51 protein-coding genes (2 of these 51 running past the window's edge) are annotated in these 57,671 nt (G+C 33.8%); 25 read left to right on the top strand and 26 right to left on the bottom strand.

Features of this window, described 5'->3' with window-relative positions; genetic code table 11:
* From Q1A60_RS14505 to Q1A60_RS14495, 3 genes are all read right to left on the bottom strand, one after another.
* Window positions 1-930 carry the 5' portion of an efflux RND transporter permease subunit gene (locus tag Q1A60_RS14505; protein ID WP_299769670.1) on the bottom strand. The gene continues 2,379 nt to the left of window position 1, outside the view, so only the first 930 of its 3,309 coding nucleotides appear in the window; the start codon lies at window positions 928-930; its stop codon lies off the left edge, out of view.
* 2 nt (window positions 931-932) lie between these two features.
* Window positions 933-2,084, bottom strand: coding sequence for an HlyD family efflux transporter periplasmic adaptor subunit (locus Q1A60_RS14500; protein ID WP_299769668.1), 1,152 nt, complete (start codon window positions 2,082-2,084; stop codon window positions 933-935).
* Between the two features lie 113 nt (window positions 2,085-2,197).
* Window positions 2,198-4,114: an ABC-F family ATP-binding cassette domain-containing protein gene (locus Q1A60_RS14495; protein WP_299769665.1), complete on the bottom strand. Its 1,917-nt coding sequence runs from the start codon at window positions 4,112-4,114 to the stop codon at window positions 2,198-2,200.
* 81 nt (window positions 4,115-4,195) lie between these two features.
* Here Q1A60_RS14495 and Q1A60_RS14490 point away from each other — a divergent pair, with 81 nt between their 5' ends.
* On the top strand, window positions 4,196-4,591 hold the full coding sequence (locus Q1A60_RS14490) for a DUF983 domain-containing protein (RefSeq protein WP_299769662.1): 396 nt from the start codon (window positions 4,196-4,198) through the stop codon (window positions 4,589-4,591).
* On the opposite strand, the gene Q1A60_RS14485 is transcribed toward Q1A60_RS14490, so the two are convergent.
* From Q1A60_RS14485 to Q1A60_RS14435, 11 genes are all read right to left on the bottom strand, one after another.
* Window positions 4,581-5,648, bottom strand: a complete 1,068-nt coding sequence (locus Q1A60_RS14485) for an FAD-dependent oxidoreductase (protein WP_299769659.1) — start codon at window positions 5,646-5,648, stop codon at window positions 4,581-4,583. The two genes, Q1A60_RS14490 and Q1A60_RS14485, sit on opposite strands and share 11 nt — an antisense overlap.
* 122 nt (window positions 5,649-5,770) lie before the next feature.
* Window positions 5,771-6,670 (bottom strand): gliding motility protein GldN, encoded by a 900-nt coding sequence (gene gldN / locus Q1A60_RS14480; protein WP_299769656.1) that lies wholly within the window; start codon window positions 6,668-6,670, stop codon window positions 5,771-5,773.
* Window positions 6,671-6,682: 12 nt separating this feature from the next.
* A complete protein-coding gene (gene gldM / locus Q1A60_RS14475; protein ID WP_299769653.1) occupies window positions 6,683-8,257 on the bottom strand; it encodes a gliding motility protein GldM in 1,575 nt (524 codons plus the stop codon).
* A gap of 49 nt (window positions 8,258-8,306) precedes the next feature.
* A complete protein-coding gene (gene gldL / locus Q1A60_RS14470; RefSeq protein ID WP_299769650.1) occupies window positions 8,307-8,936 on the bottom strand; it encodes a gliding motility protein GldL in 630 nt (209 codons plus the stop codon).
* 67 nt (window positions 8,937-9,003) lie between these two features.
* Window positions 9,004-10,377, bottom strand: a complete 1,374-nt coding sequence (gldK, locus tag Q1A60_RS14465) for a gliding motility lipoprotein GldK (RefSeq protein ID WP_299769647.1) — start codon at window positions 10,375-10,377, stop codon at window positions 9,004-9,006.
* 109 nt (window positions 10,378-10,486) lie between these two features.
* On the bottom strand, window positions 10,487-11,653 hold the full coding sequence (locus Q1A60_RS14460) for a formimidoylglutamase (protein ID WP_299769643.1): 1,167 nt from the start codon (window positions 11,651-11,653) through the stop codon (window positions 10,487-10,489).
* Window positions 11,654-11,656: 3 nt separating this feature from the next.
* The gene (gene topA / locus Q1A60_RS14455) at window positions 11,657-14,146 is read right to left on the bottom strand and encodes a type I DNA topoisomerase (protein WP_299769640.1); all 2,490 of its coding nucleotides are present in this window, start codon (window positions 14,144-14,146) and stop codon (window positions 11,657-11,659) included.
* 154 nt (window positions 14,147-14,300) lie between these two features.
* Window positions 14,301-15,071 carry a hypothetical protein gene (locus tag Q1A60_RS14450; protein WP_299769637.1) on the bottom strand — a complete coding sequence of 257 codons (771 nt, stop codon included), beginning with the start codon at window positions 15,069-15,071 and terminating at the stop codon, window positions 14,301-14,303.
* 96 nt (window positions 15,072-15,167) lie between these two features.
* Window positions 15,168-16,409, bottom strand: a complete 1,242-nt coding sequence (locus Q1A60_RS14445; protein ID WP_299769634.1) for a hypothetical protein — start codon at window positions 16,407-16,409, stop codon at window positions 15,168-15,170.
* 95 nt (window positions 16,410-16,504) lie between these two features.
* Window positions 16,505-17,449 carry a lipid A deacylase LpxR family protein gene (locus Q1A60_RS14440; protein WP_299769631.1) on the bottom strand — a complete coding sequence of 315 codons (945 nt, stop codon included), beginning with the start codon at window positions 17,447-17,449 and terminating at the stop codon, window positions 16,505-16,507.
* A gap of 64 nt (window positions 17,450-17,513) precedes the next feature.
* The gene (locus Q1A60_RS14435; RefSeq protein ID WP_299769628.1) at window positions 17,514-18,314 is read right to left on the bottom strand and encodes a hypothetical protein; all 801 of its coding nucleotides are present in this window, start codon (window positions 18,312-18,314) and stop codon (window positions 17,514-17,516) included.
* A 209-nt stretch (window positions 18,315-18,523) separates the two neighbouring features.
* Here Q1A60_RS14435 and miaB point away from each other — a divergent pair, with 209 nt between their 5' ends.
* From miaB to Q1A60_RS14385, 10 genes are all read left to right on the top strand, one after another.
* Window positions 18,524-19,978: a tRNA (N6-isopentenyl adenosine(37)-C2)-methylthiotransferase MiaB gene (gene miaB, locus Q1A60_RS14430; RefSeq protein WP_299769625.1), complete on the top strand. Its 1,455-nt coding sequence runs from the start codon at window positions 18,524-18,526 to the stop codon at window positions 19,976-19,978.
* Window positions 19,979-20,051: 73 nt separating this feature from the next.
* Window positions 20,052-21,326 carry a sigma-54 dependent transcriptional regulator gene (locus tag Q1A60_RS14425; protein WP_299769679.1) on the top strand — a complete coding sequence of 425 codons (1,275 nt, stop codon included), beginning with the start codon at window positions 20,052-20,054 and terminating at the stop codon, window positions 21,324-21,326.
* 61 nt (window positions 21,327-21,387) lie between these two features.
* Complete coding sequence (locus Q1A60_RS14420; RefSeq protein WP_299769622.1) at window positions 21,388-21,903, top strand: LptE family protein; 516 nt, start codon at window positions 21,388-21,390, stop codon at window positions 21,901-21,903.
* Window positions 21,903-22,802, top strand: coding sequence for a hypothetical protein (locus tag Q1A60_RS14415; protein WP_299769619.1), 900 nt, complete (start codon window positions 21,903-21,905; stop codon window positions 22,800-22,802). Before Q1A60_RS14420 ends, Q1A60_RS14415 begins: the two co-directional genes overlap by 1 nt.
* 6 nt (window positions 22,803-22,808) lie before the next feature.
* The gene (secG, locus tag Q1A60_RS14410; RefSeq protein ID WP_299769616.1) at window positions 22,809-23,147 is read left to right on the top strand and encodes a preprotein translocase subunit SecG; all 339 of its coding nucleotides are present in this window, start codon (window positions 22,809-22,811) and stop codon (window positions 23,145-23,147) included.
* Between the two features lie 180 nt (window positions 23,148-23,327).
* On the top strand, window positions 23,328-23,603 hold the full coding sequence (locus tag Q1A60_RS14405; RefSeq protein WP_299769612.1) for a co-chaperone GroES: 276 nt from the start codon (window positions 23,328-23,330) through the stop codon (window positions 23,601-23,603).
* A 153-nt stretch (window positions 23,604-23,756) separates the two neighbouring features.
* Window positions 23,757-25,388, top strand: coding sequence for a chaperonin GroEL (gene groL / locus Q1A60_RS14400; RefSeq protein WP_299769609.1), 1,632 nt, complete (start codon window positions 23,757-23,759; stop codon window positions 25,386-25,388).
* 240 nt (window positions 25,389-25,628) lie between these two features.
* Window positions 25,629-27,116, top strand: coding sequence for a sodium/proline symporter (locus Q1A60_RS14395; protein ID WP_299769606.1), 1,488 nt, complete (start codon window positions 25,629-25,631; stop codon window positions 27,114-27,116).
* Between the two features lie 51 nt (window positions 27,117-27,167).
* Window positions 27,168-28,910: a redoxin domain-containing protein gene (locus Q1A60_RS14390; protein ID WP_299769603.1), complete on the top strand. Its 1,743-nt coding sequence runs from the start codon at window positions 27,168-27,170 to the stop codon at window positions 28,908-28,910.
* A gap of 82 nt (window positions 28,911-28,992) precedes the next feature.
* Window positions 28,993-30,138, top strand: a complete 1,146-nt coding sequence (locus Q1A60_RS14385) for a serine hydrolase (protein ID WP_299769600.1) — start codon at window positions 28,993-28,995, stop codon at window positions 30,136-30,138.
* Between the two features lie 260 nt (window positions 30,139-30,398).
* Here Q1A60_RS14385 and Q1A60_RS14380 read toward each other — a convergent pair whose 3' ends face one another.
* Genes Q1A60_RS14380 through xrtF form a run of 3 tightly spaced genes read right to left on the bottom strand, consistent with a single transcriptional unit; the run spans window position 30,399 to window position 31,960 of the window.
* The gene (locus Q1A60_RS14380; RefSeq protein WP_299769591.1) at window positions 30,399-30,950 is read right to left on the bottom strand and encodes a DUF3347 domain-containing protein; all 552 of its coding nucleotides are present in this window, start codon (window positions 30,948-30,950) and stop codon (window positions 30,399-30,401) included.
* Between the two features lie 33 nt (window positions 30,951-30,983).
* Window positions 30,984-31,418, bottom strand: coding sequence for an exosortase F system-associated protein (locus tag Q1A60_RS14375; RefSeq protein ID WP_299769588.1), 435 nt, complete (start codon window positions 31,416-31,418; stop codon window positions 30,984-30,986).
* Window positions 31,415-31,960, bottom strand: coding sequence for an exosortase family protein XrtF (xrtF, locus tag Q1A60_RS14370; protein ID WP_299769585.1), 546 nt, complete (start codon window positions 31,958-31,960; stop codon window positions 31,415-31,417). Before xrtF ends, Q1A60_RS14375 begins: the two co-directional genes overlap by 4 nt.
* Before the next feature lie 35 nt (window positions 31,961-31,995).
* Here xrtF and Q1A60_RS14365 point away from each other — a divergent pair, with 35 nt between their 5' ends.
* Window positions 31,996-32,451: a GAF domain-containing protein gene (locus tag Q1A60_RS14365; RefSeq protein WP_299769582.1), complete on the top strand. Its 456-nt coding sequence runs from the start codon at window positions 31,996-31,998 to the stop codon at window positions 32,449-32,451.
* Window positions 32,452-32,589: 138 nt separating this feature from the next.
* On the opposite strand, the gene Q1A60_RS14360 is transcribed toward Q1A60_RS14365, so the two are convergent.
* Complete coding sequence (locus Q1A60_RS14360) at window positions 32,590-33,849, bottom strand: ABC transporter permease (protein WP_299767110.1); 1,260 nt, start codon at window positions 33,847-33,849, stop codon at window positions 32,590-32,592.
* A gap of 145 nt (window positions 33,850-33,994) precedes the next feature.
* Between Q1A60_RS14360 and purH the strand changes: the two genes are divergently transcribed.
* The 7 genes from purH to rodA all read left to right on the top strand — a co-directional run bounded on the left by purH (window position 33,995) and on the right by rodA (window position 41,712).
* Window positions 33,995-35,527 (top strand): bifunctional phosphoribosylaminoimidazolecarboxamide formyltransferase/IMP cyclohydrolase, encoded by a 1,533-nt coding sequence (purH, locus tag Q1A60_RS14355; RefSeq protein ID WP_299767109.1) that lies wholly within the window; start codon window positions 33,995-33,997, stop codon window positions 35,525-35,527.
* 52 nt (window positions 35,528-35,579) lie between these two features.
* The gene (locus tag Q1A60_RS14350) at window positions 35,580-36,065 is read left to right on the top strand and encodes a hypothetical protein (RefSeq protein ID WP_299767108.1); all 486 of its coding nucleotides are present in this window, start codon (window positions 35,580-35,582) and stop codon (window positions 36,063-36,065) included.
* Between the two features lie 99 nt (window positions 36,066-36,164).
* Window positions 36,165-37,193 carry a rod shape-determining protein gene (locus Q1A60_RS14345; protein ID WP_299685030.1) on the top strand — a complete coding sequence of 343 codons (1,029 nt, stop codon included), beginning with the start codon at window positions 36,165-36,167 and terminating at the stop codon, window positions 37,191-37,193.
* Window positions 37,194-37,207: 14 nt separating this feature from the next.
* The gene (gene mreC, locus Q1A60_RS14340) at window positions 37,208-38,041 is read left to right on the top strand and encodes a rod shape-determining protein MreC (RefSeq protein WP_299767107.1); all 834 of its coding nucleotides are present in this window, start codon (window positions 37,208-37,210) and stop codon (window positions 38,039-38,041) included.
* Window positions 38,031-38,537: a rod shape-determining protein MreD gene (locus Q1A60_RS14335; RefSeq protein WP_299767106.1), complete on the top strand. Its 507-nt coding sequence runs from the start codon at window positions 38,031-38,033 to the stop codon at window positions 38,535-38,537. Before mreC ends, Q1A60_RS14335 begins: the two co-directional genes overlap by 11 nt.
* Window positions 38,534-40,456 (top strand): penicillin-binding protein 2, encoded by a 1,923-nt coding sequence (gene mrdA, locus Q1A60_RS14330; protein WP_299767105.1) that lies wholly within the window; start codon window positions 38,534-38,536, stop codon window positions 40,454-40,456. Before Q1A60_RS14335 ends, mrdA begins: the two co-directional genes overlap by 4 nt.
* Window positions 40,453-41,712: a rod shape-determining protein RodA gene (gene rodA / locus Q1A60_RS14325; protein WP_299767104.1), complete on the top strand. Its 1,260-nt coding sequence runs from the start codon at window positions 40,453-40,455 to the stop codon at window positions 41,710-41,712. Before mrdA ends, rodA begins: the two co-directional genes overlap by 4 nt.
* A 472-nt stretch (window positions 41,713-42,184) precedes the next feature.
* Here rodA and Q1A60_RS14320 read toward each other — a convergent pair whose 3' ends face one another.
* The 3 genes from Q1A60_RS14320 to Q1A60_RS14310 are packed head-to-tail and all read right to left on the bottom strand — an operon-like array spanning window position 42,185 to window position 44,410.
* Window positions 42,185-42,994, bottom strand: coding sequence for a DNA/RNA non-specific endonuclease (locus Q1A60_RS14320; protein ID WP_299767103.1), 810 nt, complete (start codon window positions 42,992-42,994; stop codon window positions 42,185-42,187).
* 49 nt (window positions 42,995-43,043) lie between these two features.
* On the bottom strand, window positions 43,044-43,844 hold the full coding sequence (locus tag Q1A60_RS14315; RefSeq protein WP_299767102.1) for a hypothetical protein: 801 nt from the start codon (window positions 43,842-43,844) through the stop codon (window positions 43,044-43,046).
* Window positions 43,844-44,410, bottom strand: a complete 567-nt coding sequence (locus Q1A60_RS14310; RefSeq protein ID WP_299767101.1) for a sigma-70 family RNA polymerase sigma factor — start codon at window positions 44,408-44,410, stop codon at window positions 43,844-43,846. The genes Q1A60_RS14315 and Q1A60_RS14310 overlap by 1 nt, the downstream gene beginning before the upstream one ends.
* A 665-nt stretch (window positions 44,411-45,075) precedes the next feature.
* Between Q1A60_RS14310 and Q1A60_RS14305 the strand changes: the two genes are divergently transcribed.
* Together Q1A60_RS14305 and Q1A60_RS14300 are read left to right on the top strand one after the other, a co-directional pair.
* On the top strand, window positions 45,076-45,591 hold the full coding sequence (locus Q1A60_RS14305; RefSeq protein WP_299767100.1) for a hypothetical protein: 516 nt from the start codon (window positions 45,076-45,078) through the stop codon (window positions 45,589-45,591).
* A gap of 21 nt (window positions 45,592-45,612) precedes the next feature.
* Window positions 45,613-48,324, top strand: coding sequence for a CHAT domain-containing tetratricopeptide repeat protein (locus Q1A60_RS14300; RefSeq protein ID WP_299767099.1), 2,712 nt, complete (start codon window positions 45,613-45,615; stop codon window positions 48,322-48,324).
* A 58-nt stretch (window positions 48,325-48,382) separates the two neighbouring features.
* Here the strand turns inward: Q1A60_RS14300 and Q1A60_RS14295 are convergent, their stop codons facing one another.
* The 5 genes from Q1A60_RS14295 to Q1A60_RS14275 all read right to left on the bottom strand — a co-directional run bounded on the left by Q1A60_RS14295 (window position 48,383) and on the right by Q1A60_RS14275 (window position 52,399).
* On the bottom strand, window positions 48,383-48,625 hold the full coding sequence (locus tag Q1A60_RS14295; RefSeq protein WP_299767098.1) for a hypothetical protein: 243 nt from the start codon (window positions 48,623-48,625) through the stop codon (window positions 48,383-48,385).
* Window positions 48,626-49,053: 428 nt separating this feature from the next.
* Window positions 49,054-49,215: a hypothetical protein gene (locus tag Q1A60_RS14290; protein ID WP_299767097.1), complete on the bottom strand. Its 162-nt coding sequence runs from the start codon at window positions 49,213-49,215 to the stop codon at window positions 49,054-49,056.
* A gap of 113 nt (window positions 49,216-49,328) precedes the next feature.
* Complete coding sequence (locus tag Q1A60_RS14285; RefSeq protein WP_299767096.1) at window positions 49,329-50,918, bottom strand: vitamin K epoxide reductase family protein; 1,590 nt, start codon at window positions 50,916-50,918, stop codon at window positions 49,329-49,331.
* A gap of 120 nt (window positions 50,919-51,038) precedes the next feature.
* Entirely contained in the window at window positions 51,039-51,839 is an 801-nt protein-coding gene (locus Q1A60_RS14280) for a hypothetical protein (RefSeq protein WP_299767095.1), read from the bottom strand.
* A complete protein-coding gene (locus tag Q1A60_RS14275; protein WP_299767094.1) occupies window positions 51,836-52,399 on the bottom strand; it encodes a sigma-70 family RNA polymerase sigma factor in 564 nt (187 codons plus the stop codon). Before Q1A60_RS14275 ends, Q1A60_RS14280 begins: the two co-directional genes overlap by 4 nt.
* A 115-nt stretch (window positions 52,400-52,514) precedes the next feature.
* On the opposite strand from Q1A60_RS14275, the gene Q1A60_RS14270 reads away from it, so the two are divergent.
* The 4 genes from Q1A60_RS14270 to Q1A60_RS14255 all read left to right on the top strand — a co-directional run.
* Window positions 52,515-52,928, top strand: a complete 414-nt coding sequence (locus tag Q1A60_RS14270) for a hypothetical protein (protein WP_299767093.1) — start codon at window positions 52,515-52,517, stop codon at window positions 52,926-52,928.
* A gap of 202 nt (window positions 52,929-53,130) precedes the next feature.
* Window positions 53,131-53,583, top strand: a complete 453-nt coding sequence (locus Q1A60_RS14265) for a hypothetical protein (RefSeq protein ID WP_299767092.1) — start codon at window positions 53,131-53,133, stop codon at window positions 53,581-53,583.
* Between the two features lie 40 nt (window positions 53,584-53,623).
* Window positions 53,624-56,311, top strand: a complete 2,688-nt coding sequence (locus Q1A60_RS14260; protein ID WP_299767091.1) for a CHAT domain-containing tetratricopeptide repeat protein — start codon at window positions 53,624-53,626, stop codon at window positions 56,309-56,311.
* Between the two features lie 48 nt (window positions 56,312-56,359).
* A protein-coding gene (locus Q1A60_RS14255) for a vitamin K epoxide reductase family protein (RefSeq protein WP_299767090.1) crosses the window boundary here: on the top strand, window positions 56,360-57,671 show its 5' portion. 308 nt of this gene lie beyond the right edge of the window; 1,312 of the gene's 1,620 nt are visible here — the first part of the coding sequence; its start codon is at window positions 56,360-56,362; its stop codon lies off the right edge, out of view.

Below are 57,671 nucleotides of genomic sequence, written 5' to 3'. Positions count from 1 at the left end.
ATTATATTTTTGATTAAAATCTGCTATATACTCTTTTGCTTTTTCTGCAGATGAGATAAGGTCTTCTGTATTGGTACTCGTGATCGTGACATTTACTGAAAGTTCTCCATCATAAAAATTTGCGTTAGGAGTTTCAGCAAAACGATCTCGTACTTGAGCAACATCTTTGAGTCGTATAGTTCTCCCAGTAGCATCTGCGCGGACTACAAGGTTTGATAATTCATCTCCATAATACGAACGATTATTTGCTCTGATTAAATATTCTTCCGTATCTGTTTTAATAGTTCCTCCAGTGGTAAGGATATTTGCTCTTGCCACCGCTTGTGACACTTCGTTGAATGATAAGTTATATGCTAGTAAACTATTTTCATTTACTGCAATTTCTATTTCTTCTGCTGGGTATCCCGTTACGTTAATTTGAGAAATTCCATCTATACCTCGCAAATCATTTTCTACTTGCCTTCCAATTTGTTTCAGCGTAGGCAGTGGTATATCGGTACCACTTATAGCAAATGATATTGTTTGTCGTATTGCTTCTTGTTTTGCTACTATAAGAGGCTCCATCCCTACCGGAAAAGAAGGAACACGGTCTACTGCGTTCTTTACTTCTAGCAGCATAAAATCAATGTCTTTTCCTTTTTCTATTTCGACATTTATATTACCACTATTTTCTCTTGAGGTAGATGTTACTCGCTCTACACCGTCTAATCCTTTTAAGTTGTCTTCTATCTTAAGCACAATTCCTTCTTCCACCTCTAAAGGCGAAGCTCCAGGATATGTAACATTAATATTTATGTTTTTTGATCCTACTAATGGGAAAAAAGAAGATTTTAATGATAAAGCTCCTGCGATACCAAATACAAAGAATGCGAGTACAACGACATTTACTGCGACGTGATACTTAATAAAGTACGTGATGAGTTTGCGCATAATTATTGAAGTGTTTTATCAGTCTTCTCGGATAGCGATTGATTTTTCTCTTGATACACCTTTACTAACATACCTGCGTAAGCCCCCGGTATAGGTTTATCTACAATAGACATCCCATCAGGAATTCCTTTAACAATCATAGATTTTTCTGAAAAATACACAGGCTTTACATCAATAAGATCTAGCACTGAATCTCTCACCACAAACAATTGATCGTTAGGCTGCAAAAGTGTCCTATCTAGGTTTACAGCATTTGTTTCTTCTTTTGCATCAAGGCTTGCTTCGAGATAGATCCCTTCTCTTAAATTTTTATCCTTTACCTCTATATAAGCATTGATTGTCTGTGAAGCTTGATCTATATTTCCATTAATTCTAGCTACCGTTCCTTTATACGTTCTCTCTCCGTCTATAGTAGTTAAATCTACTTTCTTCCCTACCTGTAAAAGATCTGCATATTTCTTACTTATAGCTACTTCAAGTTCATAAACTTCAGTATCTATAAATGCCCCTAATTTTTGACCTGGTCTTACTAACGTTCCTTCTGTCACTAATGCTTCGGTTAATATTCCTGTAAAAGGAGCTGTAATCCTATATTTACTTAAGCGTTGTTCTAAATTTTTTACATTATAGTAGCTTGTGTTGATATTACGTCCTGTGATAAAGTATTTTTCTTTATCTGAGGTTGCTTCAGGAAGTGATGGAACGGCTTTATCTATATCAAAATTATTGAGATATGTTTGCCATTTATCATAGGCTTCAGGATAATCCAGTTTCAAATCTGGCATAATCGCTGTTATTTGATTATACAGATTACTTTTTTGAGATTGCACCGTTGCATAATATTCAGCGCTATTTAATCGTAAAAGTGTTTGCCCTTTTGAATATACTTGACCTGGTTTAAATAGCTTTCCGCCTTTTTGAAGGATGCCTTGTACTTCTGAAAAAAGTTCTAAGCGTCTTTGGGCTACTAAATTTCCATTTGCTTCTATTTTTATAGGCACAACACCATTAATGATAGTATCTACAAAAACAGTTTTAATAATTTTTTTTGGCTTTGGACGTTCTCTCTGATTACTTTCTACAATTTTTCGAGAACCAAAATAAGCTCCAACAATTAGAAGCACTCCTAGCAAGGATAATATGAGTTTACGCATGAAATTTGAGTTGTATACAATTAGGAAAACTGATCGTTTAACTAATTGTGCAAAGCTATAAACAGCAATATGGAGAAACGTTAAAAAACTGCTAAATTTAAACAACTATCGAATCACGATGAAAGCAAGTCTATTTGCTCTGAAGTTGTCTCCCAATCTTCCATTAATTGGTCAAGTGTTTTCTTTTTATTTTGATAGTTATCAAAGAAATTAGGTTGCGCTACAGTTGCATCATAGTTTATCTCCATTTCGACATCTATTGCTTTAATCTCTTTTTCAAGCTTATTAATCTGAGACTCTATTTTACTCAATTTATTATTAAGTCCTTTGAGTTTTTTCTGATCTTCGTAGGATTGCTTGTTGTCTTTTTTAACTTCAGTTTTAACAGGCTGATCGTCTCTTTTTTCTATTTCGCGTAAGCTTTCAACTGCACGAGCATCTAGATAATAATCTATATCTCCTAGATATTCTTTAATACGATGATCTTTAAATTCATATACTCGATCCGTAAGGCCTTGTAAAAAATCTCTATCGTGAGATACTACAATAAGGGTACCTTCAAAGTTTTTTAGTGCTTCTTTCAGTACATTTTTAGATTTTATATCAAGATGATTGGTAGGCTCATCCATCACTAAAACATTAAAAGGCTGCAACATCATCTTTGCTAATGCTAGTCGATTACGCTCTCCTCCTGAAAGCACACGCACATACTTATCTACCTCTTCACCTCTAAAGAGAAAAGACCCTAAAATATCACGAACTCTAGGCCTCGTTTTTTCATCGGCAGCATCTATCATTGTATCTTCTACAGTCTTACTCCCATCTAAATACTCTGCCTGATTTTGAGCAAAATATCCTATTTGAACATTATGTCCTAGTTTAATATCTCCCTGATGTTCAAGTTCTCCTACAATCATTTTTGCCAATGTAGATTTCCCTTGACCATTTTGTCCCACAAAAGCAGTTTTTGTATCTCTTTCTACTAATAGATCTATATTCTGAAGTACTTTTTTATCTCCATAACTTTTTGCTACATTTTCTGCTTCTACAACTACTTTTCCTGGCGTTATAGATATTGGAAACTTGAGTGTCATAACACTATTATCATCTTCATCTACTTCAATACGATCAATCTTATCTAATTTTTTAATAAGTGATTGTGCCATGGTAGCTTTAGATGCCTTTGCTCTAAATTTTTCAATAAGCTTTTCCGTTTGCTCAATATGTTTTTGTTGATTTTTCTGAGCGGCTAATTGTTGTTCTCTTAATTCTTTACGTAACACTAAGTATTTTGAATAAGCTTTAGGATAATCATAAATGCGTCCTAATGATATCTCAATAGTACGATTAGTCACATTATCTAAAAACATCTTATCGTGAGATACAATAACTACTGCTCCCGTATAATTTTTCAAAAATCCTTCTAACCAGATAATAGACTCTATATCAAGATGGTTTGTTGGCTCATCTAGCAAGAGTATATCATTACTCTGTAATAATAGTTTTGCAAGTTCAATACGCATACGCCAACCTCCAGAAAATGTATCTGTAAGTTTATCAAAGTCTTCTCGCTTAAAGCCTAACCCTTGCAAAATGCGCTCTGTATCTCCCTGATAGTTATACCCACCATGTATTTCATATTGATGTTGAATCTCATTAAGATCAATCATTAATTGATTATAGCTATCACTTTCATAATCTGTACGCTCTGAAAGTTGTGTATTTACTTCTTCAAGCTGTTTTTCTAATTTTTTAATTTCTGAAAAAGCTTGATACGATTCTTCAAGTACGGTGCGTCCTTCTATAAAATCAATATCTTGTTTTAGGAATCCAATTTGTATTTCTTTTTCGATCGCAATAGAACCGGTATCATATTCTTGCTCCCCAGATATAATTCGCAGCATGGTAGATTTTCCTGCACCATTTTTCCCAACAAGTCCTACGCGGTCTCCTCCGTTAAGTCTAAAGGTTATTTCTTCAAAAAGATACTCTCCCTGAAAGGATACTGAAAGGTTATGAATGTTAAGCATATCTATATAGATAAAAATTATGATCTTCCGAAAAAGAAGAATGCAAAGATGCTTAAATTTGTACTGTAAATCAACTTCATTATGGCATTTTTAAAAGGAACAAAAATCAATAGTATTCTATTTGGCAAGTGTCCTGTTTGTCAGAACGAATCCATGTATAAAGAATCGAATCCATATATCTTATCACAAACATTAGATATGCAAGAGCGATGCTCTCATTGCGACACTAAATATAAGATTGAGCCTTCTTTTTTTTATGGAGCTATGTATGTGAGTTATCCTGTCGGGATTATTTTTGCAGGTATCGCGTTTGCGATTACTTACTTTTTTATTGGAGCCACATTACTCAATACTTTTTTTGCTATTGCAGGTACTATGATTGTATTCCTACCAATCATCATGAGGCTTTCGCGAAATATATGGATTAACTTCTTTATGAAGTACGACAAGACTAAGGATCAGTTTGCTAATGCATAGCGCCTTTTATTTTTTTTCCAAAACGAGTAATATTTACTTCTTTTAATAAATCTTCACCATTTTCTAAATGATTAAAAAGGTGTTTTGCTAACATAGCAGACATCATAATACCACGTGTACCCAAACCATTAAAAACAACCAATTGCGAATGCTCCCGGTGCACACCTAACAATGCTCTGCGATCACCCACTGTAGGACGAATTCCAACTTCTTGGTCTACAATTTCATATGCACAAAAAACTAAAGATGCTAATTTCTCTATCAATTCTTCCCTCGCTTCTTTTGAAGGTATTGTATTTTTATCTTCCCAATTAAATGTAGCGCCTACTTTATACAAATCATCTCCAAGAGGCACTATAAAGAAAGATGTTTTAATAGCAGCGGTTAGTTGTAGCTCTTTAGCTCTTATAATAATATACTCTCCTTTATTTCCAACCAGCGGCAAATGTTTAAAATACGGATTCTTCTTAAGACCATATCCTTCAGCAAAAACAATCCGTTTTGCCCGAATTCCCTTGTAAATTATTCCTTGATCTGTGTATTCAATTTCTGAATATTCAAAGTCCGCTTTCGCGAAAGCGTTTTTAGATTCAAGATATGCTTGATACTTAAGCTGAAGCATTTTTATATCAATCCTCCCTGTTTCCATAACTTCCCCATATGCATAAGGCGCATTAATGTATTGATTGTCATCTGGAACAAGTACTGGCGAAATAAAACGTTTAAGTTCTGGTTTATCTGAAGCAGCAAACCAATTATTTTGGTCTTCTATAGATGAGAATATTTTTTGAACAGGTAATTTCTGAATACAATGCGCTCCTATTTTCTCTTCTATTCGTTTAAAATAAGGAACGGCGATATCTAACTGCTCTGTTGCTTTCCAAGGTAAGGTATATCGTTTTAGAATTACGGGGTTATATAGTCCAGCCGCTACACGACTAGCACCATCTATACCATTATCAAAAACTAGAAATGACTTATTGGCACTTTCTAATTGTTCAGAAAAAGCAATTCCTGCCAACCCTAAACCTACAATAATATAATCTACTTCTTGCATATGAGACAAAGATACTATCTATTGAACGGAAACTAATAGTTACATTTTCATTCCTAAGATGAAAGCATAAAAAAGGCTATTTAGAATTTCTAAATAGCCTTTTATATTTTATGAAATCACCTTTAGTAATTCCAGAGATCTTGTTCTAAATTCCGTATGGATTCTTTGATACGGGTTGACTCTAACAATTGCATCATTGCATTGTTATTAATGTAGCCGCTCACCCTACGGTCTCCTTGCACATTATCCTCTTTATATATAGTACCATTAAAACGTCTACTATTCAATAAATGATCAAATGATATGGGCATCGAAGTATTTTTCCTATTAAAAGCTTTTGCTTTATGTAAAACTTCTCTAGCTCCTGGGAACCATACCCAAAACAATTCTAAAGGTTCTTGACCAAATTCATCTTCCGAACCAATAAAGTTAATATCAGTTGATACAGGTGCAATACCTAACAAACGATATTTCAACTCACCTTGGCGCTTATCAACATACCAATACCCTCTCATATGATATGCATTGATATCTTGAGCAGTGATTGTTTTTGTTTCGATATTATAATCAGAAATAGGAAGACCTTCGTTAAGTTCTCTAAATCCATCATCAGCTGTATCAGTTACTACTAATGCAGCAGAGATATCATCTAAGGTAATTTTATTAGTAAAATATGAATCATCATAGATTGCATCTATAGTTCCGTTCTTAATGTTTTTCATTAAGACTTGGTATAATGAACGTCTATCAGAACCTATATTGATAGTATCTATAGGGTAATACAATGGGAAATTTACACGTTCATCTAGATCTACTACTTCCCATGTATTTTTAGACCAAAGAACATCTCTTTTTTCTACATATCCATACGGAAGTGGTTCGTCATTATCGTTTGCTTTCTGCTCTTCTGTTATTTCAAACATTTCGTCTGGAGTCTTTGCATTCAGGATATTTCCCTGTGCAAATACAGAAGATGTCATTATAAACGCAAACGCTATAAGAATTAGGTTCTTAAGATTCATAATTATTAATTATTAATTTGTTAACTCAATAATCACAGGAGAAACTTTTCTCAGATTATATGATGAGTTTCCTTGTATTTTAGCTTTTATATCAAATATTTGCACAGTCGAACCTCTTTTAGCTTTCTTAAGTGCATTTTTAGCAGCAGGGTTTAACTTATTACCTTGCACTAATACAGTAGCAGATCCAGGTGCTTTAAACTTAAAACTATTCACTTTAAGATTAAGGTCAAAATCAAAATCTACTAATTTTGCTCCAACAGGTGCTCCACCAACAGCTTCTCTAGTCATCTTTAATGCACCACCGTCGTCATTACGCATTGTTCCTGTAGGTCTCGGTATATCTTTAATACGGAAAGTCGCTTTATCACTTACAGTTCCTCCTCCGTCAGGTAATTTTGCATTAACATTGATAGTCACTTCTTTTCCAGTACCTGGAGACATTATGTATTTTGATCCGTTTGACTTTTTAAGACCATTACCAGATGCAGTTACATTATTATCAGAAACCCCAGCAAATGTAATTGTCATTGGATTTTGTACTCCACGATATACCACATTCATCTTATCTGCTGCAATGGTAGCAGAGTTAGGCTTGTTAATAGTTGTAAACTTTTGATCTACTTTTACTTCAATTTCTTTCCCGTCTTGTGGGTAGAATAATGATCCCGTAATACTATGATCTCCAACTCCTCCAGTATTTACACCAAGAACTAGTTTTCCTCCATCATAGCTAATTTTACTATCAGGAATTGCTCTACCATCTAGTTTAAGTTCTGTACGAGAAGGCTTTGTAGAAGCATCTACACGTCCTAAAGAAAGTACTCCATCAAATGTAGATCCTGTATAGTATGCTCCTTTTGAAGTCGTCATTACAGTTTCATAATTATCTATAGATGCTAATTCTTTAAGATTCCCTGAAAGTAATTTAGATAATAACTCATTCTCAACAACTTTAACATCATTTTGAATTTGAGTCATTTTAGTAAGTGCTGATACTGCTGGAAATCCAACGAAATGATAACTGATATAATCTTTTTTGACTTTACCAGTTCCTTTTCCAATTTCTACTGCATCGGTTTTAAAGTCTTCTTTAACTTGACTTTCTAAAGCATCATTTCCAGCTAACAAGGGCAACATACCATTACGATACTTGTCCATAGCATCTAGAAAAGCTTTACCTTCTTTAGAAACTTTTCCTCCTTTATAATATCTTTCATCAAGATACTGAGTCTTATCCATAGTCTCATAATCATCTCTAGCATCAGCTTCTATTTTGTTACCAACATAGATTGCTTCTTTTTCAGATGCTAAAAAATCATAAAACTCTTTAGAGATATTAGCAGCTTGTTGTGCTGTATTAGCAGCTTTTGCAAACTCTTCATTCTCACTTGACTTCTTTTTAAGATCAGCTAATGCAAGATTGTTTTTAGATTCAAAACTTGTATTTGCTCTTCCTAATTTTTCATTTATCGATCCAAATGCCGATAACACTTCTTTTGACATATTAAGTGCTAGCATAGCTATAAACACTAAATACATCAGATTAATCATTTTCTGCCTTGCAGATAATTTTCCTCCTGCCATGTCTTTAAAATTTTAAAGGTTAGTTATTAGTTATAGTAACTAACTTAAATTATTTAGACATTGCAGATAACATACCTCCGTATACTCCATTAAGAGAAGAAAGGTTTGTAGCTAGGCTTTCCATTTGTTCTTTAAGCTTCCCTGCATTAGCAGTTACTTGCTCATTGATCTCAGCTTGACGGCTAGAAGATTCTACTTGAACTTTGTAAAGGCTGTTTAATGATTCCATTTGAGCTGCAGCAAGAGCCATCTCTTCGCTATATTTCTTTGTAGAATTCATTGCTTCTACTGTAGGTGAAATTTCTTTAGCTGCTCCTTCAAAGTTGCGAATACTACTTCCTAAGCTTGCCATTAACTCTCCGTCAATTTTAGCTTCTTTAAGCATGTTGTCTAATTTTTGAGATAAAAGACCTTCAGCATCTTTTGGTGCCTCTTTCTTCCCTCCTTTTGATTGACCTCCAGCTAATTCAGGATATACTAATGACCAATCTAGGTCTTCATCTACTGATTCAAAAGCTGAAACAACAAATACAGCTGCTTCTGTAAGTAATCCTATAATAAGCATTTCGTTTCCAAAAGGCCAGTGCATAATTTTAAATAATGCTCCAACAATTACAACTGCTGCTCCAAGTCCGTAGACCATATTCATTAATTTCTTACCAGATTTCGATTTTGCCATGATAATTTAGTTTTTTTAGTTAAGGTTTAGATTTAGTTAAATATAATTTGGGGTAATTAAATACATTTTATTTAGGTGCCTTGCGTAAGTTCACCTTTTCATCAAGTCCTAAGAAGTCTTGTACTGTTCTGAATCCAATATAGCTACGCGCTGAATCTTGGTATTCATAATCACGAGAACTTACTTGAAGAAAATAAGCTACATCTTTCCATGAACCGCCACGTATCACTTTTCTTCTATTAGAAATGTCATTTACATTAGGATTCATTGTAGACATATATTCATATGAGTTAGGGTCGTAGGATGACGCTACCCATTCTGAAACGTTACCAGCCATGTTGTATAAGTTGTAATCGTTAGGCTCGTATGCATCTGCCTCTACGGTATATAATGCCTGATCTGCACCATAATCACCACGTAAAGGTTTAAAGTTTGCTAAGAAACAACCTCTATCATTTTTAGCATAAGGACCTCCCCAAGGAAAATCTCCTCCTTCTAATCCACCACGAGCAGCATATTCCCACTCAGCTTCTCCAGGAAGTCTAAAACGATTTACAAATTGTCTCTTCTTTGTTTTTTGATATTCATTTTTATGAAGTGTTCTCCACTCACAAAATGCTTTTGCTTGCATCCAATCTACACCTACTACAGGATAATCTCCATAAGCATCATGCCAGAAATAATCATTATGCATAGGCTCATTGTATGAATATGCAAAGTCTTTAATCCATACAGTAGTATCAGGATACACTTTTACTCTTTCTGTTTTGATATAATCTTTACGCTTACCATCTTTAACTCTTGCAGCAGCTTCTATATCTAAGTATGTATATCTAAATTCAAGTTTATCAACATCAATAGTACGTTGACCATTGTATGCCTCTTCAATAGGGATATACATAGTATCCATTACTTCTGAGTAATACTCATCTGGATATTCATTTGTATCCCATATGATATCTATTTCTTTATTAAGCTTACGACCTTCAAAACCAGTCTCGCCTAATCCGTAATAGTTATCATACATATACTGTTGATATGGATTTAAGTTTTCCGTATCACCATCAGCAAATGCAAAGTCACCGATACCTCCACTACCTGGGGTCTCTCCTAAGTCATCTGCCATAATAGCAAGCTTAGTTCGTACTGTTGAGTCTCTAACCCAATTTACAAACTGTCTATACTCTGAATTTGTAATTTCTGTTTCATCCATATAGAATGAACGAACTGTCACTGTTTTTGTAGGGGCGTCTTCTACAGCAGCGATGTCGTCATCACTTTTTCCCATTATGAACGCACCTCCTGATATGAGGGTCATTCCGTAAGGTTTCTCTGGATGCCAGCTCTTGCCTTTAACACCGACAAGTTCTCCTCGATCGTTTCCTTTGCCACAACTGTATAACAAAGTCATTATCGCAATAAATGCAACACACTTTTTCATAGGATATAGGTTAAGTATTCTAGATTTTAGGGCGTAAACCTATTTATTTATTTTGAAATAAACAATTTATTTCCCGAAAACCTTTCATTCTATTTTTAGTTAGTACTGGTTATACCTCATTCTTTTTGCGCGCCTTAAACCATCTTTCTGGGATATTCTGGTTACAGCCATCTAAATAGTCTTGATGCGTGCAAGGTAATAACGTATGCCTTTTCAATTTATTATTCAAACCTGAAATAAATGGTATTTCTATCCACCATCTTTCTGTTTTTTTACTCTTATAAAACGTAAGTACCTCATCGTCAACAGGCACTTGATATGTAATAAAACTTCCTTTTTCTACATCTAAATCTTCATTTGTTCTATAATTAACTCCTTCTACAAAATACCAGAGCATTTGGGCGACAAGCATTGCTGCCGTTTCTTCATGCGCATCATTTTTATATTCAAAGATTCCAAAAGAACTTACTTTGTCACTAATTCCTGCATATCTACATATTGCACAAATTTCTTTTCCTTCGAAACCATTTGGTATTTTATTATGTCTATAGCTTAATTCACTACTTTTTATAGATCCCATATCTACAGCAACAATATCTGCATCCCTCATAACAGGCTCTACACTTTTTATATGAGCAGTGACATTTCCAAGACGATATGCATCAAAATATAATCGATCCATAAGGTCAATCTCTTCTTGAGGATTAAAATATGTCTGAAAGCCTATATTGCTATAATTAAACAAGTTATAGGGTTTATCTACAATAATCCTACCTACATACGAATGATTTTCTAATGGCTTACTTGTATCGCCTAAATCAAACCGACTATCTACATTTACAAGATTTACCATTTGATCTAAATTATCATAAGATCTATATATGGGATATACTAAATCTTGACTTCCTCCCAAAAAGACAGGAATAATACTTTTTTTAACAAGTGTCTCTGTAATCGTTCTGACTGCAAAGTACGTATCTTCAACACTATCTCCTTTGTCTATATCTCCAAGATCTGCTATCTGTGTATGCCAATTACCCGGAAACAACTCATAAAAAGCTCTTCTAATCTCTGTAAATGATATTTTTTCACCTAAATGATTCTGATCTCTTCTGTTTTCACGTATGCCAACAAAAGCTATTTTAACACCATTTAAATCAGGAAAACCTTCATGCTCACTATGGACTCTAATTGTATTGCCTATACACTGATGATGCAATAACTGAATATGCGCTATGGCTACATCTGTTACTGGCAACAAAAAATCAAATGTCATAGTTTATTTCTTTTTTGTAGTTGCTTTTTTACGTGTTGTTTTCTTTTTAGGTGCTTGCTTCTCTATAATATCCTGCACCTCTTCTAGTGTTAATTTTGAAGCATCAACTGTTTTAGGCAACTCAATCTTAATTTTACCTTTTATAATATTAGAGCGTCCCCAACGCGCTTTTTCTACGCGTATTCCTTCAGCTTCAAAATTATGAATCACCTTATCGATCTCTTTTTGCTTCTTATCTTCAATCAACTGAACGATATCTGCATCTGAGAGATTATCAAAGTCATATTTTTTATTAACATTAATAAACATCCCATTCCACTTTATAAAAGGACCAAATCGCCCTGTTCCTTTCTGAACAGGCAAGTCTTCGTAGGTGTATATAGGGGCATCTGCCGCTTGTTTTTCTTTTATATAAACAATAGCCTCATCAAGGTCTACATCCATAGGGTCTCTTCCCTTAGGAAGCGAAACAAATATTTTTCCGAAACGTACATACGGACCAAAACGACCATTATTAACCTGTATCTCCTCTCCTTCATAAACCCCTAAATCTTTAGGTAATTTAAAAAGATCCATTGCTTCCTCAAATGTAATACTACTTAATTGTTGATCTGGACCTAAACTAGCAAATTGTGGTTTTTCTTCATCTTCTACCGTCCCTATCTGAACCATAGGACCAAACTTACCTAAACGTACACTTACAGGCTTTCCAGTTTTTGGATCTGTTCCTAATATACGTTCTCCTACTTCTCTTTCAGCATTTTTTTCGACATCTTTCACATGCGGGTGGAACTTTTGATAAAATTCTTTCATCATTGTTGTCCATTCCTGCTTTCCTTCTGCGATATCATCAAAATCTTGCTCAACTTTTGCTGTAAAATTGTAATCAAGAATATTTTCAAAATGGTTTACTAAAAAGTCATTTACCACCATCCCTACATCTGTAGGTACTAGTTTTCCTTTATCAGAACCAACGGTTTCTGTTAACTTTTTCTCAGCAACTTGTCCATTTGAAAGCGTAAGCACATCATAGGATCGTTCTTTTCCGTCTATAGTTCCTTTTTCAACATACTTACGATTTTGGATGGTCGTAATTGTAGGAGCATATGTAGATGGTCTTCCAATACCAAGCTCTTCCAGTTTCTTCACCAGCGATGCTTCTGTATATCTATAGGGGGGTCTTGTAAATCTTTCTGTTGCTGTAATACTATTATTAGAAAGTGTTTCTCCTTCTTTTAATGCTGGAAGCAATCCTGTTTCTTCAGTATCTTCATCATCATGTCCTTCTAAATATACTTTTAAGAAACCTTCAAACTTCAACACCTCTCCGTTTGCTGTAAAATTATCTGTTCCTGCAGAAGAAGCAATTTGAACATTGGTACGTTCTAATTTTGCTTCACTCATTTGAGAAGCAATCGCTCGCTTCCAAATAAGCTCATATAATCTAGCTTGATCTCTATCTATATTGACCGTATGTTTAGAGAAATCTGTAGGTCTAATGGCTTCGTGAGCTTCTTGCGCTCCTTTTGATTTACCTTTATAGTTACGCTCTTTACTGAAGGCATCTCCATATGCAGATATAATTTCTTCTTTTGCTGCATTTTTAGCATCTACAGATAAGTTAACGCTATCTGTACGCATGTATGTGATAAGCCCCGCTTCATACAAACGTTGTGCAAGTGTCATTGTCTTACTTACTGAGAAGTATAATTTACGACTTGCCTCCTGTTGCAAGGTTGATGTTGTAAATGGAGGTGCCGGCGATTTTGATGCTGGTTTTGTAGTAAGGGATGCTACTTTAAATTGAGCAGTCGCATTTTTTGCAAGGAATTCTTGTGCTAGATTCTTGCTAACTATATTTTTAGGAAGCTTTGCTTTAAAAGCTTTTCCACTTTGATTCACAAATGAAGCATCCACTCTATAAGAGGCTTCAGCAGAAAACTTCTGAATTTCTCTTTCTCGTTCTACAATAAGTCGCACAGAAACAGACTGTACTCTTCCTGCAGACAATCCTCCTTTTACTTTACGCCATAATACTGGAGAAAGTTCATATCCTACCAAACGATCCAACACTCTACGTGCTTGTTGTGCATTTACAAGATGGTAATCTATTTTTCTAGGATTTTCTATAGCCCTTTTGATGGCTGTTTTTGTGATTTCATGAAAAACAATACGTTTGGTACGTTCAGGAACTAATCCTAACTCTTGTTCTAAATGCCAAGCGATTGCTTCTCCTTCCCGATCTTCATCACTAGCTAGCCAAACCATTTCAGCCTTCTTTGCAAGATCCTTCAGTTTCTTTACCACTTTTTTCTTATCGTCTGAGACAATATAATTTGCCTTAAAATCACCTTCTACATTTACACCTAATTCCTTAGATGGTAAATCTGCTATGTGACCGAAACTACTTTCAACTTTATAGTCTTCTCCTAAAAATTTCTCAATAGTTTTTGCCTTTGCAGGTGACTCTACAATGACGAGATTCTTTGCCATACTTTCCTTTTTTGGGAATACAAAAGTAGATTAAATATTTAATTTAAAAATCTTAGTTGCATAATTCTCTTTAAAAAGACCAAAAAAAATCTAACAAAAATAATTGTTTTACAACTGGTTACGCTTTCGCGAAAGCGTATAAAAAAGAAATTACCTAAGCTCCTATTTGAGCAATTGTCTCGTCATCTTCATAAAATCCAATGACTTCCTTATAGATAAAATAGACTGGTAAGTACACAAAAGAAGCTGTAAATAACACACCAATCCCGCACATCATGAAGCCTACCATTTGAGCCAAAAAAGAGCATACAATTGTCAATCCAAAAGCAATCCCCCATTTTTTTGTTCCTATAGTAAAGGATGCTGTAATCAACTCTTTTACTGACAACTCAGGATTAAAAGCGAAAATTACACTTATAAATTGCAAGGGTACAATTGCATATAATATGGGAAAAAAACACAACAAGTAGGAAGCAACAACAATTCCTAAAGTAGCTAATGAATGTAACAACAACTTTGTAAAATACTTTTTCTTAAAAAACATCCCCCAAGAAACACCACGTTCATTTTCCATGCCTCGATCCTTCATACGAATTTGACGATAAAATGCCGCTTGAAGTCCTGTAGAAAAAAAGATCATAGCCATGATAAAAAAAAGATAAAAGAAAAACATACCAATTAGAAATATAATTCCCGGCAACTCACTACTTGTTTCAAAAGTAGTAGTATCTACAATGAGAACTCCTGCCAACATAGGTATATATAGCACAAACATCACCCCCACTAAAACTCCAAATACGATGAGCTGCATAACAAACCCCTCTACCCATATTTTTTGAAATAAATTAAATGCTTTTGAAAATACATCTCCAAAATCTACAGGTGCATTTTGATTAATCCTTTTTTGAAGTTCTGTAAAAGTCATTGATTTCTTGGTTTTTGGTAAAAATAAGAGAATTTATGACATAAAAAAGAGTGCTATTTAGAATAACACTCTTTGTATTATACTATATTTTAAACTTTAATTAATCACAAACTCACTAATCAGCGTCAGTCCATCTGTTTCATATGAATATTGATAAAGTATATTATTTGCAATGGCGAGTAATTTATTTTCAAGGGGAATAACATCAAATACATTGATATCTTCAATCACTTGCACAAGCTCTAAATCTTCAGGGTTTGTTTTGTCATAAATCTGAAATCCATTAGGCCCGTCACTTACAAATAATAAGTCTTCTTTAATACCTAAACCATAAGGTTCTTGCATTGTATACTCACGCACAGAGTATGGATTGCTTTTATCTGCGATATTAATTACTTCCAGTATGCTAGACTGTTGCCCACATAGATTTCCTCCTCTTAGCGTAAGGTATGCATAATCCCCATCTACAACTACTGGATCACACCCTTCCCAATGACTAATTTCTGAGGCATACTCCGGTTGTGTTCTGTTTTCAATATTGTATATAAGCATTCCGTTCTGGCTTCCTATATAAAGGTAATCGTCTTTATTAAAGATCGTTTCTATTTGCCATCCAATCCCTTGCTGACCTAGAGCACTTGCAACCCCAGGAGTACCAATATCAAAAACATAGAGGTCTGAAAAATCTACTGCATATAGATACGAGTCTACAATCTTAAATCTCGCAAAAGACCCGCCCTGTCCAGTTACATCACCAGCAGTAACCGCCGCATCTTCCAGAGCAAAATCACCTTCAAAATCTTGAACCTCTACTTGTATTTCTGTATACGTCCAGTCTACTATAAAAGATTCTGAAGGGTCATAATCACCGTAATTTACTTGATCAAAAGGCTCTGTCAATGATGCTTGTGAAAAACCAAAATCATTAAACACGTCTTCATATCGTTCAATCAATGTGATATTATCTATATCTGAAATATCAAACAACACTAAATCAGAATAACTATCTGCATATAGTATATCATTACGAACTTCAATATCAAAATTACCCGGGATTTTTAAAAATGATATTTTCTGTGGGTTTTCAGGAATACGATTATCAATAACATGGATTCCTAGGTTACGATCATTTACAAAAACATAGTTTGTATATGTATATATTTTTCCAGATTCATTAATAGGTTGTTCTGATTCTACAGCAACAGAGGTTCGTATACTGTCTTTATTTTCAAGTACTGCATTGGCTACAATGATAGTTTCAAATCTGGTGTCATCATTGTTACAAGAAAAAAACAATGTAAAAGTGCTCAGAAATAATAAAAAGATATTTTTTTTCATGATTGATATTCTAAAATAGATTAATAGTATACCAATAAGATACCTGAATAGTATAATGGTTGCGTTTGTATATATAGAGATAACAATTACATAACCTAGAAAGTCCTCGCAATTGTCATGGCTGCATACTGTAAACGCCCTTCTCTTGCTGTTTCTTTTGTATTATAGTGATACACTATACTGTATGTAGTTCGTCCTTCTCGATAGACAATCCCAGATTCAAATCTTCCTATAGAAGCTATTGCATCTAATGTAAATGGAGAATTATCTCCAAACGGATGCCCTTCTATAAGTGCATTATTTATAACATATCTATATGCAAGTCCTGCATAGCCATAAAATTCTTTAACACTCCCTATACGATTAAAAGCAGAACTCGTAGCTATAGAGGATCGTTTTCCTATGTACGTTTTCACTCCTTGTTCTAGATACGATAGTCTAGTACCAAGAGACACTGACGACTGTAGCGAAATGTTTTTAAACAAATAAGATTCATTTAGATCAATATTTGAAATATAGTGCCCTTGAAAATTCACATGAGTACTATTTGCTATTTGTCCTTCCCATACCGGGATAAATGTATTTATGAGTTCGTGATATGCTACCTGAATATCTCCTGCCAACGATTGAGGACCTGCTAATCCAAACTCTGCTTGAAGCAACCAAATTTGTGATTTTTTCACTTTAGACAATTGTCCTGACACAAATAAATATCCAGCATACGGACGTTCAAAAAGATCAAAATCTCTTTCAAAAAGTTCTCTAGGGGTATATGTTTCTTGCCCTAAACGCACATCTAATTGTATAGGTGCGTCTTGTTCTCTTTTAAATATAAAATCTCCTTCTAGTAAACGACTGTATCCTAAAAAAGTACCTGCTGTATAATAACGATCTATTGCAAAAACAAAATCATTATCATGTTGTAATGAAACTTGTTGGGTATAGGGTTCTTGTGAAAAACCAACCACACTAAAAAAAAAGAAAACAAATTGCAAAACTATATTTTTAGAAATAAGCGTATTGTTTAAAAATATATTCATACAATAAGTAATGTGTTTCATAGAATTATACAGTCAATAATTCGTTAGTCGAAAAAAATAGAAATTATTTAGACGGAGCTATTTTTAATGCTTTTGTTTGATCTTGAAGAAGCGTATCTACAGGAACAAAAGTATAGGTTAATGTTTTATCTTTAGTTTTTGAAAAAAGTAATACTTTATTCCGTTCTTTCTTATACCAGAACCCATTCCCCAGAAACACAATCCCTTGATCGTCTATATATTCAAACTCAGAAGTCTTATATCCAAGGTCACCCCCTACCCACAAAACGTGTATTCCTCTCTTTTTTACCTCCAAAAGCTTAGGATAAATATCTTGATAAAAATTATTAGTATTATGACAATGAAAGCAGTTTCCCTTCCCTGCATTACAAACCGTACTAATTTTCTCATCCAATACCGGATGGTCATTCATAAAAATCAATTTATGAGTCATTAATAAAACAGATGTTGTTTGTATCGTATCTAATACAGAAAACAAAAATGTTTTCTGATTTCCTATGATAGAACTTAGACTATCTTGAGAGTTTAAAGTAATAAATGTCACATCATCTTTCTGATAGGCATGGTATTTATTTTTTAAGGTTGTTTCATAAAATCTTTTATTTGGCACATTATCATGATTTCCAACACTCCAAAGTGTATTAGGACTCTTGAAATTAAAAATACTATCTAAGTGAGGTAATATCACTTCCTTTCTAGAGAATGAACTCATACTTAAATCACCTCCTAACAATGTCATATCATAATTAGAAAAATCAATATCATATACCTTATCATACAAACCATCGTTAGTATCAAGTCTTGTATGTGCTAAATAGATATAAGAACTTGAAGAATCTAACATTGATTCCTTACAGGAAAGAAAAAATACAACAAAAGCAATTAAAAAAAGCTTTTTGCATATAGTGAGGATGATATTTACGATAGTATTCTTCAATACCGCTCTAAAGTAGTAAAACTAGACTCAAAAATAAAACTGACACTTTGTCACAATGCGTTGTAAACTGTATCTTTGCACGATCATTGACAATTAATATAGAGTCAATCAAAAGAATGGAGAAAATAATAGACGAAAATAAACAAGGAGAAGCATTAGTTGTAGAAGGAAATGCAAACAATAGCAAAAAGCTTTTTATAGAAAGCTATGGTTGCCAAATGAATTTTTCTGACAGTGAAGTTGTTGCCTCTATACTTGCTAAAGAAGGATATAACACAACACAAGACCTTGAGGAAGCAGATCTCGTTCTTGTAAACACGTGTTCTATTCGTGAAAAAGCAGAAATTACTGTTCGTAAAAGACTTGAAAAGTACCAAGCAGTTAAAAGAAAGAAAAATTCTAAAATGAAAGTAGGCGTTTTAGGCTGTATGGCTGAACGCTTAAAAAGTAAGTTTTTAGAAGAAGAAAAAATCGTAGATCTTGTTGTAGGTCCAGATGCTTATAAGGATATCCCAAATCTCTTAAGTGAGGTAGAAGAAGGACGCGATGCTATTAATGTGATTCTTTCTAAAGAAGAAACGTATGGAGATATATCACCTGTAAGACTTCAAACCAATGGAGTCACTGCATTTGTATCTATTACCAGAGGATGTGATAATATGTGTACATTTTGCGTAGTTCCATTCACAAGAGGTCGTGAGCGTAGTCGTGATCCGCAGTCTATTTTGGAAGAAGTACAAGATTTGGTTTCTAAAGGATATAAAGAAGTTACGTTATTAGGTCAAAATGTAGATTCCTATTTATGGTATGGCGGCGGACTCAAAAAAGATTTTGAAAAAGCAAGCGAGATGGCTAAAGCTACTGCGGTAGATTTTGCTCAACTTATGGATATGGTGGCAACAGCACATCCAAAACTTCGTATTCGTTTCTCTACAAGCAATCCTCAGGATATGACACTAGATGTTATTGAGGTAATGGCAAAGCATAAAAACATTTGTAATTATATACACTTACCTGTACAAAGTGGTAGCGATCGTATCTTAAAGCTTATGAATCGTCAGCATACAGCTGCTGAATACAGAACACTTATTGATAATATCAAGCAATTAATTCCAGATATTGGAATTAGTCAGGACATGATTACTGGATTCCCAACAGAAACCGAAGAAGATCATCAAGATACGCTAGCTCTTATGGACTATGTAAAGTATGATTATGGGTTTATGTTCTATTATTCAGAACGTCCGGGAACATTGGCTGAACGTAAGATGGAAGATGACATTCCGTTAGAAATTAAAAAACGTCGTCTTCAAGAAGTGATTGACTTACAAAGAGACATGTCCCGTGATAATTTAAAGAAGTATTTACACCAAACCGTAGAAGTTCTTATTGAAAAACAATCTAAAAAGAATGAAAACGAATGGAGTGGTCGTAATGATCAAAACATTGTCGTGGTCTTTCCAAAAGACACCTATAAAATAGGAGACTATGTAGATGTGAAAATTACAGAATGCACTACTGGAACACTCATAGGTGAACCAGTAGGATATGCCGCTTACTGGCAAGAATAATAGCATAGATAATTACGCTTTCGCGAAAGCGTATAAAAAATTAAAAAAGATACCCGCCTTCGCGGGCATACATATGGAAGGAATACAAACTACAAAACAACGATTTGGAATTATAGGAGATGATCCTAAACTAAATCGTGCTATTGAAAAAGCAATTCAAGTAGCACCCACAGATATTTCGGTATTGGTTACTGGGGAATCTGGTGTGGGAAAAGAAAGTATTCCAAAAATTATCCATTCGTTATCACATAGAAAACATAATAAATACATTGCTGTAAACTGTGGAGCGATTCCAGAAGGAACGATAGACAGTGAACTTTTTGGTCACGAAAAAGGAGCCTTTACAGGAGCTACTCAAACTAGAAATGGATACTTTGAAGTGGCAGATGGCGGTACTATTTTCCTAGATGAAGTAGGTGAACTCCCATTACCCACACAAGTACGTTTACTTCGTGTCTTAGAAAATGGTGAGTTTCTAAAAGTAGGATCTTCTAAAACCCAAAAAACAGATGTACGTATTGTAGCAGCTACCAATGTGCATATGTTTGAAGCCATCAAAGAAGGGAAATTTAGAGAAGATCTTTACTACAGATTAAGTACCGTAGAAATTAATCTTCCTCCATTAAGAGAGCGCAAAAACGACATTCATCTCTTATTTAGAAAATTTGCATCAGATTTTGCGATGAAATATAAGATGCCTACCATTCGTCTTGATGAGTTAGCTACACAATTACTTATTCAATATAGATGGTCGGGTAATATTAGACAGTTACGTAATGTAGCAGAACAGGTATCCGTTTTAGAACAAAATCGTTCTATTACAGCAGATACGATACGTAATTATCTGCCAGATACGGGAAGTAAACTCCCCGCAGTTATAGAGAAAAAAGAATCTTCAGATTTTTCCAATGAACGTGAGATTTTATACAAAGTATTATTTGACATGAAAGCCGATCTAAATGATCTCAAAAAGCTAACATTGGAACTCATGAAAAATGGAAATACGGCAGATGTAAGAGAAGAAAATGAGACTCTTATAAACAAAATATATAATAAGGAAGAAAGCTATGATACTGCAGAGGAAGTGATGGAAGTTTTACATATTCCAGAGAAGGCAACACCAGTCACTCCTATTGCGACGCCACCTCCTATTCAAGAATCTAAAGAAGATCCATATCACTTTGCTGAAGAGATAGAAGAAGAAGAAACCCTTTCGCTACACGATAAGGAATTAGAGCTTATTAAAAAATCATTAGAGCGCCATAACGGTAAGCGTAAAGCTGCAGCAGACGAGTTAGGAATAAGCGAACGTACATTATACAGAAAGATTAAACAATTTGACTTATAATTTTATAAGATCATTGTATATTGCTTAAGGAATTTTAACAGACACTAGCCGTTATATCGGTATGAAAAAAACAACTACTTTATTTTGTGCTATTTTATGTTTCCTAACCTTTCAAGGATGCGGGATTTATTCATTTAATGGCATCTCTATTGACGAAAACATAAAAACCTTTCAAGTCAATTTTTTCCAAAATCAAGCGCCTATTGTAGAGCCAGGTATTGACCGTACATTTACTTTTGCCTTGCAAGATTTAATTCAAGATCAAACAAATCTGAGCTTAGTTTCTAATAATGGAGAACTCCTCTTTGAAGGTGAAATTGTTGAGTATTACATTGCTCCACAAGCCTCCACTTCTGAAAATACGGCAGCTCAAAACAGACTTACCATTACTGTGAACGTACGTTATTATAACAATACGAAAACAGATGGCGAAGATGATTTTGAAAGACGTTTTTCTTTCTTCTCAGATGTATCTGCAACCACTCAATTAATAGGAAGCGATCTAGATACAGCACTAGAAGAAATTTTTGATCGTATTACACAAGATATTGTTAATGAATCACTCGCTAAGTGGTAATGAATACACAAGCATTTACATATCTCTTAGAACACCCTGAAAATATTTCAAGTGCTCATACAACAGACATTAGGGGGTTGATTGATGAATTCCCTTATTTCCAGAGTGCACATGCTTTATATATAAAAGGACTTAAAAACCAAGAGAGCTTTGCGTATAACAAGGCACTCAAAATAACAGCAGCACATACAACCGATAGAGCTGTTTTATTTGAATACATTACTTCAGATGTATTTACACAAAACGAAATAAGTACTCAGATAAAAGAGCAAGAAATACACTTAAGAGCCTTACAGATTGAAGGGCTTCATGACGTGTCACTGCAAGTGCAAGAAGAAGAGCAAGAAAAAGCTTCAAAAATTTTAGATCCAAATCTATTTGTAGAAAAAGAAAATTCAGAGATCACAAAACGTTCTCCAAATGAAATCCTATCTATTGGGAAACCCTTAAATTTTGATCAGAATGAGGTACACTCTTTTCAAGAATGGTTACAACTCTCTAAATTTTCACCTATAACAAGAGAGAGACCATCAAAAAAAGAAGCTACAACACTATCAAAAGACAATACTGAAAAAACAGCATCTACAGAAACGTCAAAAACAAACGTTACAGATACCCAAACAAAGAAGCGTAAACAAGCTATTGTAGACTCTTTTATAGAATCCAATCCTAAAATTGAGTTTTCACCAGCCACGCCAGCACCCAAAAAAAATCTTGCAAAAGAATCCATCACGCCTTCTGAAGCCTTAATGACAGAGACTTTAGCGCGTGTATATGTAGAGCAAAAAAACTTTAAAAAAGCAAAGCAAGCTTATCGAATTTTAAGTTTGAAATATCCAGAAAAAAGTGGTTTCTTTGCAGACCAAATTCGGGCCGTAGAGCAATTAGAAGAAAAATAAAGAATTATGAGTACATTTTATATATTTTTAGTATTAATCGTTATCGTAGCTTTTTTACTAGTCGTAGTAATTATGGTACAAAACCCTAAAGGTGGAGGATTATCTTCTTCTTTTGGAGGAGGAGGAACACAACAATTAGGAGGTGTTCAAAAAACTACAGACTTTCTTGACAAGGCAACTTGGGGATTAGCAACATTATTATTAGTACTTATATTATTAAGTAATATCACCATTTTTGGAGGAGACGGAAACGAATCTCAAGTATTTGATGAGAATGCAACACAAACAACGGCTCCAGTTACTGTACCACCAACAAATAACACAACAACAAACGATACTCTTTAAAATAACACATTGCATATATTTGCTATCAAAATGCCAGCTTTTTAAGTTGGCATTTTTGTTTTAATACTACTATGTCATTTGCGCTGTAAATTTGTCAGCATACAATGACTGGCATAATTTCTGACTACTAAACTAGTATAAATTTCAACTTATTTAACCTTAATAAATACGAATCAAAAAATGGCTTTAAACATTAAACCACTTGCTGATCGTGTAGTGATAGAACCACTACCAGCAGAGACGCAAACCGCATCTGGACTTTACATTCCTGATTCGGCACAAGAAAAACAACAAAAAGGAAAGGTTGTTGCCGTAGGCTCTGGTAAAAAAGATTACGATATGACTGTAAAAACAGGAGACACTGTGATTTATGGGAAATATGCAGGCGCTGAGCTTAAACTAGACGGTAAAGATTATATGATTATGAAAGAAGAAGATATTCTTGCAATCATATAATAGTAGCATATCTGAATCCTAACACTGTAACTAGTTTACGTTTACATTTTCAGATATACGCTTTCGCGAAAGCGTATAAATCGCAACTCAAAACATTAATTTATAAACCAAAAGGTCTCCGCCTTTGCGGAGATGACAATCTAAAAGATTATCATGGCAAAAGATATAAAATTTGACATCGAAGCACGTGACGGTATTAAGCGTGGTGTAGATGCTCTTGCTAATGCAGTAAAAGTAACATTAGGACCAAAAGGACGTAATGTAATTATAAGCAAATCATTTGGTGCTCCACACGTAACAAAAGATGGGGTGACTGTTGCAAAAGAAATAGAATTAGAAGATGCTCTTGAAAACATGGGCGCTCAAATGGTAAAGGAAGTTGCTTCAAAAACAAATGATCTTGCAGGTGACGGTACAACAACCGCTACAGTACTTGCACAATCTATCGTAAAAGAAGGACTTAAAAACGTTGCTGCTGGCGCAAATCCAATGGATTTAAAACGCGGTATTGATAAAGCTGTACACGCAATCGTTGAGAATTTAGAAAAGCAAACTACCAAAGTAGGGAACTCTTCAAAAAAGATCGAACAAGTAGCTTCTATCTCTGCAAATAACGATAGTGTTATTGGAGAGCTTATCGCAGAAGCATTTGGAAAAGTTGGAAAAGAAGGTGTAATCACTGTAGAAGAAGCTAAAGGAACAGAAACCTATGTTGATGTTGTAGAAGGAATGCAGTTTGACCGTGGATATTTATCTCCATACTTTGTTACAAACAGCGAGAAAATGCAAGCTGAATTAGACAGCCCATACATCTTACTTTTTGATAAGAAAATCTCTTCTATGAAAGATTTACTTCCTGTATTGGAGCCCGTGGCACAAACAGGAAAACCACTTCTTATTATTGCAGAAGATGTAGATGGAGAAGCACTTGCAACACTGGTTGTAAATAAATTACGTGGAGCGCTCAAAATTGCTGCTGTAAAAGCACCAGGATTTGGAGATCGTCGTAAAGCAATGCTAGAAGATATTGCTATCTTAACAGGAGGGACTGTTGTTTCTGAAGAACGTGGATTTACACTAGAAAACACAACAATCGATATGTTAGGTACTGCAGAAACAGTAACTATAGATAAAGATAACACGACTGTTGTAAATGGCGCTGGAGACAAAAAAATGATCAAAGCACGTGTAGGAGAAATTAAATCTCAAATAGAAACCACTACAAGTGATTACGATAAAGAAAAATTACAAGAGCGTCTTGCTAAATTAGCTGGAGGGGTTGCTGTACTCTATGTAGGTGCTGCTTCAGAAATTGAAATGAAGGAGAAAAAAGACCGTGTAGATGATGCACTTCATGCTACGCGCGCTGCTGTAGAAGAAGGTATTGTTGCTGGAGGGGGTGTTGCTCTTGTACGCGCTAAAACAGCTCTTGCAAAAGTAAAAACTGAAAATGCAGATGAGGCTACAGGTGTACAAATCGTAAATCGTGCTGTAGAAGAACCTTTACGTACTATTGTATCAAATGCAGGAGGTGAAGGTTCTGTTGTTATTGCAAAAGTAATTGAAGGAAAGAAAGACTTCGGATACAATGCAAAAAATGGAGAGTATACAGATATGATCAAAGCCGGGATTATCGATCCTAAAAAAGTAACACGTGTTGCTTTAGAGAATGCAGCTTCTGTATCAGGTATGATTCTTACTACAGAGTGTGCACTTACAGATATTAAAGAAGATGCAGCACCAGCAATGCCACCGATGGGCGGTGGAATGCCAGGTATGATGTAGCCACAGCGTGGCAGGCAATTATTTAGCTATTCCTGAATAGACAACTAATTGTTTTCAGTTATATATAGAATACAAAAAGGTCTTTGTTATGATACAAAGACCTTTTCTTTTTCCAACAACCTTCATCTTGTCAAGATTATTTTTTAATTCGGATTTTATACGCTTTCGCGAAAGCATATACAGTAACATCTCCCTACTTATTCAGAAAGCCGTACATTAATGATCTAAAAAACAAATCACATGCTCACCAAACTTATCGTTCTTGGATTATATTTTGCCATTCTTGTTATCATAGGTGTTGTAGCCTCCAGAAGAGTAAAAGGGGTTAGTGATTTTTATGTAGGCGGTAAAAAACTAGGCTATTGGGCAGTAGCCTTTTCGGCGAGAGCTACTGGGGAGTCCGGATGGTTACTTCTAGGACTTACCGGAATGGGTGCCATTGCTGGTTTTTCTGCCTATTGGGTAGTTTTAGGAGAAGTATTAGGCGTAGGTGTTTCTTGGTTTTTTATGGCCAAACGTTTTAAACGTGCTACAGATAAGTATGATTCCATTACAGTACCTGATTACTTAGAAAGTCATTTTGACACTGGAAGAAAAACCATACGTAAAGTAGCGGCTACAGCGCTTTCCTTGTTTGTTGTGATCTATGTAAGTTCGCAAATAGACGCTACAGGAAAAGCCTTTGAATCGCTATTAGGCATCAACTATTTCACAGGAGCTATTTTAGGATTTATTATTGTCATGGCCTATGTGTATATAGGTGGATTCCTAGCAGCGGTTTGGTCAGATTTTTTCCAAGGCGTACTTATGTTTTTCGGACTCGTTTGTCTCCCATTTATAGCTTGGTTATCTATTGATGACGGAGGAAGTATTGTGGAAGGCCTTACCCAAATAGATCCAAACCTTACGAGTATTTGGGGAGATACTTCAGACTTAACACTTACTGTATTTACCATACTAGGATTTGCAATGATTGGACTTGGATTTTTAGGATCTCCGCAAATCTACGTTCGGTTTATGTCAGTAAAAAATGAAGCTGAAATAGATAAAGGAAAATGGGTAGCTATCTTATTTACACTACTCACAGATTTTGCTGCAGTTACTATAGGATTATTAGGGCGTTATTTATACACCTCTATTGGTCAAGATCCAGAAGCAGTTTTGGGTACCGCAGGAGAAGGTGTTTTAATTATGATGATAGAAAATCTACTACCGCTAACTATCGTTGCTATTTATATTGCTATTGTATTATCAGCAATTATGTCTACAATAGATTCTCTAATTGTAGTGGCTTCAAGTTCCTTGTCTAGAGATTTTTATCAAAAAATTATCAATCCTGAAGTAGCACAAAAAAAACTGACTCGAATTTCAAGATTAATCACATTAGCACTTGCTGTGGTTGCTTTAATTATAGCCATGTCTGTTGCCATATTATCTCCAGATCGGACTATTTTTTGGTTTGTCATTTTTGGATGGTCTGGTATCGCCGCTACATTTTGCCCCGTTATTATTTTGTCATTATTCTGGAAAAAGTATTCAGAAAAAGGAGCGCTTGCTTCTATGATTACAGGTTTTTTATGTGTTCCTATATTTAAGTTTGTGGTTCAAGAAATAGATGGGATTGGGATTTATTTTGAAAAACTAGATGTATTAGCCCCTTCCTTTTTATTATCTATAATCGCAGGTGTTATATTCACAAAACTATACCCTAGAACAAGCAGAGCATAACATCCATTTTAACAGAGATAATACGTACGATTTATTTATTTTTGTCACCTAATGAAAAAGACATTTACATACCTGTTTTTATGCTTATTATGCCTTTCTGCATGCAAAGAAATTCCAGTAGCAATTCCTGATGCTAGAATAAACGATTATGCATTGTATGATGCATCAGGTGGTTTTCATAGATTATCTACGTATAATGATAGCAAAGCTATCGTATTATTTGTTCAAGGAAATGGATGTCCTATTGTACGAAATGCATTATCTGATTTTCATGAAATAGTAGATAACTATCAATCTGAAGGTTTTACATTTTTCATGATTAATAGTAATATGCAAGATGACAGGAATACGATTGCTAAAGAAAGTTCTGATTTTAAATTTGAAGTCCCTGTTCTTAGTGATGATGTACAACTCGTAGCGGACGCTTTAGATATTACTATTACTGCCGAAGCTATTATCCTTGACCCAACATCTAGAGAAATTATATTCAGAGGTCCTTTAAATAATAGGTTAGATTACGAAACACAGAAATCAACACCTACAGAAACGTATTTAAGAGATGCACTAGATGCTATTTTAGCAAATCAGAAGCCTATTGATAAGCAAGAGATGACTAGGGGATGTAGAGTGACAAGGCAGCATACCTTAGAAAAAGATACCCTTACATTTACAAAAGACATTGCCCCTATTTTAACCAATCATTGTGTACGCTGTCATGTAGATGGTGGTGTTGCTCCTTGGTCTATGACAGATTATGATAAGATTGTGGGTTGGTCTGCGATGATAGAACAAGTAATGCTAAGTAAACGTATGCCGCCTTGGAAAGCAGATCCTACTATTGGTTCTTTTAATAATACATTTGGAATTGCCGAAAAAGATCGCAGGAAACTAGTTCGATGGATTAAAGAGGGTATGGCCTACGGAGATGGGAATGATCCTTTAAAAGCATTGACTCCTAAAGATGCCTTAGTTCCAGAAACAACACGTACACCTGACACCACTATTGTTCTTAAAAAAGAAATCATTCCCGCAACAGGACTTATAGATTATCGTCATCAACGAATTAAATTAGACCTACCTGAAGGCAAATGGCTGGCAGGAGTTACCATAGTACCAGGCAACCCAAAAGTAGTGCACCACGCTACATTAGCAAGCTCATCAAAACCGCAACTTGTCGTTGATCGACCAGAAAGACAATGGATTGACAACCTTATCGCTGTCGTGGCAAGTGGAACTTCAAAATCTACTATATTTCCAAATGGATCTGGAATTTATATCGATAAGGATATCGAATTAATATTACAAACCCATTATACGACTACAGGAAAACAGGAAGAAGACATTACTAAAATTCATTTGTACTTTCATGATGAAAAACCTGAAAAACAATACTATTCATTAGGAGTGTTTTCCGATGAGTTTAAAATTCAACCGTACGAAAAAAGCACGCCAGCAATTGCTCAAGATAAAATAACAGAAGATGTATATGTACATAGTATTTTCCCGCATATGCATTTTCGCGGTAAGCAAATGAAAATTACTGCTACCAAACCAGATGGTTCTATTATAGAGTTGATTTCTGTACCTGATTTTGATTTTAACTGGCAACTTGTATATAACTATACAGAGCCTATCTTATTACCTAAAGGCACGATCATTACTGCCAAAGGTGTTTTTAATAATTCTTTTCAAAACCCTTTAAACCCAGATCCATCTAAGGAAGTAACTTTTGGATATCAAAGCAGTGATGAAATGTTTATGGGACTTGTAAATTATACGGTAGTTAAAGAATAACACCCAATATGTTTTAGCGTTTAATCAGTGTAAGTATTTTAAAAGCAGATACACTAATTGTTTTAATTCTAGTACTATATTTATGAAGTGGCAACGTTATTTGGCTCTATTAAGTTTCTTATTTCTTTTAAACTCATGCCATGTAGGCAGTTTTTTCTATTGGAATTTTGCTGACACTGGTGATCTAGATAAATTTGAAAGTATTCCTATCCAAAAAGGAGAAACTCCATTTTTATTTAAAGAAATAAATGATGATCAGAGTTTTATATTACCAGAAGGTACTGATTTTGAAAAGCTCTTAAAGAAAAGTCGAACTACTGCTTTTTTAGTCATTAAAGATGATCAAATTTTATATGAGAACTACTTTGATGAATATACCAAAGCTACAGATCACCCTTCATTTTCTGTATCAAAATCATTTGTTTCTGCATTGATTGGTATTGCCATTAAAGAAGGGCATATAACGTCTCTAGAAGATCCCATACGAAAATACCTCCCAGAACTTGATGCATCCTTTGATTCAGTTACATTAGCCGATGTCATCAATATGCAATCAGGTATTAAATTTAGTGAAGGGTATTTTAATCCTTTCGGGGAAGTAGCAAAATTCTATTACGGAACTAATTTAAAAAAGTATGTTACTAAATTAAAAGTAAATGAAACTCCTGGAGTACGTTGGAAATACAAAAGTGGTAACACACAACTATTGAGCCTTGCTTTAGAAAGTGCTACTCAAAAATCGTTACCTGAATATTTTCAAGAAAAAATATGGCAGCCACTGGGTATGGAGTATGATGCATCTTGGAGTATAGACAGTAAAAAACACCAAACAACCAAAGCCTTTTGTTGTCTCAATGCGAGGGCTAGAGATTATGCAAAATTTGCACGGTTATATCTTAAAGAAGGAAATTGGAATGGAACCCAAATTGTTCCAAAAGATTGGGTAGCAAAAACCACTTCTTTTACCGACAAAAGAAGTAATTATAGATATTCACACCACTGGTGGCGAAATATCACAAAAGATGATTACGTCACATCTCAAGAAGATACGACAAAACTACAATTACAAGAAGCAAAAGCTCCTTATGTAGATTATCAAGCCAGAGGGATTTTAGGTCAATTTATGTACATCCATCCAGAAAAGGATATTGTAATCATACGATTAGGAGACAAATTTGGAGGTGTACATTGGGCTTCCCTATTTAGAGAAATTGCGACTCTCAATTAGATTACTTATTTCTTTTCCATTGCCGAAAAGAAATAACAACAAGAACCAAGAGTATTGGTAAACTCACAAACAAATCCTTACGAGTTTGTAGCGTATTTTCTAAGTTATGCTCACTTAAATATAATTGAATATTACGCTCCCAAATTAAGAGAAGAACTACAAAAGCGATTGTGAGTATTTGGATTGTGCTTAGCTTTCTTTTTTTCATAAGTCAAATACAAAAGCCCACATTACATGAGGGTAAATACTTTTTAAAAAAGTTATTTAATTTCTTTTTCTACTACACCGCATTTGAGCATTTGGTCTCCAAAATAAGGATTACGTACTTCATTAGAGTTTGACAACCAATATGCGCCTTTCCCATTAAAAGCCATAGGGCAATATTGCTTATATACAGCTCCAGAAGTGATTTTTTCTTTTGCTATTTGAGTTTCCATTGCCATAGAGACTTTCTCAAAAATAACACGTCTCTCTTTCACTGTAGTTGCTTCTGTAAAAGGAACAGTAGCATTGTGTATAGCTGCATATACATCATTATCTTTTAGAAGCATCAAAAAAGCACGCGTTGCAGTTGCGCTGGTTTCATTGTCTGTATTTACAAGAGATGCTTTTACATCAAGGTAGGCATTATAAATTTCTGTAAACGCTGAGTTTTCAAAAGCGACATCCACTTTAGCACTTGTCTCATTCAAATCTTTAGCAGTAGTTGTTTCTGTATGAGCTTTTTGAGAAGGTGCCGTTTTTAGTTCTGGCTCATTCTTTTTACAAGAAAAAAAGGTAATTATTACGAGAAGGCAAATGTACTTTTTCATACGTTTCTATTTGCTTACAAAGATACAACCTGATCAAGAATTACCCACTTTTCGATAGTAATAAAATGCAGGCAATAACATAAATAATAAAATAGGTTGTATTAAAAAACGTCGCACATAAAAAATGGGTAAATACTCCCCTACACCCTGCGTATTAAGTAAGATACTTAGGATTATTAGCAACACTACAAAAACAATACTATAAAAAAGAGAAGCAAATGTAATAATGCCTCTTTCTTTAAAAGCCATCCATAATATTACAAGAGATAGTAATGTGTTTATAAAATACCTTAAAAATAAATGAAAGAACAGTCGCCAAGTTTCCATGTCTGGCAAGTCCATTTTCTGATAATTACTCTTAAAAAAAGGAATAAGTGGGTCGTAGAAGAGTTCGCTTTCGCGAAAGCGTATAAAAGCAAATCCTACTAGACATAAAAAAACAACAAATACACGTATCGCTACTTTCATGTTTTAGGTTGTTTTTTATACGATCGAATCCAACCTAGCCACAATAAAAATACTGTCCCATAAATTACAGCTGGAAAAATAGTTCCGTGAAGTAATTCTGTGTATTCCGGATATTCATAAATTCCTATGGTCAATAATGCAATTCGAGTAACATTCATAGCATAAATAAGCGCAACGCCTCCAAGAATAAATAATAATGTACGCTTCCATCCATCAAAAAAAGCGAGCATAAAAGAAGCGAAAAGCAGCATGACACTTACCGCATTACACCCTTCAACAACACGTGCTAGCACTTTATTATTTATAGTGAGATTCATCGCAGCCTCTACTTTACTGGGAACAACTTTCATGTTGTACCCCAACACATTAATGATAGATTCGCTTTGTTTTGCGACAGTATGCGTAATAATATCTGGGTAATATGTTGTGCTTGCTCCGTAAGTGAGATATAAATTATAAAGTAACGCAAGTACAAAATAACTTCCCACAAACGTAAGGATAAAACGAAGTACCGACTTATATTTGTCTATTAGTTTGAACAAATTATTGAGATTTATCCCTCAAAAATACATTAAAAATGGCTTTTGAAGATTTAAAAAAAGAAGTTAGTGCAATTATATCAAAACAAGCACTTCCAACAAAAGACAAGCTTACTGAAATTTGTGAAGCTTTACGTACTACTATCCCTTACTATAATTGGGTTGGGTTTTATTTTGCAAATTATGAAACGCAAACACTCCACCTAGAAACATATGTAGGAGAACCTACAGATCATACCGTTATTCCTTTTGGAAAAGGAATTTGTGGACAAGTAGCTGTATCTAATGAAAACTTTGTTGTCGCAGATGTGAATGCACAAGATAATTATATCGCATGTAGCATTACTGTAAAGAGTGAAATTGTAATTCCTCTTTTTAAAGATGGAAAGAACATAGGACAAATAGATATTGATTCTGATACTCCTAATGCTTTCAATGAAGAAGACGAACGTTTCCTAGAATGGGTAAATGAACAAGTAGAGACAATTTTATAAGTGTCTAGTGTCTAGTGTCTAGTGTCTAGTGTCTAGTGTCTAGTGTCTAGTGTCTAGTGTCTAGTGTCTAGTGTCTAGTGTAAATTAAAAAATATAGAATAACGCGAGTCTATTATTCTTTTCAAATGTAAATAGATACTACATTCCCGTTCGTATCGCTTCTACAGGATCTAATCGTGAAGCGCCTATTGCTGGGATAATACCCGCTATTATCCCTATAAAAAAGGTAACTGAAAAGCCTAAGAATATATTGAAAGAGGAGAGGACAAATGTAAAGTCTCCCGCAATTCCTGATGCATTCAATAGCATAGAGATTAGCCATACTAAAAACATTCCTATAAGTCCTCCAAAAATAGATAGCACAATAGACTCAAATAAAAACTGAAATAATATAAAACGGCGTTTTGCACCTAATGCTTTTTGTATCCCGATAAGATTGGTTCGTTCTTTTACACTTACAAACATAATATTTGCAATTCCAAAACCTCCAACAAGTAAGGCAAAACCACCTATTCCCCATCCTATAAGCTTTAAAACACTTATAATCCCATCTATAAAATCAGTAAGTCCTTTAAATTGATTTGCAAAAAAGTTACTTACTTCACTTGTCTTAATTCCTCTTTTAATACGCAATTTCTGGTCTAGTGTTGCTAGATACTCTGCATTATCTACATCTGGTTCTGGAAGCACAATTACTTGAGGAAACGTAGATCTATTATTATCTCCGTATATTTTTCTTGTTAAATTAACAGGAAGAACAACTGCTTCATCTTTTGAATCGCCTAGAGCACTTCCTTCTTTCTTAAGAACTCCTATCACCGTAAGCTTTCGGCTAAATATTTTTATTTTCTTTCCTATTGCATTGCCGTCTTCTCCAAAAAGTTGATTTTTGATCTCATCTCCAATAACGATAACATTAGATCCACTTATAGATTCTGCCTCATTAAAAAATCGTCCTTCTTGAAATTGTAGAGATTCTATATCATAATATTCATGCGTAGTCGCTCCTACTTGAACACTCTCTAATGTTTCATCTTCATATTTTATAGTTTGTGAAGGAACATTAAGTACATAAGATATTGCTTTTGTTTCTGGTAATGTACGTTTAAGATATTGGTAATCTTCATACGTAACTAATGGAAATTGCTCTCTTTTCCACCTAGGAACATCTGTAGGCCCGAAAGAGACATGACACAATATAATTGTACTTTGATCTAACGACGAAAGACTATCTTTAATTTGTCTCTCTAAGGAATCTACAGCAGCTAGCACTCCTATAATTGAAAAAATACCGACGGTAACTCCCATTAGTGAAAGAAATGTTCGGAGCTTATTATTACGCAATGCATCTATGGCAAAACGAAAGCTTTCTTTAAGTACACGTAAGTAAATAAACATCGATATATTTTGGAAAATTTAAAGATATGACGTCTATCTTTAAAATATGTTACAAAAGTGCCAAATTAATATATCCAAACGCCTTTCTATAAACTGTTAAATCGCTATTTTTGCCACGTATCCAAAATCACATAAAATTTCTACAATGAGCGACGTAAAAAAAGCAAGTTCCGCTTTAGTTTCTGTTTTTAGTAAAGAAGGTCTTGCACCCCTAGTTCAAAAGCTTCATGACTTAGGAGTAACTCTATATTCTACGGGAGGTACTCAAAAATTCATTAACGATCTTGGAATCCCTGTAGTTCCTGTTGAAGACATTACATCCTACCCATCTATTTTAGGAGGACGTGTAAAAACTTTACATCCAAAAGTATTTGGAGGTATTCTTAACAGACAAGATCATGAAGGAGACGTTGCAGAGATGAACGAATATGAAATTCCTCAACTAGATATTGTAATTGTAGATTTATATCCTTTTGAAAAAACAGTTGCTTCAGGCGCTTCAGAACAAGATATTATAGAAAAAATAGATATTGGAGGTATTTCTTTAATCCGTGCCGCTGCAAAAAACTTCAAAGACACGCTGTGTGTTTCTTCTGTAGATGATTATGCAGAAGTATTACAAATGGTTACTGATGGAGAAGGAACAACCACTTTAGCAGATCGTAAGCGTTTTGCTGCAAAGTCTTTTGGCGTATCTTCTCACTATGACACAGCCATCTTCAATTATTTCAATGCAGATCACGAGATTCCTGTATTAAAAGTAAGCGAACATAAAGGTCAAACACTTCGTTATGGAGAAAACCCTCACCAACGTGGGTTTTTCTTTGGAGATTTTGATGCTATTTTTGACAAACTTCATGGAAAAGCACTTTCATATAACAATTTACTAGATGTAGATGCTGCTGTTAACTTAATGAATGAATTTACTGGAGAAGCACCAACATTTGCGATCTTAAAGCATAATAACGCATGTGGTTTTGCACAGCGCGATACCATGCATACGGCTTATGTAGATGCATTAGCAGGAGATCCTACAAGTGCATTTGGAGGTGTTCTTATTGCAAATGGCACTATAGATAAAGCTACCGCAGAAGAAATACATAAATTATTTTGTGAAGTAGTTATTGCTCCTTCTTTTGATGATGATGCTCTTGAGATTTTAAAAGGAAAGAAAAACAGAATCATTCTTATTCAGAAAGAAGTAACACTTCCACAAACGATGGTACGTACCTGTCTTAACGGAACATTGGTTCAAGACAGAGATAACCAAACAGATACAGAAGAAAATTTAACACACGCAACACATACTAAACCAACAGATAGTGAGTTAGAAGATTTACTATTTGCTTCAAAAATATGCAAACACACAAAGTCAAATACGATTGTACTTTGTAAAAACAAACAACTTTGTGCAAGTGGAACAGGTCAAACATCAAGAGTAGATGCTTTACGTCAAGCTATTGAAAAAGCAACCTCTTTTAATTTTGACTTAAAAGGAGCGGTAATGGCAAGTGATGCATTTTTCCCATTTCCAGACTGTGTAGAGATTGCTGACAAGGCCGGTATTACTGCTGTGATTCAACCAGGAGGATCTATAAAAGATCAACTTACGATAGATTATTGCAATGATCATAATGTGTCTATGGTGATGACCGGAATACGTCATTTCAAACATTAATTGTTTAAGACGTTATACGCTTTCGCGAAAAGCAATTCAACTAACAAAAATTATGAAAAAAAATAACCTACTACTTATTGCGATTACAGCATTACTTACATTCTCATGCTCCTCAGATGATGACGGAGGAAATGAAAACTCTAATAGTGATCTTACAGGAACGTATACAATAGCATCTATAATTGCATCTGAACAGATAGATATAGATGGAGATGGCATTCTAGAACCTTTAGATGTTACAAATGTCTTTAATTGTAATGGACTCATTATTATTCAAGGAGATACTATGTCTTTCAGAGAATTGCAACCTTTTATTGGAGGAAATACAAGTACTTCACCATTCGAGTGTCTAGTAAGTCCTGATTCTCAAGGAACGTATACATCTAATACTACTGGTTTAATTTTTAACACTGAATCTTCTAATGGAGATCCAAGAACAATAACATTCCAAATCGACAATGAGAATCTAATTTCAGTTGTAGAAATTATTATTACTAATGATGAAAATATAAATGCAACAATAACATATTCAAAATAAATTTTATAGCTTTTTGCGAAAGCGTAAAAAACACAATATTATTTGTACATTTAGAGAATACGACAAACCGATTTAAAATTTAATACCCTATCTCGCCCTATGGGATTTTTTGATTTCCTTACAGAAGACATTGCCATTGACCTTGGTACTGCAAACACACTGATTATTCACAATGATAAAGTTGTCGTGGATAGTCCCTCTATTGTTGCTCGTGATCGTACAACAAAGAAAATTATTGCTGTAGGAAAAGAAGCAGCACAAATGCAAGGAAAAACGCACGAAAACATCAAAACAATTCGCCCGCTTAAAGACGGAGTGATCGCAGATTTTGATGCCAGTGAGCAGATGATCAGTATGTTTATCAAAGAAATTCCTGCACTTAAGAAAAAATTATTCCCACCAGCATTGCGTATGGTAATTTGTATTCCTTCTGGAATTACCGAAGTAGAGATGCGTGCGGTAAAAGAAAGTGCTGAACGTGTAAATGGGAAAGAAGTACATCTAATTCATGAACCCATGGCTGCTGCTATAGGTATTGGTGTAGATATCATGCAACCTAAAGGAAATATGATTGTAGATATTGGAGGAGGTACCACAGAGATTGCTGTAATTGCTCTTGGAGGAATTGTATGTGACAAGTCGGTTAAGATTGCAGGAGATGTATTTACAAATGATATTATCTATTATATGCGTACCCAACATAACCTTTATGTAGGAGAGCGCAGTGCTGAAAAAATTAAAATACAAATAGGAGCTGCCACAGAAGATTTGGAAGTGCCGCCAGAAGAAATGAGTGTTCAAGGACGTGATTTACTTACTGGGAAACCTAAACAGGTACAGATTTCTTTTAGAGAAATTGCAAAGGCGTTAGACAAATCAATTCTTCGTATTGAAGATGCAGTGATGGAAACCTTATCACAAACACCACCAGAACTCGCTGCCGATATTTACAATACTGGGATTTATCTCGCAGGAGGAGGCTCAATGCTTAGAGGCTTAGACAAGCGTCTTTCTCAAAAAACAGATCTTCCTGTATACATTGCAGAAGATCCATTAAGAGCCGTTGTAAGAGGAACCGGAATTTGCCTTAAAAACATTGCAAAATACAAGAGCGTACTCATCAAATAATCCGTCGTTGACCCATGCAGCAGATCATCAATTTTTTGATAAGGAGTAAAAACTTCCTACTGTTTGCTTTTTTATTTTTCATTTCGCTCGTATTTACGATTCAATCACATTCTTACCATAAAAGTAAGTTTATAAATTCGGCAAATTTTCTCTCAGGAGGTGTCTATGAATCATTAAGTAATATTCAAGGGTATTTTCATCTTAAAACCTATAATCAGCAGTTATTAGATGAAAATGCGCGCTTACGCGAAAATGAATCTGTATTACGTACACTTGTAAATCAAAAAGACTCATTAGCAATCTATACTAATGCAGAAAGTCTATTTAAATATATCCCTGCTAAGGTTCTTAAAAACTCCTATTCCAAAACGGACAACATCATCACACTAAAAGCAGGACGCAGAGATAGTATTGCTCCAGAAATGGGAGTCATCACGAGTCAAGGAATTGTTGGTTTTATTGAAAAAACATCTACTAAATACAGTACGGTATTATCTATTTTAAACACCAATTTTAAAACCAATGCAAAATTACGCTCGTCAGAGCATTATGGTACCTTAGAGTGGAATGGGCAAAACCCTAATGTAATGACCGTAATCGACATGCAAGAACAAGCACCTGTAAAGATTGGGGATACTATTGAAACAAGTGGACAATCGGCTATTTTCCCGAAAGGAATTCCTATAGGAACTATTGAAAATCTTGAACTAGATAATAGTAAAAACTTCTATACATTATCTGTCCGATTATTTAATGACATGACAAGCTTAGGCCATGTGTATGTTATTAAAAACAATGATCTAGAAGAAATAAACGCACTAGAAGAAAACAACACTAATGAAGAATAGTGTTCTTGTAAATAGTGTCCGTTTTATATGCTTGATATTAGCACAGGTATTGATATTTAACAATATTGATTTTATGGGATATATTAATCCATATCCATACATGCTATTTATTTTGGTATTCCCTTTTAATGCAAATCGTTCTTTGTATTTATTTATTGCTTTTTTAACAGGTCTTACTATGGACATGTTTGATAATAGTGGGGGTATTCATGCTGCAGCGTGTCTAGTAATTGCCTACTTTAGACCTATCGCTTTACGATTAACGTTTGGGGTGAGTTACGAATACAACGCTATCAAACTGCCTAACGTTTCTTTCTATGAGCGTTTAGTGTATATCTCAAGTCTTGTTTTTGTACATCACCTTGTACTCTTTTCTTTGGAAGTTTTTAACATATCTAATATAATTTATATCCTTAAAAAAACGTTGTTTACAGGTATATTCACCAGTATTTTATGCCTTATGTTTAATATTCTTTTTAGCAGTCGTCGAGAATGAGAAAACTATTACTCCTTTCTATTGTACTTAGTACAGGCCTATTATTTATGGGAAGGCTTTTCTATTTACAGATATACGATACTTCTGCCGTTATAAAATCAGAGAATAATGCTATAAAAGTCGTATATGACTATCCACAACGCGGGCATATTTACGATCGCAATAATCAACTTCTGGTTTCCAATCAGCCATCTTATGATCTTATGGCGATCCCTCAGGATATAAAACCTTTCGATACATTAGGACTCTGTAAGTTATTAGGGATTGAAAAAGAAAAATTACTTAAAGAATTAAATAGAGCTAGAAGAAGAGCATCTTGGTTACCCGCCGTTATTGTCCCTACCATGTCTACTGAAGATTATGCGTATCTAGGAGAACAAATGCATAAGTACGAAGGGTTTTATATACAAAAACGTTCGTTACGGGATTACCAGATAGATTTTGGCGCTAATTTCTTAGGATACATCCAAGAAGTCAACCAAAGCATGATTAAAAAAGATCCTTATTATAAGTCTGGAGATTTGATAGGTCGTCAAGGCGTTGAGCAACAATACGAAAAAGTATTGCGAGGCGTAAAAGGTGTAAAAAGATATCAAAAAGATCGTTTTAATAGAGTGATCGCGCCTTATAAAGAAGGAAAACTAGACACACTACCTGTAGCGGGTCGCAATATCCAATTAACGATAGATGCAGAACTTCAAAAGTATGGAGAAGAGCTTATGGTCAATAAACGAGGAGGTATTGTGGCTTTAGAACCTGCTACTGGAGAAATCCTTGCCTTGGTTGCAGCTCCTAACTATGATCCTGCTTTATTGGTAGGTAGAGAACGCTCTAAGAATTACACACAATTAGATGCAGACAGCATTGCTAAACCCTTATTTGACAGAGTACTGCAAGGAGAATATCCTCCTGGATCTCCATTTAAAGCCTTAACATCTCTTATTGCTTTACAAGAAGGTGTTGTCTCTACCGAAAACAAGGTATATTGTAATGGAGGATATCGATATGGTGGAAAAAAACCATTAGGCTGTCATCACCACAAAAGTCCTGTACAACTTATAGATGGTATTGCATATTCCTGCAATAGTTATTTTGCAAGTGTATATCGAAGTACTATTGATAAATATAACACTCCACAAGAAGGCATTGAAAGTTGGAGGAAGCATTTAGCTAGTTTTGGTCTAGGTAATTTTATGGGTTATGACTTACCAACTGGCAGAAAAGGGCTAATCCCCAATGCCAAAATGTATAATAGGTCATATAATTACCCTACCTATCGTTGGGGAACTACAGCTACCATCTCTAATGCGATAGGTCAGGGAGAAGTTTTAATGACACCTATGCAAATGGTGAATTTTACAGCTGCTATTGCCAATAGAGGGTGGTTTTACAAACCCCATATTATTAAAAATATAAGTGGTGTAGATACGATTCCTTCAAAGTATAAAGAAAAACAAGTTACCACCATTGAACCTAAACATTTTGAACCTGTGATTGAAGGACTTAATAATGTATATAATTATAGTGGGGGGACAGCAAATTTTTTGAAAGTACCGGGCATAGAAATATGTGGTAAGACAGGTACCGCTGAAAATAGTATAAGAATTGACGGCAAGAGAGTAGACTTAACAGATCACTCTGTATTTATTGCTTTTGCACCTAAGGATAACCCTAAAATAGCTATTGCCGTCTTTGTAGAAAATGGGTATTGGGGCGCTCGATTTGGAGGCCGTATTGCTTCTGTGATGATAGAAAAATATCTCAAAGGAGAAGTCACTCGTAAAGATCTTGAAAATTGGGTACTTACACATAGTCTTGAAGAAGAATATCAGAAACCTTTACTTGGAAAGCCATTTCCTATAAATGACGGAAAAAGGATAAGTGCTAAATTCTTGGCAGAAGAAAATCAGGAATTATGAGTACTGGATCACGTAGTGTAGGTAGTTTTGATTGGGCACTTATTTTAATATACTTAGCACTCATTAGCATAGGATGGTTAAGTATTTATTCTGCGTCATACAACCCTGAAATTGAAAATTTCTTTAGTTTAGAAAATCTCCATTTCAAACAACTCATTTGGATCGGACTAGGCTTTATCATTATCACCTTTATTTTATTTCTAGATAGTAAATTCTTTGAACGGTTTTCAAGTTTAATTTATGTTGTCGCCATCTTATCATTGCTTCTGTTATTCCCACTTGGTAAAAACATAAATGGAGCAACCAGCTGGTTTGCTTTCGGATCTTTTACATTACAGCCTAGTGAATTTGCAAAAGTAGCTACAGCACTAGCTCTTGCTAAATACTTAAGTGACATCCAAACCAACATAAAAACATTACGAGATCAATTACGAGCATTTCTTATCATCGCTATTCCAGCACTGGTCATAATACCTCAACCAGATCCTGGAAGTGCCCTTGTGTATGCTGCATTCTTTTTTCCATTATATAGAGAAGGTATCGCAGCAGTATATCTTATTTTAGGGGCTTCTGTAGTTACTTTATTTGTACTCACGCTTTTATTTGGACCGCTATACATTGCATTAGGTGTTGTGGGAATTGCTATATTATTTTTTCTAAAAAACAGAAAAAGGCGTCCCTCTAAAATGTTGTATCTAGGGATCATTTTATCTTGTACGCTATTTTCTTTTTCTGTAAACTATATCTTCGAAAATGTATTCCAACAGCGCCATAGAGATCGTTTTAATATTGTTTTAGGAAAGGAAGTAGATACGCAAAGTATTGGGTATAACACACGCCAAAGTGAGATCGCCATCGGTAATGGAGGCTGGACTGGTCAAGGCTTCTTACAAGGAACACAAACAACAGGTAAATTTGTCCCAGAACAAGACACCGATTATATCTTTAGTGCTGTAGGAGAAGAATGGGGTTTTATGGGAAGCGGTTTAGTCGTTGTGCTTTTTGTTCTTCTCATTTTACGGATTATACAGCTTTCTGAGAAGCAAAAAAATGAGTTTAGTCGTATCTATGGGTATAGTGTTGCGGGTATTCTATTTATTCACTTTGCCGTCAATGTAGGAATGGTGACAGGACTACTCCCTACGATTGGAATACCCCTTCCCTTTTTTAGCTATGGAGGCTCCGGCTTTTGGGGGTTTACTATTTTACTATTTATTTTTATTAAGTTGGATGGTAATCGAGTGAATGAATGGTGACAAAAAGAGTATAGATCGCTTTGCTATTAGATCATAGAACATAGACTTATTCATCATGATTCAATTAAAAAATGGGGTGGTTGTTTTCTAGAATTTGTAGTTTTTCTACACAAATTATAGAAAACTTTCCGTGTATCTCTCCTTTTACTTTACATCTATTAAATTGGATGGTAATCGAGTGAATGAATGGTGACAAAAAGAGTATAGATCGCTTTGCTATTAGATCATAGAACATAGACTTATTCATCATGGTTCAATTAAAAAACGGGGTGGTTGTTTTCTAGAATTTGTAGTTTTTAAAATAAATTAGGTCTCAACTGCGCTCGACCAGACAAATGTGTTGACTTTAATATAATAGTATGTATAACTATTCTATACTATTGGGAATAACGCAACACATTCTTTAATACCCAATAAATACTATGGATTAGTGTATTTATACGCTTTCGCGAAAGCGTATATAGAAACATTATTACCTAAAACTCCACTGTTTATAATCCGAAGAAGCCTCCAAGCTATTTTCTAACGTGTCGTCTAACTCTGGAAAGAAATCAATTCCAGTGCGTTTTTCTATTTCATCTACAGAAGTAACAAAGTTGTACAAAGGAGCATCTGATTGTTTGTGGTCCATTAAAAAAGCAATCATACGTGTGTTCCCTCCTGAACGGTCATAAATGATCTTATAAAAAGAGTTTGGTACTGTCACCTTTTCTGTTCCAATAGAAGTGCTCTTGTCTTTTAAAACGCCACCCGTTACGACAAAAACGCCATCGTATTTTTTTGCCCAATAGCGAACTTTTTGTTCTAATCGATTCCAAACACCTGCATTAAAACTATGCTCTTGTGGTGTAATATTGCTAGTCAGAAAAGTTTCATTATAAGCATCTTTACTAAACTCTCGATCGCCTGCAGGGCATAGATGTCCGCGGTCATATCCAGATTTTTTATAATTACGCCAATGTGCAGATGCCGTTTTTACAGCGGGATCTACTTCAAAATAAGGGCGTTTAAAATCGCTATTAACTACCTGAGATTTCTTAAGCTCATATGCTACCCACTCTGCTTGTTCATCTGTCTCACTATAGCTAAGGGAATAATAATTATGATGAATGACTTGTCCTGTTGTAGAGGTGGGTAAAAAATAGGTATTGGTAGCTTCCTTTTCTTCTGCTCCTGCTTTTACAATAGGTCCGTCTAACTTTTGATTGGCATATTTTTCAAAAGCCAAGTATCCTAACATAAATAGAACAACAAGAAGCGGATAGGTATATTTTCTTTTCATGTATCTGTGATCATTACATCACAGCAAATATCGTTTACCTACTAAACAATCACAATTTATCAAGGAGTTCTTTTGCTTCTTGATATTTATAATTGGATCGATTTTCAAGAATAACTATAAGCATTTCTTTAGTTTTAGACACATCTTCAAATTTGAGATACGTCAATGCCTTATACCATAATGCACGCGAGCGATCAAGACTTTTTGATTGTTCTAAAAGATCAAATTGTGCTATGGCTTTTTGAAGTTCTTGATTTTCTGAATAAATCAAGCCCGTATATACATATACAAGAGGGTCTACATCTTCAGTTTTCGTAATGTATTCTTGAAAGGTTGTTAAAGAAGTGTCTAGATCTCCTTCTTTAAAATCAATACTCGCTTTTGAAAGTAATGAGGTTTGATCTGATCTGCTTGTAAAAGAAGGTAAGTCTGAGGATTGGTAATAATTAGCGTAAAGATCTTCATTTGAATTCCCCGTAAATAACAATCCGAATACTAACGCAATGACAGCAGCACTTGATAAAATATAATACAGTGGGCGGATTTTACTTTTTGGCTTCTCTTCTTGTAGAGTTGCCATATACTCTTCCTTTACGAGTGATAATTTCTTTTTAATAGCTACTGCTTCTTCATCTTTTAAATACGTATCCAATTGCTTTTTATAATCAGAGTCAGAAATCACATCATCATATTCAGTTTCAGAGAGATGATGATTTATAGACGTATATAAAGCGACTTCTTCTCTTAATTCTGGCTGTATTTCCATCTGTAAATCAAATTGTTGCGCATCTTCTGCAGACATAGTGCCACTTATATACGCCTCTATTTTTTTATACACATGTTCTTCCATTACGATTTGAGTTTTGCGTAATTACTATCTTTCATAATCAAATCTCCTAAACGTTTTTTACATTTAAAAATACGCTGAAAAGCTACATTTTCAGAAGCATATTTAAACTTCTTTACAATACGGTCATAAGACACTTTTTTAAAGTAGTCTTTTAGTAAATCCTTGCAATTAGGAGATAATAATTCTAATTTTTCTTCGAAAAGATCCCAGCGTTCTTGTGCTATAATAGCTTCACTATGATTACTTTCTTCACTCTTAAGTGCAATAACCTCTTCATTTCTTACCCATCTTTTTTTAGAATTTAATTCTTTACGCCATAAATTTTTACAAACCGTAAATAAATAAGCTTCAAAAGATGACTTAATTTCTATCTCACTCACCTTTAAACGCACGCTTAATTGATACAAGGCGTTTTGAAAAACTTCGTCTGTATCTTGTTGTGTTCCTTCATTTTTAAGCACAAAATGCCTTACTTTTGGGAACATAGCTATGTAGATTGCTTTAATGATGTCTTCATCACCTGTACGCAATCCTTCAAGAAAATTTACCTTATTATTTTTAACCATAAATTAAAAAAGATGTTTTAGGGATACGATTATGGTTTTTTTTGAAATATAAAACAAAATAACATATTAATCTTAAAGATAATTATGAAAACAAAGAATATTTTCAAAGCGCTATATAAGGTTCTCTAATGATATCACTAATCATTATATAATACTCCGAAAATAAATACTTTCGAAATTCAGAAAGTGAATTTAAGTTTTTTAAAAGGCACCTTATTAGACTATATATTGCTTCAAAAATTAATCCATTCCCATTTTATTTTGAAGTCATAATTTTGCTAATGTGTATATCGATTTTGAATAAGCTTTTGAACAGCTATAATTATTATTCTAAATTATGCTTTCGCGAAAGCGTACGTAGTAAATTCTATTGCTTAACTATATCATTTTTCTCATATGCGCTTCTTCACCTATTAGCTCCTAATAATCAAATCATTAAAAATGCACTTAAAACTTAACACAGTTATATACTATTAGATTTTATCATTGAAACATTACACTTTCATAATATTTTACTACTTTACAACAAAAATTGATATCGAAATGGTCATTCTTATTGACCTTTATTACTGATTTTATCTTTATTAAACATAAAAGCCAACATTAGGTGGGTAAGAAATTATTCATTCTAGAACATAGCTGTATAATAAAACATTTTAAAAACTATGAAACTATTATTTAAAAGACAGTCCCTAGCATATATTTTATGCTTTACTCTCACACTATTATTGTTTAGCTGTAGTACTTCTAATGATGAATTGGATGAAACTCAAAGTATCGAAAGTCAATTAGAATTTAAAAGTGTATCTCATGAAGAATTAAACGCACTCATTCAGATACAAAAGCAAGATGAGGTACAATCACAATCAAGAAATGGCTTCTTTTCAAGAAGAGGAGATTGTGAACAAGAAAATTTTCAAATTTTTTGGATTGGAGATGCTGAACTAAATGGAATTAATGATCCTATTATCGTTTTAGAAGTACGATCACGTGTTAGACTCGCATTTCAACAAAGCCATGCACTCATAACTTCTATAGGGGCGTTTCCTGAGACAAACACAGAGTTATGGATTTTTAATCATGCAAATAATAACGATGATAGAAGTGGTTGTAAAGGAGACTCAGTACGAGCTGCTGTTGATACTAACCCTAGTACTGCAAATGAAGAAGATCAAGATTAAAAATAAATCATTTTCAAAAAGTTGAAATACATACTCTTATTTTTTTTTTCATTAAGTTCTTTCATTAGTTTCTCTCAAATTAGTGTCTATAATGATATAAAAAAACTAAGTGTTTCAGATGCCGAAAAAGCTAGAAAAATAGACTCATTATTACAGCAAGGAATCCTTAAAAAAGATTCGGCAAATGTTGAAGCTGTAAGCTACAGATACACAAACTGGCATCATAAAAGAGGTAGAACTGCTGAAGCTATAGCAGTACTACCTCTTTCTATAAAATACCACACTCCTTCTAGTAGAATAAACCTATCTGCAAAATGGCGAAAATTAGGAAGCTTACATTTCGCTATTAATAATTATGAAGAAAGTGTTCATTATAATAAAAAGGCGATAGAAGTTGCTCCTGAAGATGCTAGAATATATCGAGCATATCAAACTATAGGATTTAGCCATTATCATTTAAGTGATTTTGAAACGGCAATACTCAACTTTGAGATTGCTGCAAATATTTTAAAAAAAAGAAAAGATTATACCAACCTACTTCAAAATTATATAAAGGCATCTAATGCTTATGTGAAAAAAAACACGATAAGAGCTCAAGAAAAAAATCTAAAAAACTTATTATTTGCAGATAGCATTAGCAAACATATTCCCATAGATATTGCAACAAAAATAGATATACAAAGAGTTTTAGGCATCTATTACTCAGAATATAGTATTCGAGATACTCTAAAAGGTAGAATACACATTAACAAAGCATTACAACTTGCAAAAAAAGAAAATGACTCCAACAAAGTAGCAAATATCTATAATGATTTTGCTATTCTTTATGATGTAGCCAACCCCAAGAAATCTATAAACTACCTTGAAGAAGGATTGAAATACCTCACTAATAGAAATAAAGACACCAAATCTTTTATTTACGCAAATCTAGGGCTAAACAATACTCATCTAGGAAACCATGACATAGCTATAGATCAACTATATACTTCTTTAAAATACTTAACAGGCTATCGATTTGACCAACTATCACTAGATGAAAAAAAAGAACGTATAAAAGAACACCTTAACGATGGAAATTTATGGTCTATTTTAAGTCGCATCGCGCAAACTTATCATTTAAAAAGTGAAACCACTCAAAACAAGACATTACTTGACAGTGCACTAACCTATTATAAACTCACAGATTATACATTTGATTTATACCAATCTCAAAACAAACTTACTTCTTCAAAGTTTATCTGGCGTAAAGAAGCTGCAGAAGTCTATACAAGAGCGCTTAGAGCCTGTCTAGCTGCTAATGATATAGAAACGGGATTAAACTTTATGGAAAAAAATAAATCCCTATTATTATCTGAAGAAATTCATCGTATCAAGCGTGCTCAAAAATTAAATGTCCCAGAGCAACTCATTCTTACAGAACGAACATTACAAAATAAAATTAAAAGTTTACAAAGAGATGGAACCAATGATATTTCACTCCTTAAAGAAACGATAGACTCCTTAGAAAAAGTTCGAAAAAAAATAAACCTATCATCTGACAATACTATTTCATATACATTAAGTAGTCTCTCTATTGCTGAAATCCAACAACAAATAGATCCTTCTCACGCTCTTTTAGAGTATCATATCGCTAGTGATGATGGGTTTGGTATTTACCCTAATACAAATACTGGATATGGTATTGTGATTACAAAAAAGGAAGCTGTTTTCTTTCCTATAGAAAAACTTCAAGATTTTGCTTTAAAAGTAGAAAAATTGCTTTTAAAAAACACCATTCCTTTTAAAACTGAGAAGGATATTAAAACGTATCAACAATTGTCTTATGAGGTGTATAAAACATTATTTCCGCCTTCTGTAAGATCTCTCATAGAGTCTAAAGAGCTTACGATCATACCTGACGATTATTTGAGTAAAATTCCTTTTGAAAGCCTTATAGTATCTCCAAACACTTCTGAGAATGACTACCTCATATATCATCATAAAATAGGGTATAAATACAATTACGCATTTCATGAGATTAATAGAAATAATATCCTAAATACCAACACTACTTTTTCTGCATTTGCTCCAGTAGAGTTTACCAATCTCAATTTACCAAAGCTTACAGAAAGTAGTAAAGAAACAGCATCATTAGACTCCTATTTTAATGGGCATATATTTTCTAAACAGGAAGCTTCTCAAGAAGCTTTCTTTAATGAATTAGGAAAATCAAACCTGATTCATCTAGCTACACATGCAGATGCCAATGATTCTATTGCTCCTTGGATTGCTTTTAGCGATGGTAAACTTTTTCTAGACGACATTAGTTTACGTCAAAACAATGCTTCTCTTGTCATGCTAAGTGCATGTAATTCTAATGCAGGAGAAATGGTCGTTGGAGAAGGGACCATGAGTCTTGCTAGAGGCTTTTTTTATGGAGGCGCACAAAGTACTATTTCTTCGTTATGGAATGTAGACGATAAGTCTACACAATATATTGTAGACGCCTTTTATAAAAATTTACAAGAGGGTGCCTCTAAATCTTCTTCTTTACATCAAGCAAAACTCGATTACTTAAAAAACCACACTGGATCTGAAGTAGCACCTTATTATTGGGCTTCATTAGTTTTAATTGGAGACACGGACCCCTTACCACAAAAAGATTGGTTTTGGTATTATATCATTGTAGGTAGTCTTATTATAGTATTGCTTCTTTTGCTTTCGCGAAAGCGTAAAAAACAACCATTGCATTAAAAGTTAAAAAGGATAGGCAATTAAAACCTACCCTTTCCTAACATACTATAACAAACAATTATCCAATTGTAAAGCCACCTGCTCTACATTCGTAGGTTCCTGGTGTAGCATTTGTATCTGCACAAGCCGCACAACTTGTGCCTGGAGCTGTACATACGTTTAAACACGCTTGCAATGAATTATAATCACAAGTAGAACCAATAGGTACACCTCCGATAGTAAAGACTCCACCTTTAATACTTTTTTGCTCTGTTTTATTTAATTGTTGAGCTCCTTCTAGATTTAAAATGTTTTTTAACATAATTGTAAAATTTAATAATTAACAATGCCATGAACACTTAAAGACACTCACAGCCTATGTCTTCCTTTATGAATTCTATGCTTAAATCTCGTTCATAGCAATTTAAACCAATCAGAATGTACAGGGTATTCGTTTTGTACTATTAGTGATTAAAATGATCTGACACACAGTCATTAAACTATATACTCTTAATTTTAGTAGACATATAACTTGTAAAAAGTACTCGCCTACTTCCTTTTTAAGATTTATAAGAAGAATTCTGAATTACCTAAATATGATGTTAGTATTTATTTCTATCGTAACGCAAGAAGCGTAAGTATCATAATAGAAACATTTGCTACATATATAAAAGACAACATGTTTTAATAAAGAGTAAGCAAGTCTAAACCCGCTTACTCCATTACTATATCATGAATAATGACATGTTTTTAGCAGTCAGTAAGACATCTACACTGATATGCATCCCATACAGCCCCTACAGGACAAATTGGTGGTTTATTACATTCTCTGCTTGCTCCTCCGTTAATTGTTTTTTGCGCTTCTTTTTTTAATTCTAAAGTTCCCGTTAATTCTAAAATGTTTTTTAACATAATTGTAAAATTTAATAATTAATTTTACCGTGAACATTTTGAGACACTCACAGTTTGTGTCTATCCTTGCAAGAATGTTTAAAGAGTCTAGTTACCGCTAGGCTCTTTTATTTTCATAAAACTTCTACACTTTGTTTTATTTTTAAATTTGATGACTCTTTTATCTCCTCAACAAAAAGCAAGAGATCTTCATATTCATAATATTTTTTAGGAAACTTTTGATTTCCAATTAATGTTTCTGGTGTATAATGAATATTATTTTGAATTGCTAGATCACGATGCATTTCTAGGATACGATCATCCATCAAAAGCATTGAGTTTCCATATCCATAAATTTCTTGCCAGCGTTGCACATCTCTATCTAAGAACCAATCCTTTAATGCTTCAAAACCTTTTCTTGAGTCTTTATGATAGATTTCTAGGACTTGTTTTGCAATTTCTGTAGATGGATTTTCAGGATCATTTGGGGTATTAAAAATCAATTGTATTCCTACATCTTTTGGGAATTGCGTTAATAATCTATCGTATAATTCAAATGCAGCAACACAATACCCACATAATGGATTGCTATATGCGGTTATTTGTATAGGAGCCTCTCTATTTCCAAAATACAGTTGTGCTTTTTTAGGAAGGGTCTGCATATTTGTAATGGCATCCTCTTGAAGTGCTGCTGTAAAGAAGGTTTTGTTTCTTTTAAAAGAGAAATAATTTTTCTTTGTTATAAGCAATTCTTTATTCTTTACTATTATAGGTTTTATGTATGCCCATAAAAAGGTCAGCATCATATTTAAAACAAGTAGTTTAAAAGCATAAGACAAAGAAAAATCCCAACCTGAAAACATTCTTAATAATGTTCCAAATTGGGATATTAATACTACAGAAGTCAACAAACATAAACCGCACCACTGCTTTATGCGTGCCTTCTGAAGATATATAGAGTACACTACTATAGGCAATGATCCTATGGATATTGCTAATAAAATACTCGTGTGAACCCCTAAAAAAACTATTGTAAAAAATAAACTTGAAAAGTAGATTAGTGAAGCGTCTCCCAAACCAAACGCTTTGTTGACTCTTCCTTCTTTTGATGTAATAACAGTCCTGCAACTATCTATTTTTGATGATAATGCATTACACACTTTTGATGTAATAGCATCTTTAACACCTATACTTTCTTTACTAATCAAATAGCTTACAAAACCTCCTACTAGGGTAAGAAAAACATATATGATATATGTTATTGATGGTATGAATAGCAAAGCAGTTACAACAGCAAATACGAATGTACTTACCAGTGCTATTGGCGTAAAATCAGGCAATTTAAATACGGATACTGTTGTTTTCTCTTCTTGCTCTATTGCTATGATAGTCCCTGTCCATTGAGAAGAGAATTCTTGAATTGAAAGCTGCTGCTTTTTATTCTGGATAGTTCTTATTTGAACTCTTTTTTGTAATTGCTTTACTAATACTAATTCTGTCTCTCCTTCTTTTTCAACAAGCGCTAAAAATAATTTTGGAAGTTGTGACAATGCATCTTTTGGAACATTCGCTGCAATATTTTCAATTTCAAAATAATCTAATGTATCTGTAATCGCTCTAATACTTGGAAAATCAGCATGAGATAGTAACTGAAGATAGATATCTTCTTTTGAGAATGAAGTGATTTGTGATATTGTTAAAAGCCGAAAAACTAATTCGTCCATACTTAGATGCATTTTGTAAACACCTATATGTTCCAGACAACAATATTTCTTACCCCTAAAAAAGAAAAAATATTTTTTTTTAAGAGTATCTATCTAAAAATCAACAAATTGTTGTTGAAATTATAATTGTTCTAATAGCTCTTTTGCTTCGGTATATTTATAATTAGTAGAAGACATAGTAATTTGTCTAAGTAACACTTTTGCATTTTCAGAGTCATCCATTTTTAAATACAATAATGCCTTATACCATATTGCCATAGGTGCATCAATCAAATCACTAGTACTAAGTTGATCAAAGGTAGCATGTGCTTTTTCAAATTGATTTAATTCCATTTCTGAAATCCCTTTGTAAAGGAGTATACTTGCTTTGTTTTTTGTAACCGTTGCTACTTTAGGTGTAAGAATAGTAAGTACTTTATTGTAATTACCTTCTTCAAAATAACGCTCGGCATCTATAAGTGAGGTATCATCTTCACCTCCACGCGATACTAATGATGGTATGTCTGAAGTTTCATAATAATCTACATATAGTTCTTGAGAATTTTGCTTTTTTGGCATCAATACAGCTATACCTATCATGATTGCTATAAGAGCAGCACTTATATAGTATACCCAAGATCGTTTATTTTTTGAAGCACTATTTTGATAATTGCTTTGCGCTTGTGTTATGGTTGTTTTTAGCTTTGCTGTTTCCTCGCTTTTATATAATTTCTCATACTCATTGAGACGTTTTGCATCTACATGTTTAGCATAGCTCCATGAATTTTCAGAGAGTGATTCAAGAAGTTGTTTCTGCAAGAGTACGCTTTCGCGAAAGCGTATATCATCAGACAACCGTTTTTGTACAGCAATCTCTTCTTCTTGAGGTAATTTGCCTAATAAATAGTTTTCTATATATGTATTTTCTTCCTCTGGATTCATAATTCTTTTAAGGAATTATAACGTTGATCACTAGTGATGGTTTTCATGAGTTTTGTTTTGCATTTAAATACGCGCTGTCTTGCCACAGTCTCAGAGTTGTACCCTAGCCTTTTTACAATTTCACTATAAGATACTTTTGCAAAAAATAGTTGAAGTACTTTTTTACAGTTTTCAGAGATTAATTCCAGTTTTTCTGCAAATAGCTCCCATCGTTCCTGTTCTAAAGTAGCAAGTGCCATATCTTTTTCTTCACTTTGAAGTTCCATCACTCCATCATCTGTTACCCTTGTTTTGGTTTTATTTAATTCTCTTCTCCATAAATTTTTACACGCTGTAAATAGAAAAGCTTCAAAACTGCTTTTAATTTCAAAAGGCTCTCTGCGATACCGCACAGCAATTTGCATCAATGCTTTCTGAAAAATATCTTCAGCATCTGCCTGTTGTCCTTTATTTTGAATCACAAACTTTTTTACTTTAGGAAAAATAGAAGCATATATTTCTGTAATTACTTTAGAATCATTTTGTAATAAAGCTTTGAGGTAAACCGTATTTTCAGGCATTCGCGTGATTAATTAGATAAACAAAAATAATCTTTTATATTTACTAGGTAACAAACAAAAGGGTTATGCAACTACACAGTAATTGCTACTTGATTTTAACCCTAAAACCTTTTTTATGAAAAGTACATTTTTTAAATCCCTAACTACTCTTTTTATCCTTATTTTAACATTATCGTGTAGTGTTGACTCTGAAGAAAACGTAGAATCGTTAACCACTGCAAATACTGTTTACAACTCTTTTTCAGGTCAAAACTGTGCAGATCCAGATATACTCATTGTTGATGGTAATCACAACTTTTACTACATACTTGTAGCATATGAACCAAGTTCTACAAAACAAGAAAGAAACGCTATTAGAAATCCATTTTGTGATAGAATGGTATCCATCACACCTTGTACAAATAATAGAGATGCTGAAATATGGCATGTAAGAGGTATATGCCCTACTAATATGGAATGTAAACCAGATATTGTGAAACCTACAGATCCAAATTTAAGACTAGCAACATTTGCAAATACATGTCAATAATTTGAATACAATACCTAATTTATTTTTTGATATCTATCTTAGTAATAAATATGGTAGGGATGAGTGATACTTGATTACTGTAAAACAAAACACCAGAAGAAGTACTAGTTCTTAAAATTAAACTTTTACATTTACTGGGTAACAAACAAAAGGGTTATGTAACTACACAATGAATATTAATTTTAACCCTAAATTCTTTTTTATGAAAAGTACATTTTTTAAGCCCTTAACAGTTCTTTTAATTTTTATTTTAACGGTATCATGTAGTGTTGATTCTGAAGAAAACATAGAACAGCAAGTAACTACAAATTCTATTCTCAGTGTTTCTAAAAACCAAACCGATCAACACAACAGAGTACAGACAAATTGTGGAGATCCAAATTTACTTATATCTGACGGTAGTTATAACTTTTATTACATATTTGTAGAATATGATCCAAGCTCTACAAAACAAGAAAAAAATGCTATTAGAAATCCATATTGTAACAGAATGGTATCTATCACACAATGTACAACTAATCCAAATGCAGAAATATGGCATGTGAGAGGAGCATGTCCTGCTGACATGGATTGTAAACCAGATATTGTAAAACCAACAGACCCTAATTTAAGATTAACAACATTTTCAAATACTTGTATTTCTGCGCCTATATAATTTAAAATCATTATACGTACTAGTTTTATGGCTTTGTGGATTGTTTATAACAAGCAATCTACAAGGCCAAAACAATTATGATGTATATCTCTCTTCTTATAAAGATCAAGGATATGCATATAAAACTACTGTAGACAGCTTACTATCAGTATGCGAAAATGCGAATGATTATAAAAGTTTAAGTGATATCGCTTCTCATTTTTCTACACGAATTTATGGCACCCATATTGGAGAAGCAGTTCGGTATGGAAAGCTTGCTTTAGATAAGTTTCCATCATCAGAAAGGAATACGCAACAGTATGCTACTTTACAATTTCGTTTAGGCTTTTTTTATAGCCGACAAAATGACTATGAAAAAAGTAATGAATTATATCTAGCCATTATAGAACAAAATATAAATCCTTCTAGAGTAGCACAATCTTACTCTAGATTAGGTCTCTATTACAGTGCTCAAGGTGATTACTATAGAGCCATTGATTATTTTAAAAAAGGGATTTCACTTCTTGAAAAACAAAACAATTATAGAGATCTTGTCAAGCAATATATTAACTTTTCTGTAGTATACCATCAGCAAGGTAGCACAGAGAGCCTTCTCAAGAAAAAAGAGATGCTAGACAAGGCCCTAGCTCTTGAAGAGAAAACAACCATATCGCCTGAAGACAAATATTATATATATACAGGATATGCAACATTTTACACACAAGAAGCTACGTTAGATTTTGAAAATGCTAGAGACTATCACTTAAAAAATTTAAAATATCTCGATCAAGAAGGTATTAATGATTATACATGTGATATTTATGGAAATCTATCAGACCTATATAATATCGCTAAAAAGGATAGTGCACTCTATTATATAGAAAAAACAATTAAAGAATGTCCAGATGCACTTAATCAATCAGTTTCAAGACATCATCTAAGTCAATACTATAGGTATCGCAAAAACGCAAGTAAAGCCTTAGATTACATTCAAGAGTCTCTTACCATAAGTACTGGTATAGAGAATAAAAAAATAACTGTACTCACTCAAAATGAACTCAGCGAAATTCCAGAAAAAATAAAAATCTTTGGAGCTTTTAAAGAGAAAGCAGAAATCTTAGAAGATCTGTATGAAGAGAATAAAGATCAAAACGAACTTTCTCTAGCCTTAGATAATATATTGATTGCAGATACCTTAATTGATCTTATAGAAGAAGAAAGTCAAGAGGAGAGATCTCAATTACTTTGGAGAAGAAAGGCCTCTTCATTATATGCACAAGGGGTTCGGGTATGTAAAAAACTTAACAAACCCGAAGTAGCATTTTATTTTATTGAAAAGAATAAAGCACTTTTACTTACTTCAGAAATTGACACAAAAGTGAAGAGTAAAAAACTCCCTGATGCGCTCCAAAAAAAACAATTGATCTACAAAAGGGAAATCCTAGCATTAGAAAATACCATTTCTGAAACAAAAGACACTGAAAAAATAAAGAAACAACAGGAAATACTCTTTGATCTTAAAACAAGTTATCAGAAATTACAAGACTCTATTTCGCTAGCGTTTCCTTTATATAAAAAGAAAAAATTAGATAATACACTCACAACCATAAATCAAGTACAAAAATCACTACCTCCAGATATCGCCATCATTTCATACATATGGGGCAAGCCAGAAAGTGGAGATGAAATCATATATGGTATTTATATAGATGCTACTACAATAGAGCTATTTGAAGTTCAGGATATAAATACATTAAAAGAGCATATCTTCCAATATCGTACAACAATTTCTAAACCTTTTGAAACAGAAGCAGAACAAGAAAGTTATAAAGATTCTGCACATGCCTTATTTAATATATTATTCCCTACTCAACATATTAAAACAGCTATTAAAGGAAAGGAGTTGCTTATTATTCCTGATGGAGAATTGCAATATGTCCCTTTTGATTCCTTTTTAACTTCTAAAAACAGCTCAGAATACTTAATTAAATCACACAAGATAAATTACTCATATTCATTATCTTTTTCACAAAGAAATGAAGCCATACAGCGAACTCATGATACTAAATTTACTGGCTTTGCTCCTATCAACTTTTCAGACAATAATTTAACCCCTTTGCAAAAAAGCAGAAAGGAGATTGCTGCAATAGAAAGTATTATAGGTGGGCGCTCTTTTCTAGAAACTACAGCTACAAAAGATAACTTTCTTACAAAATCACAATCAAGTGAGATCATACATTTAGCAACACATGCAGATGCCTCTTCAAATCCGTGGATTGCTTTTTATGATACAACGTTAGAATCTCATGAATTATACACCTATCAAAACAATGCAGAACTTATCGTACTTAGTGCTTGTAATACGACTATAGGCGATATTGCTCCTGGGGAAGGTGTGATGAGTTTAGCGAGAGGTTTCTTTTATGCAGGAGCAAATACGGTTGTATCTAGTTTATGGGAAACGAATGATAAGGCTACTTCAAAAGTGATGACTTCTTTTTATACATATCTAAAAGAAGGAAATTCAAAATCTGATGCCTTATATAAAGCAAAACTGGATTATATATCTTCAAGTAATTTATCTAACCAATCTCCATATTACTGGGCTCCTTTTATTTTAATAGGGGAAGCAGAAAGCTCCTTATACATTAACAATACAGCACTTATTTTTAGCATTTCAGCAATTCTTATACTACTCGTTATCATTATTTTATACTTCAAAAAAAGAAAAAGAAAAAGTTTAGGGTAACAAAATTCAATTCGCTGGAACTACAAAGGGAACACAAAAAAGAAGCCCTTGAACAATTCTGTTATATACCAAGTAGCGCAATTATTAAAATTAAATAAAATTGCTTTTGATAAGGAAGAATTAGCATTTCAAATTCAGAGTCATCCTTCATATCCAAGTCTTCATGCTATTACGGGTGTCCTTACTCATTTTAATATAGATCATCTCGCACTAGTTGTTCCTGCAACAGAAGAGATATTAGACCAACTTCCTACCGTATTTCTTAGCTGTATGAAAATTGAAGAAGATCAGTTATTTGGCATTGTAGTAAAAAAAGAAAATTCCTTAATTACATATTATAGTGCTAAAGACAGAAAAGAATACGCTACACAAGAGTTCTTACAACACTTTACAGGTATTATCGTCGCTGTAGAAAAAGAAGAAACAGATCGTCCATCTGTAAAAAACAAAAAAACGACATATTTGAGAACAGGTCTATTTGCAGGTTTAGGGTTCATGCTTTTAGGCCTGATCTATCAAGCTCAATTTACTACTGGAACAATTGGGTATGGTATTGTAGCACTTCTAGGAGTTTTTATAAGTGTTGCGATCATAAAACAACAGTTAGGTATAGAAACCAAAATAGGAAATGCATTCTGCTCAGATACAAATACCTCCAAAAATTGTAGTACCGTATTAAGTTCTGATGGAGCTACAGTATTTGGAATAAAACTCAGTGATGTAAGTTTGCTATATTTTATAGGACTTTCATGTTCTGTTGTCGTCTTATCCATATGTAAGTATGCAATTACGCCTTTATATATAGTGAGTTTTATCGCTACACCTATCACCCTCTATTCTATATATTATCAATACGCTTTCGCGAAAGCGTGGTGCCCTTTATGCCTTGTTATTGTAGGTATATTACTAACACAAACAGGAATAGGTATTTCCCAAATAAGCGATATCGTACAAATCAACGCACTCCTAATTATAGGAATTGTATATACACTCACATTATTAACCTGGATGTTTATCGAACCTATATTCCTGGCATCTAAAAAACTAAAAAAAGCTACTATTGATTTTACAAAGTTTAAAAGAAACTTTACCCTCTTTGAGACATTACTTACACAAGCACCCAAAAAACAGACTTCTATAGATAATGCATCAGAAATTGTATTTGGTAATGTAAACGCTCCTTTATCTCTTGTAATAGTTACAAGTCCTTTCTGTGGACATTGTAAACCTGTACATAGCATATTAGAAGACATACTAAAAAAGTATTCCGACCTAGTCGCTATTACAATCCGAATTAATGTAAATACAGATGACAGAGAGACCACTATTTATAAAATCACAAGTCGTCTTTTAGAAATAT

This window comes from uncultured Dokdonia sp., assembly GCF_947492535.1.
Lineage (GTDB): Bacteria > Bacteroidota > Bacteroidia > Flavobacteriales > Flavobacteriaceae > Dokdonia.
The sequence above is the reverse complement of the archived record's forward strand: the minus strand, read 5'-3'. Positions and strand labels throughout refer to the sequence as shown.

Coding starts and splice junctions, on each gene's coding strand:
- miaB (WP_299769625.1), top strand. CDS start 18,524: ATGGAGAAAATAATAGACGAAAATAAACAAGGAGAAGCATTAGTTGTA.
- Q1A60_RS14375 (WP_299769588.1), bottom strand. CDS start 31,418: ATGAAAGTAGCGATACGTGTATTTGTTGTTTTTTTATGTCTAGTAGGA.
- Q1A60_RS14345 (WP_299685030.1), top strand. CDS start 36,165: ATGGGATTTTTTGATTTCCTTACAGAAGACATTGCCATTGACCTTGGT.
- rodA (WP_299767104.1), top strand. CDS start 40,453: ATGAGTACTGGATCACGTAGTGTAGGTAGTTTTGATTGGGCACTTATT.
- Q1A60_RS14270 (WP_299767093.1), top strand. CDS start 52,515: ATGAAAAGTACATTTTTTAAATCCCTAACTACTCTTTTTATCCTTATT.
- mreC (WP_299767107.1), top strand. CDS start 37,208: ATGCAGCAGATCATCAATTTTTTGATAAGGAGTAAAAACTTCCTACTG.
- Q1A60_RS14405 (WP_299769612.1), top strand. CDS start 23,328: ATGGCTTTAAACATTAAACCACTTGCTGATCGTGTAGTGATAGAACCA.
- gldK (WP_299769647.1), bottom strand. CDS start 10,377: ATGAAAAAGTGTGTTGCATTTATTGCGATAATGACTTTGTTATACAGT.
- Q1A60_RS14395 (WP_299769606.1), top strand. CDS start 25,629: ATGCTCACCAAACTTATCGTTCTTGGATTATATTTTGCCATTCTTGTT.
- Q1A60_RS14440 (WP_299769631.1), bottom strand. CDS start 17,449: ATGAATATATTTTTAAACAATACGCTTATTTCTAAAAATATAGTTTTG.
- Q1A60_RS14460 (WP_299769643.1), bottom strand. CDS start 11,653: ATGACATTTGATTTTTTGTTGCCAGTAACAGATGTAGCCATAGCGCAT.
- Q1A60_RS14360 (WP_299767110.1), bottom strand. CDS start 33,849: ATGTTTATTTACTTACGTGTACTTAAAGAAAGCTTTCGTTTTGCCATA.
- gldN (WP_299769656.1), bottom strand. CDS start 6,670: ATGAATCTTAAGAACCTAATTCTTATAGCGTTTGCGTTTATAATGACA.
- Q1A60_RS14435 (WP_299769628.1), bottom strand. CDS start 18,314: ATGTTAGATTCTTCAAGTTCTTATATCTATTTAGCACATACAAGACTT.
- purH (WP_299767109.1), top strand. CDS start 33,995: ATGAGCGACGTAAAAAAAGCAAGTTCCGCTTTAGTTTCTGTTTTTAGT.
- Q1A60_RS14320 (WP_299767103.1), bottom strand. CDS start 42,994: ATGAAAAGAAAATATACCTATCCGCTTCTTGTTGTTCTATTTATGTTA.
- Q1A60_RS14350 (WP_299767108.1), top strand. CDS start 35,580: ATGAAAAAAAATAACCTACTACTTATTGCGATTACAGCATTACTTACA.
- Q1A60_RS14265 (WP_299767092.1), top strand. CDS start 53,131: ATGAAAAGTACATTTTTTAAGCCCTTAACAGTTCTTTTAATTTTTATT.
- Q1A60_RS14390 (WP_299769603.1), top strand. CDS start 27,168: ATGAAAAAGACATTTACATACCTGTTTTTATGCTTATTATGCCTTTCT.
- Q1A60_RS14415 (WP_299769619.1), top strand. CDS start 21,903: ATGAATACACAAGCATTTACATATCTCTTAGAACACCCTGAAAATATT.
- Q1A60_RS14425 (WP_299769679.1), top strand. CDS start 20,052: ATGGAAGGAATACAAACTACAAAACAACGATTTGGAATTATAGGAGAT.
- secG (WP_299769616.1), top strand. CDS start 22,809: ATGAGTACATTTTATATATTTTTAGTATTAATCGTTATCGTAGCTTTT.
- Q1A60_RS14290 (WP_299767097.1), bottom strand. CDS start 49,215: ATGTTAAAAAACATTTTAGAATTAACGGGAACTTTAGAATTAAAAAAA.
- Q1A60_RS14315 (WP_299767102.1), bottom strand. CDS start 43,844: ATGGAAGAACATGTGTATAAAAAAATAGAGGCGTATATAAGTGGCACT.
- Q1A60_RS14495 (WP_299769665.1), bottom strand. CDS start 4,114: ATGCTTAACATTCATAACCTTTCAGTATCCTTTCAGGGAGAGTATCTT.
- Q1A60_RS14285 (WP_299767096.1), bottom strand. CDS start 50,918: ATGGACGAATTAGTTTTTCGGCTTTTAACAATATCACAAATCACTTCA.
- Q1A60_RS14385 (WP_299769600.1), top strand. CDS start 28,993: ATGAAGTGGCAACGTTATTTGGCTCTATTAAGTTTCTTATTTCTTTTA.
- Q1A60_RS14500 (WP_299769668.1), bottom strand. CDS start 2,084: ATGCGTAAACTCATATTATCCTTGCTAGGAGTGCTTCTAATTGTTGGA.
- Q1A60_RS14450 (WP_299769637.1), bottom strand. CDS start 15,071: ATGACTTTTACAGAACTTCAAAAAAGGATTAATCAAAATGCACCTGTA.
- Q1A60_RS14275 (WP_299767094.1), bottom strand. CDS start 52,399: ATGCCTGAAAATACGGTTTACCTCAAAGCTTTATTACAAAATGATTCT.
- Q1A60_RS14485 (WP_299769659.1), bottom strand. CDS start 5,648: ATGCAAGAAGTAGATTATATTATTGTAGGTTTAGGGTTGGCAGGAATT.
- gldL (WP_299769650.1), bottom strand. CDS start 8,936: ATGGCAAAATCGAAATCTGGTAAGAAATTAATGAATATGGTCTACGGA.
- topA (WP_299769640.1), bottom strand. CDS start 14,146: ATGGCAAAGAATCTCGTCATTGTAGAGTCACCTGCAAAGGCAAAAACT.
- gldM (WP_299769653.1), bottom strand. CDS start 8,257: ATGGCAGGAGGAAAATTATCTGCAAGGCAGAAAATGATTAATCTGATG.
- Q1A60_RS14380 (WP_299769591.1), bottom strand. CDS start 30,950: ATGAAAAAGTACATTTGCCTTCTCGTAATAATTACCTTTTTTTCTTGT.
- groL (WP_299769609.1), top strand. CDS start 23,757: ATGGCAAAAGATATAAAATTTGACATCGAAGCACGTGACGGTATTAAG.
- Q1A60_RS14335 (WP_299767106.1), top strand. CDS start 38,031: ATGAAGAATAGTGTTCTTGTAAATAGTGTCCGTTTTATATGCTTGATA.
- Q1A60_RS14365 (WP_299769582.1), top strand. CDS start 31,996: ATGGCTTTTGAAGATTTAAAAAAAGAAGTTAGTGCAATTATATCAAAA.
- Q1A60_RS14420 (WP_299769622.1), top strand. CDS start 21,388: ATGAAAAAAACAACTACTTTATTTTGTGCTATTTTATGTTTCCTAACC.
- Q1A60_RS14305 (WP_299767100.1), top strand. CDS start 45,076: ATGAAACTATTATTTAAAAGACAGTCCCTAGCATATATTTTATGCTTT.
- Q1A60_RS14490 (WP_299769662.1), top strand. CDS start 4,196: ATGGCATTTTTAAAAGGAACAAAAATCAATAGTATTCTATTTGGCAAG.
- Q1A60_RS14295 (WP_299767098.1), bottom strand. CDS start 48,625: ATGTTAAAAAACATTTTAAATCTAGAAGGAGCTCAACAATTAAATAAA.
- Q1A60_RS14280 (WP_299767095.1), bottom strand. CDS start 51,839: ATGAATCCAGAGGAAGAAAATACATATATAGAAAACTATTTATTAGGC.
- Q1A60_RS14445 (WP_299769634.1), bottom strand. CDS start 16,409: ATGAAAAAAAATATCTTTTTATTATTTCTGAGCACTTTTACATTGTTT.
- Q1A60_RS14310 (WP_299767101.1), bottom strand. CDS start 44,410: ATGGTTAAAAATAATAAGGTAAATTTTCTTGAAGGATTGCGTACAGGT.
- mrdA (WP_299767105.1), top strand. CDS start 38,534: ATGAGAAAACTATTACTCCTTTCTATTGTACTTAGTACAGGCCTATTA.